This window comes from Nocardia sp. NPDC055050 (assembly GCF_053608345.1).
Window position 1 is genome coordinate 1 of record NZ_JBSGVG010000010.1, and the last position, 55,406, is coordinate 55,406.

A 55,406-nucleotide genomic window follows, 5' to 3' on the forward strand; every position below is an offset into this window, starting at 1 on the left:
GGAGCAAGCACCGGTGCCTAACCGGCGGCCCCTCAGGGCCGCGACTCGAGCGCGCCAGCGCTCCAACAAACACAGCCTCAACCCTGCCTGGGACTACCGAACAAGTGATCCCGAACGATCTACCCCAGAACCACGTTCCGGCGCTTGGCCAGCAGCTTGTAGAGCGTCTGCTGGATGGTCTCGCGGACCTGGTCGGTGACCTCGAACATCGTCATCGGGTCGTCGGCCTCTTCCGGCTCGAACGCCGTGGTCGCGATCGGCTCACCGAATTCGATGTACCACTTCGACGGCATCGGCACCGCGCCCAGCGGCCCCAGATGCGGGAACAGCGGCGTCACCGGGAAGTACGGCAGCCCGAGCAGGCGTGCCAGCGGCTTGATATCGGCGAGTTTGGGGTAGATCTCCTCGGAACCGACGATCGAGACCGGAATGATCGGCACCCCGGCCCGCACCGCCGCCGACACGAATCCGCCGCGCCCGAACCGTTGCAGCTTGTACCGGTCGGCGTAGTTCTTTCCGACGCCCTTGAACCCTTCCGGGAACACGCCGGCGATGTGCCCGGCGCGCAGCAGCCGCTCGGCATCGGGATGGCAGGCCAGCGTGTGCCCGGCCTTGCGTGCCAGCGCGCCGAGCAACGGCATCTCGAAGATGAGGTCGGCGGCCAGCAGCCGCAGCGCCCGCTGATGCGGATGCTTGTCGTGCACGGCCAGCTGCAGCATCAGCCCGTCGATCGGCACGGTGCCCGCGTGATTGGCGACCAGCAGCGCGCCACCCACGGCGGGGATGTTCTCGATCCCCGCGACCTCGACCCGGAACCAGTAGTCCGACAGCGGCCGGAGCGCGGGCAGGATCACCGATTCGAGCAGGTGCCGGTCGTAGCCGAACTCGTCGACCTGGTAGTCCCCGGTGAGCCTGCGGCGCGCGAACTCGGCGGTCCGTTCGATCTGCTCGCCGACGGCATCGCGCACGATGTCGGTCAGCGACTTCGGCGGGCGGGCGGGCATTCCCGGTCGACGCTCACTGAGGGAGGTGACCGGCATCGCCTGCGTCGGCTGGTCCGGCCATCGCCGGGTCTGCGGTCGCTGCCGGGTCTCGACATTCACGTCGAGACGAATGACTTTCGCTCCCTCGTTCATGTACGCGCTCCTGTACCGGCCCCGATGAGGCCGAGCAGTTTGTGTTCCGCGGCGTCGATCCAGGCCGGATCGAAGACGGGCCGCAACGCTGCGCCCGCGATGAAGTCATCGAATGCCTGGACCGTGGTCCAGCGTGGGGTGAAGCCGAGTTCGGTTCGCATACGGGTGGTGTCGAGCCCGCAGCCGAAGTAGAAATAGTCGGGTTGTTCGCCACTGAATCCGCGCATGATCGGGCCCATCAGCGAGCGACCGACCGTGCGGAAGACGAAAAAGGGAACCGGCGCGACGATGCGCCCGGCACGGCGGATCGCCTGCGACATGGCCAGCGCGCCGTCACCGGCGATATTGACCGTGCCACCGTGTGCGCGCTGCGCCGCGTGCACCAGCACCGCGACCGCGTCTTCCTCGTGCAGCAATTGCAGTCGGGCTTCGCGACCGAGAACGGTCGGGGTGATCGGCGAACGCAGATATTGCACGCCCCGATCGGCCAGGCGAGGACCGACGATCGGCGCGAAACGCAGAATCGATGCGGAAATATCGGGCCTGCGCCGCGCCATTCCACGCACCAGCGCCTCGATATCGATCATGTCGCGTGCGAACCACCCCGCGGGCGGAGTGCGCGCGCCCATTTCCTCGGTGAATTTCGCCGGATCCTTGGCACTGCAGCCGTACACCGCCGACGACGATCGCACCACCACGCGGCGCACCGTCGGCGCTTTCTGACACACGGCGAGCAATTGCATCGCGCCCAGGACATTGAGGTCTTTCATCACCGCGCGACCGCCACCGGCGGGCGGACGGGTGAGCACAGCCGCGTGCACGACGGTATCGACGTCGTTGCCCTCGACGACTTTGCGAATCAGTGGATTCCGGATATCGGCACGCACGAACTCGGCACTACCCATTTTTCGCCGGAGCTCACGGCTGGGAGTGACGGTATCCACCGCGATGACACGTTCGACGCCGGGTTCGGCAGCCAAACGTGCCGCGACATTGCCACCGAAGAAGCGGCTGGCACCCGTGACCAGCACAACTCTCGGTGCGTGTCGTTCCCGTGTATCGGAACTCGAACCTGACCCCACTCAAAGCCCCCTGCTCATCGTGTTTCGCGTACCAGAGTAGCCGCATTCGCGCCACTCGCCGTCACGATCTACAAGCTTTTAACATCGGCGACCCGTCCTCGACCGATGAGCTTCACAAACCCGCGTATTTCACAGCGCGAGCCCGCCACCTGGAAGGTGACGGGCTCGTCGCGGTACGCAGGCTTACTTGCCGAGTTTGCGCCGCTGAACACGCGTGCGGCGAAGCAGCTTGCGGTGCTTCTTCTTCGACATACGCTTGCGGCGCTTCTTGATCACAGAACCCATAGGGTTTCCTCGCGTTCTCTCTACTCGGCATACACACGCGGTGTTCACGTGCGTCGTTTGGCGTCCGCGCCGCCGGGGCAACCGGACACCACGAACGGTGCCACCGGCAGGCGGACACGAACCAGTTGTCCATGCTACCGGGGCACCCGAGCAGCAACGAAACCGCCCTTGTACCTGGCCGAACTACGTCATCCGGCGTCGAAGTACGACGTCTCCAGGTAGTCGTGCACCGCCTTCGCGTGCACTCGGAACGAGCGTCCGACACGCACCGCGGGCAGTTCACCCGAGTGCACGAGCCGGTACACCGTCATTTTCGACACCCGCATGAGATCGGCGACTTCGGCGACGGTGAGAAACTGAGTGCCACCGCCGATCACCGTTTGCGGGGTGGCGCCGACCCGTGGAGCGGGCGAACCCGAACCACCGCCCGACGCCGATGGATTACTTGACATTCTGTTCGCAGACATCATGGCACCATTGACCTCCGGCACGCCCGCGCCGCCGGCTTCCCCACCAGCGGAACAGACACGCACGTGCTTCTACGAGCTTAGCGGGACCAGTGGGATTACTGCGACGGGTGTGAGAAATCGGTTTTCAAACCGGGTACCCGTTTGTCACTCGTTCGTTGCGCCCTGTTCGGCGGACCGCTGCTTGGCCGCGTGTAGCGCCTCGGTGAACGTCGAGCGCAGCGCACCACGTTCGAGTTCGCGCAGTGCCGCGGCGGTGGTACCACCGGGCGAGGTGACCGCGGCACGGAGCTCCGCCGCGCTCTGCCCGGTCTCGTCCAGCAGCGCCGCCGAACCGATCATGGTCTGCACGACCAGTTCGCTGGCCACCTCGCGGGTCAGGCCCAGGCCGACGCCCGCATCGATCATCGCCTCGACGACAAGGAAGAAATACGCCGGTCCCGAACCGGAAACCGCGGTGACCGCGTCCATCTGCGCCTCGGGCACCGTCACCACCTTGCCGACGGCTTCGAGCATCTCGCCGACCTGCTCGAGCTGCTCCGGCTTGGCGTAGCGACCGGGCGATTGCACACTCATACCCTGCCCGACCAGCATCGGCGTGTTCGGCATCACCCGCACCACCGGGAAACCGGCGGGCAGTTTCGACTCCAGCCGGGCGGTGGAGACACCGGCGGCCAGCGAGACGAGCACCTGATCGCGACCGTTGTCGAGGTCGGCCTTGGACAGATCGGTGAGCACCGAGTCGACCACGCCGGGCTTCACCGCGATCACCACGATGTCGGCGCCCTCGACGGCGTCGGCGACCGAACCGCTCACCCGCACCTTGAAGCGCTCGGCCAGCTGCGCGGCGCGCGCGGCGATCGGCTCGACCACGACCAGATCTTTGGTCGCCCGACCGGATTCCAGCAATCCGGCCACCAGCGCCTCACCGATCCGACCGCCACCGACCACCGCAATTCTCGTCATGAGGACAAGGTTAGTTGGCCCGGTGGCGTCAGCGTGCCGCCGGGATCAGGGCCAGCTGGCGACTCTGGGCGACGACCGCACCGGTCGAGTCGATGACCAGGTGGTCCTCGTCGAACATCCGCTCACCGACCTCACGGGCGGTCGCGATGACGCGCAGCCAGCCGGGCGCGGGGACGCGGCGCAGATAAGTGGTCATCTGCACGGTCGGCGACCAACCGAAGTGGCCGAGGTTCATCGGCACCGGCGGGCTGATGTCGGCGGCCATCATCGCGAAGGCGGCGCGGGCCCGCGGATCGGCTTCGTCGCCGTCGAACGGGCGGATCCACAGCCGCAGCCGGGGCGGGCCGGTCTCACCGCGCAGGAATTCACCCCAGGTCGGGTCGATCACCATGTGGGCGCCCTGGCTGACGTGCACGATCTTGCCCATGGGCGAATCGGCGGAGTAGCGGAACGCCTCGTCGACCGGCTCGGCGGGCATGTCGGTGTCGGGGCCGCTCCAGCGCGTCTCGGTGGAGTCGAGGTGGCCGAAGGTGAATGCGGTCCGGACGAGGGTGCGGCCGTTCTGGATCAGGTCCACGTCGGCCAGGCAGATCTGGCGGCCCTTCTTGCGGATGTGCACCGCGTATTCGACCTCACCGGGGTCGGGGGCGCCGAGGAAGTCGGTGCTGGCCGCGATGGGCGCCATCTGGGCGAGCGATTCGTCGGCCTCGGTGAGCCAGCGGGTCGCCGCGGCGGCGGTGGCCGCGACCATGGTGCCGCCGTGGACTTTGGGGCCGATGGTCCAGGTGGGCGCGATGACGCCGGCGTAGCGGCCGGTCTCGGCATCGGTGGTGGTGAGCTCGGTCAGGTCGAGGACCTGACTGAACGGCGCGTCGGTCGCGAGTTCTCGCGTCATCGTCACTCCTGGTCGGGGGGCCACAGCAGTTCGTACAGCGTACAAGCTTGGTGATGGCCGGTGTATTCCGCGCTGGGCAGGGGGTGGGGTTCGAGCAGGTGGTGACGCATCGAGGTTCGAGCAGGTGGTGACGTATCGGGATGCGAGCAGGTGACGTATCGGGATGCGAGCAGGTGACACATCGGGATGCGAGCAAGTGACGTATCGGGATGCGAGCAGGTGACACATCGCGATGCGAGCAAGTGACGCATCGGGGTTACCGAGTCCGGGATAGTTGGGGGCTGTGTTTTTGGAGCGCTGGCGCGCTCGAGCGGGGCCCTGGAGGCCCCGATCTTCCCTCCCTCCGGGTACTCCTTCGTCGCACCCTCCGGTCAGTCCAGATCGGGGCGGGCCCCTTGGGGTAGAGACACATCAGGACTACCCGGCCAGGGTGGTGGTGGTCGTTGGTGGTGACGGATCCGGCTGACTCCGTCTCGCGTTCCGTTATGGCAGGTCGGCGTGGCGAGGTTGGGGGTCGGGGGTGGCGCCGGTGAGGTGGCGGCGTGCGAAATCGAGGGTGCGCGCCAGCTGGGTGGAGCGTTCGGCGGTGGTTCGCGCGTTCTGGGTGTTGATCTCGGCGACCGCGTGGCCGCGAAAACCGGTGTGTATCAGGTGTTCACACAGTTGCGCGCAGGGCTGGGTGCCGTCGCCGGGCACCAGGTGCTCGTCGTGCGCGGCGCCGCGACCGTCGGCCAGGTGCAGGTGGACCAGGCCCTCGCCCATCCGGCGCGCCAGCTCGAGCGCGTCGGCGCCCGCGGTCGCGGTGTGCGAGAGGTCGAGGGTGTAGTGATCGAAGCCGGTGTCGGTCGGATCGAAGGACGGGCTGAACGCGCTCACCGCGCGGCCGGGGCCCGCGCGCCGTTCCAGTCTGCGCACCGCGCCGTCGCGGAACAGGGTGTCGGCCCGCATCGGGAACATGTTCTCCACGGCCACCTTGACCGGGTGATGCGCCTCGAGCTCACCGACCTGATCGGCGAAACCTCGCGCGTAGCGGCGCTGCCAGCGAAACGGCGGGTGCACCACCACGGTGTCGGCGCCGAGCGCCTCCGCGGTCCGCACGCTGCGTTCCAGCTTGGCCACCGGGTCGGCACCCCAGACCCGCTGGGAGATCAGCAGACACGGCGCGTGCACAGCCAGCACCGGGATGCCGTAGCGCTTCGCGTAGGACTGCACCGTCGCGATGTCCTGGCTGGCCGGCTCGGCCCAGACCATCAATTCCACACCGTCGTAACCCAATTCGGCGGCATAGCGGAACGCCGCCTGCGTGTTCTCCGGATACACCGAGGCCGTCGACAGCCCGATCGCGATGTCCGCCCGTGCGTTCCCCACAGCCCACTCCCTGTATTCAGCTGGTACTGAGGAGAAAGGCTAGCGGTCCCAGCGTCACGAAGACGCCCACGACGACGGCGATCACAGTGCTGTAGATGTCGTCGGTGCGGCGCAGGATGCGAACCAGCGCCACCAGACCGAGGATCACGACCGTCGCCAGCGCCAGCGCCACCAACGCCATCGACTCCCACAACGTCTCGAAACCCTTGAACAGCAACATTCCGGCGACCGCCGCGCCCGCGCTCTGCGCGCCCAGGATCATCCACTGGCGGCGGTTGGCGTTGTCGTCGCCGCCGCGCGCCATGCTCGATACGCGCGCGGCACGGCCGGCCACCGACCCGCCCGCTCGGTTACCCGACAATCTGCTCGCGGCTCGCGACTCGGCGACGCTGCCGGTCTTCGACTTGGCCCGGCTCGCCACCTTCGCCCTCGCCCGATCGGCCAGGGTCACGGCGGCAGCCTTGGTCGCGGCACGCCTGCTCGCCCTGGTCGGCTTGGGTTCGTAGTCGTCGTCGTAGTCGTCATCGTCGTCGAATGCCGCGTCGTCGTACTCGGATTCGGCGTAGTCGGCGTCGGAGTAGTCGTTGTCGACGTAATCGCGGTCGACGTAATCGGACTCGGCGTAGTCGTCGGTGTCCTCGTCGTCGGCCTGGTCGGCGCCGACTCGGTAGACGACCTCGGTGTGCGCGTCGGCGTCGGGGCCGCGTTCGGCGCGCTGGCGCAGCAGGTCCCCGGCCACCGACTGCCCGGACACCAGCGGCTGCTCCTGGCTGACCGGCGACCACGCGGCCGTCGGGAAACCACCGCTCTCCGGCGCGGGTGCGTTCTTGTCCGGACGATGCCTGCGCGCCGACCACGACGGCAGCCCGCCGGACTTCGGCTCGCCCCGCCGGCGATCCAGCGAGGGGCGCTGATCCGCGCCGCGGGCAGGCGGGGCGTCGGTGCCCGGCGCGAGGTTGTAGGCCTGGGTGGCTTCGGCGCCCGGCGGCGGATATCCGTTGAAGGCTTGCGCCGCGTCGACACGACCCGGCGCGGGCTGCCCGTTCAGGCCGGGGGCGCCGTTACGCCCCGCCCCGTTGAAACCTCGCGCGGGCTCGGCGCCCGGCCGCCCGTTGCCAGGCTGACCATCGAAAGACTCGCCCGGCCGCCCGTTGAAGCCCGACGCGGGCCTGCCGTCGAAAGACTCTCCCGGTCGGCCGTTGAAGCCCTGCCCTGGCCGGCTGTCGAAGGACCCGGTGCCCCGATGCTCGTCGAAGCCCGATCCGGCCTGATTGTCGAAACCGGGCCCGATATCGGGGAGCGCGTCCAATCCACGCGACTGCCCCGGCCTGCCCATGAAGGCCTGTGGCGCGTCGATGCCCGCCTCGTAGAGCGGCGCGTCGAACGACGGGCGGCCCGGCGCCGGGCTCGCCTCGATGGCTTCTTCCGCGGCTTCGGCGGCTCGCCTGCGCGCGGCCCGGCCGCCGGTGACCGGCGGCGGTTTCGGCGGCTCGGCGTACGGGGCGACCTCGGGCTCATCCGGTCGATGCCGTCTGCCCCCGCCGACCGCGGGCAGCGCACCGGAACCGAACATCTCGGCGATACCGGGATCGACCGGCTGCGTGGGACCGCCGGGAACACCGAGGCGACCCGGACCGCGTCCTCCCCCACGAGAACCGGCATCGCGCGCTTCGGCACGGAACGGCCCGAACGGATCGGACGACGGTCGCTGTTCGGCAAGTCCGAGTGGGTCGCGCGGATCGGGCGCGGAGTACCCCGCATCGGGGTCGAATCGGGTGATCGGGCCTGACATCGGCGAGAAGGCCGGTTCGGCCGGACCGGGCGGCGGGTAGGGCGCGGGCTGGTAACTCGCGGGCGGTTCGTAACTGGGCGCGGGCTCGGGGGCGTAGGTCGGCGGCGGGACATACGCGGGCGGGGGTTCCGGCGCGGGCGCGGCGTGCGAGTTCGGCTTGACCGCCGCGTTCTCACCGGTCAGATCGTTGACCGAGAGTCCGCGCCCGCTGCGCCGTCGTCGTCCACCGCCACCGGAGGTCGCGGGCGCGGCCCCTTGCGCGGCGTTGCGCGCCAGCAGCTCAGCCACCGATAGCTGTTTAGAATCCTCGCTACTCATGCCGACTCCACTTCCGCGACCGGCGTGACCGGCGGCACCGCGGCCGGTCCACCTCCGTTGGGCTCGGAGTCCAGTTTGCGCAAGATGAGGCCTTCGCGCAGCGCCCATGGGCAGATTTCGATGCTGTCGAGCGACAACGCCCGCATACTCGCCTCCGCGACCAATGCGCCGGCCACCAATTGCTGGGACCGATCCGAACTCACGCCTTCCAGTTCCGCGCGGTCCGACGCGGTCATCCGGGAGATGAACGCGATCAGCTGGCGCAGACCGGAGCTGGTCAGTGTACGTCGCACCCGCGGACCGGCCGCCGAGGGTGCCGCGCCGGTCAGCCGGGCCAGCGAACGGAATGTCTTCGAGGTGCCCACGGCCAGGTCGGGCCTGCCCGCGTCGATCATCGTCTTGGACGGGACGACCAGTTCGGCGTCGAGCCAGTCGCGCAGGACCGCGATCTTGCGCTTGCCCGGCGGGTCGTCGCGCAGCCACTCCCTGGTGAGCCTGCCCGCGCCGAGTTGCAGTGACAGCGCCACGTCGGGTTCCTCGTCGCCACCGTTGGACAGCTCCAGCGAGCCGCCGCCGATGTCGAGATTGATGATCCGGCCCGCGCTCCAGCCGAACCAGCGGCGCACCGCGAGAAACGTCAGCCTGGCCTCGTCGTCGCCGGAGAGCACTTGCAGATCGACTCCGGTCATCGCACGGACGCGGGCGAGCACTTCCTCGGAATTGGTTGCCTCGCGCAGGGCCGAGGTGGCGAACGGCATCAGCTCCACGCACTTGGAATTGCGTGCCAGATCAGCGAATTCGAGGATGGTCGCGATCAGCCGCGCCTCGCCCTCCTCGGTGATCCGGCCCACCGAATCCATGCTCTCGGACAGGCGCAACGCCGACTTCGTCGAGCTCATCGGCATCGGGTGGCCACCACGATGCGCGTCCACCACGAGCAGGTGGACGGTATTGCTTCCGACATCGAGAACACCAAGCCGCACACGAATACGGTACTTGGTGATCCGGTACAGCAGGCCAGGCGACTGAACTGTTAGCGTCACGAGTTGTGACCGAAGGCGCATCTGGCACCGCGGAGACCGGGCTCCGACCTGGGCGAAAGATCGACCCAACCCCGGAAGTCGAGCTCGATTTCCCACGGGAGTGGATCGAGTTCACCGATCCAGCAAACGACGAGCACCAGATCGTCGCCGATCTGACGTGGCTGCTGTCGCGCTGGACGTGCGTGTTCGGCACGCCCGCCTGCCAGGGCATCATCGCCGAACGCCCCGACGACGGCTGCTGCTCACACGGCGCTTTCCTGGCCGACAAGGACGACCGCAAGCGCCTCAGCGGTGCTGTGAAGATGCTCACACCCGACGACTGGCAGCTGATGGGCGAGGCCACCGAGAACGGCAAGGTCGTCAAGAAGGGTTACCTCGAACTCGACGAACTCGAGGACGAACCGGCCCTGCGCACCCGTCGCTTCGACGGCGCCTGCATCTTCCTCAACCGTCCCGGATTCGCGGCGGGCCCCGGCTGCGCGCTGCACATCATGGCCGTGCGCAAGGGCATCGAACCCCTGGAAGTGAAGCCGGACGTGTGCTGGCAGCTGCCGATCCGGCGCACCCAGGACTGGGTGGAACGCCCGGATGGCGAGCAGATCCTGCGCACCGTGGTCACCGAATACGACCGGCGCGGCTGGGGACCCGGCGGCCTGGATCTGGATTGGTACTGCACGGGCTCTCCCGACGCCCACGTCGGCGCGAAGCCGGTCTGGCAGTCCTACGGCCCGGAACTGCGTGAGCTGCTCGGTGCGCCCGCCTACGACGAACTCGCCAAGCACTGCCGCCGGCGCGAGGGCCTCGGCCTGGTCGCGGTGCATCCGGCGACGGTCGAAGCCGAGCGGATGAACCCCGAACCTCACAGATCGAATCACGCGGAGTGAAAGCCTCGTAACCATTCGGTTCATCTGTAGGTCGTGCATCCGTCACCGAACTCGGGTTGGATAGCTGTTCATGTCCAAGAAAGCGATCTACGCAGCGACCCTCGCGATCGGCGCGACCCTCTCCATGACCGGCCTGGCCAATGCCGAACCGAACGGTGATCCGGCCGCGTACGCGGACTTCACGGCCGACTTCGTGAACTACAACGACCCGGCCGCGATCGACGCCGCCAAGAACGGCAAATACATCATCATCAGCACGAAGGGCACCTCCTCGCCCATCGGCTGCCGCGGCAACGGCGCCGACGTGCCGATCTACGACTGCAAGCAGTTCGACGGCGTGGAAGTGGTCGCCCTGAAGAAGATCGACACCCCCCTCGGCACCGCCTGGAGCGTGCTCTGACCGCCTCTCCGCGACTCTTGGCCAGATCTAGGTGCGGGTGACCTATGTACGCGGCCGGCGGCAAGGCATCCAGTTCGTTGGCTCGTGCCCGGTGAGTTACCCATGTTCTCGCTAGATCAGTCATTCCGTCTATGAACGAAAAGGATCCCGTCGGTGTGCCGACGGGATCCTTTCGTTCTCGGGGTGGTGTCAAGCCTCGAGCTTGTAGCCGAGTCCTCGCACAGTCACCAGGTGTTCCGGCTTGGCCGGGTCTGCCTCGATCTTCGAGCGCAGGCGCTTGACGTGCACGTCGAGGGTCTTGGTGTCGCCCACGTAGTCGGCGCCCCAGACGCGGTCGATCAGCTGGCCGCGGGTCAGCACGCGGCCGGAGTTGCGGAGCAGGTACTCGAGGAGGTCGAACTCCTTGAGCGGCAGGGTGACCTGACCACCGTTGACGTGCACGGTGTGGCGGTCCACATCCATCCGCACCGGTCCAGCCTCGAGCACGCCGTTCTCGCTGCCGGAGTCCAGCTCGTCACCGGCGCCGCGGCGCAGCACGGCCCGGATCCGCGCGATCAGCTCGCGCGCCGAATACGGCTTGGTGACGTAGTCGTCGGCGCCCAGTTCCAGCCCGACGACCTTGTCGATCTCGCTGTCGCGGGCGGTCACCATGATCACCGGCACGCCGCTGCGCGTGCGCAACTGCTTGCACACGTCGGTGCCGCTCATGCCGGGCAGCATCAGGTCCAGTAGCACGATATCGGCGCCGGAGCGGTCGAATTCGGCCAGCGCGGACGGGCCGTCGCCGACGACGGTGACGTCGAAGCCTTCCTTGCGAAGCAGGAACGCCAGCGGCTCCGCCAGCGAATCCTCATCTTCGACGATCAACACACTCGTCATCTGCGTGCCTCCACACCGTTCGTTCGTCCCGCGAGAGTGCGCGGGACGGTGGTTTCTCTCGTGGTGGACTCCGGCGTCTGTTCCGCGTCCTCGTCCCCATCGGTTTCCAGATGGGCGGGGATGCGCAGCGTGAACGTCGAGCCGGTGCCCAGTTTGCTCCACAGGGTGATTTCGCCGTTGTGGTTGGCCGCCACGTGTTTCACGATGGCCAAGCCGAGCCCGGTGCCGCCGGTCGAGCGGGAGCGGGCCTTGTCGGAGCGGAAGAACCGCTCGAACACCCGTTCCTGGTCTTCCTTGGCGATCCCGATGCCACGATCGGTGACCGCCATCGCGACATGATCGCCGCGCAGCGACCGGCTCACCGACACATGCGAACCCTGTGGTGAATACGCGATCGCATTCTCCACCAGATTCGACAGCGCGGTCACCAGCAACGTTTCGTCGCCGAGCACTTCCAGCCCGCTGGGCCGGTCGGTGCTGACGGTGATGCCCGCGGCCTCGGCGGCGGTGCGCGAGCGGTCGACCGCCTGCTGCACCACCGTGTCGACGTCGACCACGGCCAGGTCGGGCAGTTTCTCGGCGCCCTGCAATCGCGACAGGGCGATCAGCTCGGTCACCATCTTGCCCAGGCGCCGCGATTCGCCCAGCACGCGCGAGCCGAAGTGGCGCACGGCCTCGGGGTCGTCGGCCGATTCCAGCATGGCCTCGGCCAGCAGGCTCATCGCGCCGACGGGGGTCTTGAGTTCGTGGCTGACGTTGGCGACGAAATCGCGCCGCGTCGCCTCCATGCGGGCCTGCTCGGAATCGTCGTCGGCGAACAGCACGACGAAGCTGGTTTCCTCGCGGGAGAGTTTGCGGGCCACACCACGCACGGCGATCCGGCCGCGGCCGGGTAGCGGGTTCTTGGCGGTGAGGTCGTATTCGGCGGATTCGCCGGTCGCGAGGACCTTCTCCACGGCGGCCCACGCGCGTTCGTCGAGCAACCGGTTACGGACCAGCCCGAGTTCCTCGGCGCGCGGATTCACCAGCACCACATCGCGGTATTCGTCGACCACCGCGATGCCGGACTCGGAGGCGAGCACGATCAGGTCGAGCACCTGCGACATCGTCAGCCCGGTGTCTTCCTGGGTGCGGGCGGCCTGCCTGGCATTGACGAACGGGATCAGCAGGCCACCGACTGCCAGCCCGACGACAGCCGCGAGGACTGCCAACAGCACGGCCTGCGGAACACTCACAAGATTGATCGTACGAGTGCGGACCGACATAACGTCGGCGGGTCGACGAAGTTTCGCGCAGGTCACAGGCACTTGGCATGGCGTTCTTTTGCCGTTCACCCAGCGGGCACCTGGACCTTCGCCGGGCGTGTCAGCCGGGCGGTTCGCCGTACATCGCGGTGGTCACCGCGGGCCCGTGTCGGTCGACCCATGCGCCGAGCGCATAAATCGGAACCAGCAGATCGCGGCCCGCTTCGGTGAGTTCGTACTCCACTCGCGGCGGCGCTTCGGCATACCGCCGCCTGCGTACGAGCGTCATCCGCTCCATCCGCCGCAACGTCTGGGTCAACATCTTCTGACTGATCCCACCGGCCCCCGTCAGAAGTTCGCTGTGACGTTGCGGACCATCGCGCAACAGGTACACCACCACCGGCAGCCACGAGTTCGCGAACAGGTCCACCGCCATTCGCGCGGGGCAGTCGGCCTCGTAGTCACCGTAGGGCGGGTATTGCACCGGTTCGGCGGCGGTCATGGGTACCAGCGTGCCACCGCCGAAAGGCACCCGCGGGTGCCTTTCGGCCTTTCTAGCGTCGGTGTGGCCGATGCCACCGGGCTCGGCACGAATCACGGGAGTTCTCATGCGTATCGGAATCATCGGCGCGGGCGCGATGGCGTCCGCTTTGGGTGGCGGCTGGGCCACGGCGGGCCACGAGGTGCGGATCGGGGCCCGCTCGGCCGACTCGGCGCAGGCACTCGCGTCCGAGATCAGCGCGATCAGCGGACCGGCTGCCGACCGGGCGAGCAGATCTCCGGTCGACGTGCGACCGGCGACGATCAGCGCGGCGATCGCCTTCGCCGAGGTAGTGCTGTTCGCGGTACCCGTGAGCGCGCTCACCGAACTGCTCACCACACACGGCGCCGAGCTGGCCGGAAAGATCGTCATCGACTGCACCAACGCGTTCCTGCCCGACGAATCGGCACCCGACGGCGTCACCGCGTTCGTCCTGAGCGAGGACGCGGTGGCCGAACGTATCGCCGCGGCCGCGCCGAAAGCCCACGTGGTCAAGGCCTTCAACCTCCTCGCCGCCGAGGTGTGGGCGGGCGCCGACCGAGTCTTCGACGGTGTGCGGTTGGCCGTCCCGATCTGCGGCGACGACGCGGCGGCGGTACAGACAGTGGCCCGGCTCGCCGAAGAACTGGCCCTGCAACCGTTTACCGCGGGCGGTCTGCACCGCGCCAGATATCTGGAGGCGACCTCGGTCTTCACCGTCGGCCTCTGGTTCGCCGGCCTCGATGCCCGCGCGATGTTGCCTCCACTGTCGGCGGCCTTCGCGGTCGCCGACGCCTGACACACGGTCGGGCCGGCGCAATCGTGGGGATGCGTCGTCATCCACACGATCACGCCGGCCTCGGCCGTGCCGGGACGTTCAGGCGGCGATCCCCAAACCCAGCGCCACGGCGACCGGCGCCAGGTACAGCACCGGGAACGCGACCGTCTTGTACGACCGCGCCCGCAATACCGTCACCACCGCACCCGCGAAGTACAGGATCAGCCCGATCGCGGCGAGAACCCCGATCACCGGCACGAACAGGCCGACCAGCAGCCCGATCGACCCGAGGGCCTTGGCGATGCCCAGCGGTGTCCACCAGGTCTGCGGTACGCCGTATTCCACCAGCGGCTCCACCACGAACGGTGCCCGGCGCACCAGCGAGAACGCCGAGAACCCCACCCACAGTGCGGCGACGACAGTGACGATGACGTAGGCGGTGTACATGGCGTAACTCCTTCGGCAGCCGCGTGTTTCGCGGTATCTACCGAGGTGACGACACAGCCCCCGCGAGTGTGACATCGCCCGGAAAACACGACGGCCCCACACCGTTGGACGGTGTGGGGCCGAAGCGCTGGGAGTTACTTGCCGCCCTGGCTGGCGACAGCGGCGGCACCGGCGGCGGCAGCGGCCGGGTCCAGATATTCGGCGGCCTTCACCGGGCGCATGTTCTCGTCCAGTTCGTAGACCAGCGGAATGCCGGTGGGGATGTTCAAGCCGGAGATGTCCTCATCGGAGATGCCGTCGAGGTGCTTGACCAGCGCGCGCAGCGAGTTGCCGTGCGCGGCGACCAGCACGGTCTTGCCGGTCAGCAACTCCTTGGAGATGGTGTCTTCCCAGTACGGGACCATCCGCTTGACGACGTCGAGCAGGCACTCGGTCTCGGGGACCTCGATGCCCGCGTAGCGCGGGTCGCCTTCCTGGCTGTACTCGTTGTCGGGCTGGATCGGCGGCGGCGGGGTGTCGTAGCTGCGGCGCCACAGCATGAACTGCTCCTGGCCGTACTGCTCGCGGACCTGCTCCTTGTTCTTGCCCTGCAGATCGCCGTAGTGGCGCTCGTTGAGGCGCCAGTCGCGCACGACCGGGATCCACAGCCGGTCGGCGGTGCCGAGCGCGTTGTCCGCGGTGCTGATCGCGCGGCGCAGCAGCGAGGTGTAGACGACATCGGGCAGGATGCCTGCTTCTTTGAGCAGCTCTCCGGCCCGCTTGCCCTCGGCGATGCCCTTGTCGGTGAGTTGGACGTCCACCCAACCGGTGAAGAGGTTGAGGGCATTCCATTCGCTCTCGCCGTGGCGCAGTAGCACGAGGGTGTAGGTCATAGGGGTCATTCTGACATTGCGGTGATGTCAGGCCCACTCCACCTCGTCGAAGCCGATGACGATCTCGTACGGCCCGCCCTTGACCAGCGCGTCGACCTGTAATCGTGACGCCACCGAGTCGACTTCGCGCACTACGGCGCACACTCCTTGGAACGGACCCTCCGGTATATGGACGACATCGCCCGGCACGTAGTCGGCAGCCACCTCATGGAGGCTACGCCCGCCGGTGACCAGGCCGAACGAACGCGCCGAGCACACTGTCGGCCGGACCGAAGAGTCCTCACATCGCCTCAATCCGCGGCGGCCTCGACCGCTAGCACCCCCGCACCGACCAGTGTGGCGCCTTCGCTCAACGTCGACAGTTCCACCGACAGTTCCTCGACGAACTCGAGCCGCGCATGCCGGGCGACGGCAGCGCGCAACGGTCCCCACAGCGGCTCCCCCGAATGCGCGAACCCGCCGCTGATCACCACCCGATCCACATCCAGTAGCACGGCGGCCGACGAGATTCCCGCACCGAGGCCGGTTCCCGCACGTGCCATGGCGGCGAGCGCGATCGGATCGCCACGATGCGCGGCCTCGGCGAGCTCCATCCCGCTCGCCCCGGCCCAGCCACGTGCCCGCGCCCAGCGCACCGACGACATTCCGCTCGCCACCGCTTCGACGCACCCGAATCCCCCACAGGGACAGGCGGTGTCATCCCCGGGCACCACGATGTGCCCGATGTGACCGGCGTTTCCCGTGCGCCCCACCACAACCCGACCGTCGGCGACGATCCCCCCACCGACTCCCGAGGACACCGTCATGGCCAGGCCGTTGTCCACCCCGCGCAACCCGCCCACCCGATGCTCGGCCAGCACCAGACAGGCGCCGTCGATGGCCAACCGCACCACCGCGTTCGGGAACAGCGCGCGCACGTGGTCGACGATCGCGAACCCGCCGCGCCACGCCGCCAGGTTCAACGGCCTGATCGTTCCCGCGGGCACATCGACCGGCCCCGCCGCTCCGATCCCGACCGCGCTCACCTCGTTGTCACCTGCCACAGCGACCAGAAGGTCTCGACACGCCGCCCACGGATCGTTCGAGGCGGCGGGGGCCCGGCGCACCCCGTGCAGCCGGTAGTGCGGGTCCACAAGTCCCGCAGCGAATTTCGTTGCCCCGATATCGAGCGCAAGCACCGCCATCACCACTCCTACCTCCCGTGCCGGGCCGCGTCGCCGCACACCTCGCCCGCACCTGATGTGAGTCATCACAACATGTGGCACGCGACACTTTGACTACTGGTCGGTACAAATCACAGGTTTTCGTTAGATACTTCGACACGGGTCGGGTCATCTCGTTGGGCAGCACTACTGTTGATGAAGGAAAGCTGTGTCGAAAATCGCTGTACTGGTGTTGAGTCTGCTATCTGTGGGCTTGTTCGCCGCGCCCGCGGGCGCGAACCCGCTGTATCCGACGCCTGATCCGGATCCGTTCTTCACCGCACCCGCCGACATCGCCGCGCTGGCACCCGGCGACGTTGTGCGGACCCGCCACATCGACACCTGGATGTACCCGGGCACCGAAGGCCACCAGGTCGCGTTCCGCTCCACCAATTCGGCGGGCAACGCGATCATGGGCATCACCACCGTGCTCATGCCGATCGGCGTGAAGAACCCGCCCCTGGTGTCGTACCAGGCGCTGATCAACTCCATCGGCACCCGCTGCAATCCGTCGCAGTCGCTGTTCAACGGCGAGCTGCAGGACGCGCCGGGCGCCATGCTGCCGCTGGCGCGCGGCTGGGCGATCTCGGTGCCCGATTACCTCGGCCCGACGGTGGCCTATGGTGCGGCCAAGCTCAGCGGCATGGTCACCCTCGACAGCGTGCGCGCGGTGCAGAAGGTCGCCGAGCTCGGCGTCGGCAACTCGCCGGTGGCGATCGCCGGCTACTCCGGCGGCGGCATGGCCACCGCGTGGGCGGGTGCGCTGCAGCCCACCTACGCACCGGAACTGAAGCTCGCGGCCGTGGTGTCCGGCGGCATCCCCGCCGACCTCGAATTGATGGCCGACGCACTGGGTTTCGCGCCGCACCCCGGCTTCGGCCTCGCCTTCGCCGCCGCGATGGGCATCGAGCGCGAGTACCCCGAGCAGGTGCCGGTGTCGGACCAGCTCAACGAGAACGGCCTGTGGTTCCGTGAATTCACCAAGGACGCGTGCCGTCGCTTCCTGCTGTTCCACGGTGCCCTGCGCAACGCCGAGCAGATGGCGGCGTCCAAGGAGCTGATGGGCAGCCAGGTGGCCCGTGGGGTGTTGCGCGAGAACAGCCTCGTGCACTTCCAGGGCGCGCCGACCGCACCCACCTACATCTGGCAGGGCAAGTACGACATCCTCACCCCGTACGCTCCGGTCGCCGAGACCATCGCCCGCTGGTGTGGTCAGGGTGCCCCGGTCCAGCTGAACACGGTCGAGATCTCCGAGCACATGACCGCCGCCGTGGCGGGTTTCCCGGACGCGTGGAACTACGTCGAGGCCCGCTTCCGCAACGAACCGGTCCCGACGAACTGCTGAGCTGAAAAACGATGCCGGACAGGAACTTTCCTGTCCGGCATCGTGGTGTTCTCAGACCTTGTCGGCGTCGTCGATGAGGTGCTCGAAGGCGCGCAGGTTCTTCAGCGACTCACCGCGCGAGACCCGCCACTTCCATTCCTTGCGAATGGATTCGGCGAACCCGAGCTCGAGCAGGATGTTGAAGTCGTTGTCGACCGCCTCGAGGATCTGACCGAAGATGCGGTCGAGTTCGTCGGCGGTGACCGACTCGGCGGACATCCGGCCCACCAGGTAGATGTCGCCGACATTGTCGAGGGTGTAGGCCACGCCGTAGAGGCGGCGGTTGCGGCGCAGCAGGTATTTGTAGACGCCTTCGAAGTTCTCGTCCGGCTTGCGGCACACGAACGATTCGATGCGGACACCGTGCTTGCCGACGGTCAGCATCACCGTGGTCTTCAGCTTGCGCTCGCCGGGCAGCACCACGATGAAGGTGTCGTCATCGTGGCGGGTGTACTCGATCTCGCGATCGCGCAGCGTGTCGTCCACTACCTGCGAAACGGCGCTCACCTGCGCACTCCCGTCCGGCGCCGCAACAGCGCCCGCGATCTGGCCTGCCTGGTCTCGCCCGCGTGCAGGGCGATGGGACCGCGTTCGGTGCGGAATCCGGCCATCGCGGCAGCGTAGCTGTCGAGCAGGCCGTCGGCGGTGTGCGCCCAGGAGAACCGGCTGGCGTGCTCCACGGCGGTGGCGCCCATGCGGGTGAGCCGGTCGGGATCGTCGAGCAGGGCGGCCAGCGCGTCGGCCCAGTCGGGGGTGCGATGCCCCGGCACGAGCAACCCGGATTCGTGGTTGCGGACCGCGGTGCCGAGACCGCCGACGTCGGCGGCGAGAACGGGGGTACCGCTGGCCTGCGCCTCGATGGCGACCAGGCCGAAGGATTCGTTGTAGCTGGGCACGGCCACCACATCGGCCGCGCGATACACCTGCACGAGCTTGTCGGCGGGCTGCGGCGGCAGGAACGTGACCCGTTCGGCGATGCCGAGGTCGGCGGCCAGTTCGATCAGCGCGTCGGGCCTGGCCAGTCCGGTGCCGGACGGCCCGCCCACGATCAGCACGCGCAGCTTGCGGCTCGGATCACGGCCGAGGAGCTCGGCGGCCGCGCGCACGAGGACATCGGGGGCCTTGAGCGGCTGGATCCGGCCGATGAACGCGACGATCTGCTCGTCGGCGCGCAACCCGAGCTCGGTGCGCGCGGCGAGCTTGTCACCGGGCCGGTAACGGGTCAGGTCGGCGCCGGGCGGCACCACGTCGATGCGGTCGGGCGAGGCGCCGTAGAGCTCGACGAGCTGACGGGCTTCGTCACCGGTGTTGGCCACCAGCCGGTCGGACTCGGCGATCACCTGCTTCTCGCCGATCACCCGGGTCTCGGGTTCGGGAGTATCGCCCTCGGCCAGCGCGGCGTTCTTCACCGCGGCCAGGGTGTGCGCGGTGTGCACCAGCGGCACCCGCCAGCGGTCGCGTGCCAGCCACCCGACCTGGCCCGACAGCCAGTAGTGCGAATGCACGAGGTCGTAGTGGCCCGGCAGATGCCGCGCTTCCTGGCGCAGCACCTCGGCGGTGAACGGACACAGCTGGGTGGGCAGCTCGTGCTTGTCGAGTCCCTCGAACGGGCCCGCGACCACGTGGCGCACGATCACGCCGGGTGCGGCCTCGGCCACCGGCGGCAGCTCCGAGGAGGTCGCCCGGGTGAAGATCTCCACCTCGGTGCCCCGTTTGGCCAGCTCGAGCGCGGTTTGCAGCACGTAGACATTCATCCCGCCCGCGTCCCCCGTACCGGGCTGCGCCAGCGGCGAGGTATGCACCGATAGCACCGCGATGCGATGGGGCAAAAGATCGGGACGACGCTGGCTCACACCCTCCAGTGTGCACGCCGCGACGCCGCCACCGTCGCCCCTACCGGGTTCGGTGACGGCTGTCACAGCGTGTTCGTGAGTGAGTTCACGTCCTCGTCGTGGTCGAGCCTGCCCGATCCGCGGTCCGCGCGCGAGCGGATTTCGGCCCTCGCGTTCGGCCGTCACGCGCGGTGCAGCGCCGCCTCGAACACGGGCCACGATTTGTGCATGTCCTGCTCCCAGTAGCCCCACGAGTGAGTGCCGTTGGGGCGCATGTCCACGGTCGCGGGGATGCCGAGTGTTTGCAGTCGATCGCGCAGCTGCTGGGTGCACAGATTCGTGACGGCTTCGAGCCCGGCGCCGAACAGCAACTGCATGGTCAGCTGCGCCGGGTCGCCCTGGGCGGCGGTGATGGTGTCGTACGGTCCGGGAATGCCGGTGCCAGAGGAGATGTAGACGTCGGTGCCGCGCAACGCTTCCGCGTGCAGGTAGGGGTCGTTGGCCGACCACGCGGGATCGGTGGGTGGGCCCCACATATTGGCCGCGTTGCCGAGCCTGCTGCCCACCACCGTCCGCACGATCGCCTGTCCGCGTGGATCACTCGTGCGCACGCACCCGCTGTAGGACCCGATCGCCCGGTACAGGCCCGGCTCGGCGAGCGCGAGCTGGAACACCGAGGTACCCGCCATCGACAGTCCCGCGATGGCATTGGCGCCGGTGCCGCCGAACTCCGCGTCGATCACGGGCGGTAGTTCCCTGGTGAGAAAGGTGGTCCAGCGCTGCTTGCCCAGCACCGGGTCGTCGGTTCGCCAGTCGGCGAAATAGCTTCCGGCCCCGCCGAACGGGATCACCACATTGACCTGTTTGTCCTTGAAGAACTCGACGACATCGGTGCGATCGAGCCAGTTGCCGTCGGCACCTCCGCCGACCCCGTTGAGCAGATACAGCGTCGGCGCGGGCGCTTTCGGATCGGCGGCCCGCAACACCCGCACCCGGGTGACGATGTCCATCGCCGGTGAGTACACGCCCACATCGATGGTGCGATCCGGTTCGACCCGCTGATCCTCGATGTGCGCCGCCCCCGGTTCAGCGGCTGCGGGCACCCCGGCCACGACACCGGCCAACAAGCCCAGCACGGCCACTGCGACCCGTACGCCCACTGCCCGACCAAACATCATCGAACTCCGTTCTCGACGCCGAATCCTCTTCTCCACATACGATCCAACGACATTCCAGAACGCTACACACGAATTCAGCGGAAGTCTGTGACGATTCCCAGAAGATTTTCCTGAACTCTGGACGCTCGATCCGATTGGTTAGCGAGAACAATCACAGGCCGATCACATCAGCACGGCAGACCAATCACACCGATCACCCTACCTGCGCAGACACCTGGTCTGCTCGTCACGACCCGCGCACCCGCCGACAGATATCGTCTCCGCGAATAGACCGACCGGACCTTTTCATCGGATACCGAGAATTGCGAAACATGACACAACATGTCTGCGAACTTATTCGCATCACCGGAATCGGCGGTGAAGTCCGCACCGAAAACCGCAGGCAGGTCACGTCGGTACCGGCCGTCGGCGCGACCTGCGGGAACGTTCAGCCGACGCGCAGGGCCGCGGCGAACAGCGGCCAGGAGTGATGGAGATCCTCGCGCCAGTAGCCCCAGGAGTGAGTTCCATTGGGGCGCAGGTCGACCGTGGCGGGGATGGCCAGGTCGTGGAAGCGGGTGGCGAGCTGCTGGGTGCACAGCGCGGTGACCGCGTCGAGCGCGCCGCCGATGATCAGCTGGTCGACGAGTTTGATCGAATCACCGTGTAGCCCTGGCCCGTCGACGGTGTCGAGTACACCGGGAAGACCGGTACCGGAGGAGACGTAGATCGCCAGGCCGCGCAGGCGCTCGGCGTGCAGGAAGGGATCGTTGGCGGCCCAGAGCGGGTCGCCGGGTTGTCCCCACATGTTCACAGGGTCACCGTTCTGGCCGGAGACGACGGTGTTGACGATGGCATGACCCTGCGGACCGCTGGTGGAGACGCAGCCGCTGTAGGAACCGACCGCCTTGTACAGCGCGGGCGCGGCGAGCGCGAGCTGGAAGGCGGCGGTGCCCGCCATCGACACGCCCGCAACGGCATTGGCCCCGGTGCCGTGGAACTCACGGTCGATAACGCGGGGCAGCTCGCGGGTGAGGAAGGTGGTCCAGCGCTGACGGCCGAGAACGGGGTCGTCGGCCTGCCAGTCGGCGTAGTAACTGCCCGCGCCGCCGATCGGCATCACGACAGTGACCTGTTTGTCGGCGAAGAAGGTGCCGGCGTCGGTGCGGGTGAGCCAGTTGCCGCCGTCGCGCCAGTCACCGGCCGGGCCGACACCGCCGTCGACGCCGTTGAGCAGATACAGGACCGGCGCCGTCGCCGAACGGTCGGCCGCGGGCAGCACCGCGACGGTCACCGGTTTCGCCATGGCGGCGGAGTGCACCACGAGCTCGACGACGCGGCCGGGACCGGGCTCGACGGAAATCAGCCGCGCGGCGTCGGTGGCCGGACTCGCTCCGGCGACCGGGGCGGCGCACACCAGGCCTGCCACGAGGGCCAGCACACATCGCGTCAAGACGCTCATGCGCCACCTCCATGCCCGGCCGCCAGAAATGGCCGTCGAGCTCAGAGTAGGTCGGCCTCACCTGCCCCGGACATGTTTCTGAAACATTGCCGATTCAGAGCAGGTATGGCCCGCCGAGCTCACTCCAGCGCGTCGACAAACGCGCTGACCTCGGCGAGGAAGCGTGGCCGGTCCTCGATGAACAGCCCGTGCAGAGCCCCTTCCCAGAAGGAACCGCGAGCGTCAGGGGCATTGTCGAGGATGTACTGACCATTGGCCGCCGGGACCACCGGGTCATCGGTGCCGTGCAGCACCAGAACCGGAACATCCAGGGCGCGCAGGGTTTCGGTGTTGTCGATCGTGCGGTAGAACAACGCCTTGCGCACCGAGGGCGGGGTCGCGAGACTGCCGCCGAACAGCCGCTGCGCGTCGACGCCCTTGTCCGCGCCGGGCCCGGTATTGGCATTGCCGAACACCGAGAACGCCCGCACCGCCCGCCCGGCGGCCTCGTCGAACACGCCCGGAATCGCCTTCTCCATCGACGGCCCCGGTGCCGCACCGGGCACATCGCGTCCGATATGGGCGGGCGCCCCGCAGTAGACGACACCGGCGACAGCCGAGGTGCCGTAGGTGGCGAGGTAGTCGGTGGCGACGATCCCACCGTAGGACCAGCCCAGCAGCACCGCACCGGCGTCGACGCCCTCGGCGGCCAGCACCGCGGCCACATCGCCCGCCCACGCTTTGGGGTCGTCGTAACCGGCGCCGGGGTCGTCGGAGTACCCGTGTCCGCGCAGGTCGACCGCGATCACTCGATAGCGCTCGGCCAGCTCGTCCGCGGCCGCCCCCCAGCACCGCAGATTCCCGGCCCACCCGTGCAACAGCACCAGTGGCCTACCGGTACCGATCACCCGGTAGACGATCCTCGTTCCATCGGCACTGACAGCATCGCGAATAGCCATACCGACAGGTTAATCGGCGCAGTCGCGAAGGATTTCCCAGCTGCGCGGCCGCGGCGAACGCCTGACATCACCGTGATCGGAGCCATGGCGGCCGGGAATCGCGGGCGAATAAGATCGGCAAACATGAGCATTCGCACCGCTGTCGTCACCGGGGCCAGCTCGGGAATCGGTGAAGCCACCGCCCGGGAACTGGCGAAGCAGGGTTATCACGTCTACGTCGGTGCCCGCCGGTTCGACCGCGTGCAGCGCCTCGCCGAGGAGATCGGCGGCACCGCCATCGAACTCGACGTCACCTCCGAGGAATCGGTACGCGCGTTCACCGACGCCATCGACCACGTCGACGTGCTGGTCAACAACGCGGGCGGCGCGAAAGGCATGGCCGCGGTCATCGACGCCGACCTCGACGACTGGCGCTGGATGTGGGAGACCAACGTCGTGGGCACCCTGCGCGTCACCAAGGCGCTGCTCCCCAAGCTGATCGCCTCCGGCGACGGCCTGATCGTCACCATCACCTCCATCGCCGCCCTGCACACCTACGACAACGGCTCCGGTTACACCTCCGCCAAGCACGCCCAGGCCGTCGCCCACCGCACCCTGCGCGGTGAGCTGCTCGGCAAGCCGGTCCGCCTCACCGAGATCGCCCCCGGCGCCGTGGAAACCGAGTTCTCCCTGGTCCGCTTCGACGGCGACGCCGACCGCGCCGCCAAGGTCTACGAGGGCATCGATCCCCTGCACGCCCAGGACATCGCCGAAATCGTCGGCTTCGTGGCCACCCGCCCTCCCCACGTCAACCTCGACACCATCGTCGTCAAACCCCGAGACCAGGCGGGCCCCGGCTCCTTCGCCCGCCGCACCTGAGTACGTTTCCCCAGTTCCGCACCACTTACTCCCCCGCAAACGTGAGACTCGACACCTGGCCTCGCCGGGTCCGCCGCCCAGCCCATCGCACGACGCGACGATCCGGGCGGTCAATCCGCGCGCGGGACAGGCGAATCCGGCGCGACAGCCGTTCGAGTGGCGAGAGCGGGCGTGGGAATTGATACTGGGGGCGGGCGGTTCGATCGTTGCTGCGAATTCGCCGCGATACTCGAACTGGCATTAACATCGCCGTTTGCCGTTAGCCAGCCCTAGGAGTAGAAGTTCGATGCTCGGTATGAAGTCTGTTTTCAGTGGGTTCAAAGATTTCCTGATGCGCGGGAACGTCATCGACCTCGCGGTCGCGGTCGTGATGGGTACCGCGTTCACCGCGGTGGTCACCTCGTTCAGCAAGGGACTCATCAATCCGCTGCTCGCGGTGTTCGGCTCGACCAACGAACTGGGCCTCGGCGTCCAGCTGATCGCCGACAAGCCGGCGACGTTCATCGCGCTCGGCCCGATCATCACCGCGTTCATCGACTTCTTCATGGTCGCCGCGGTCCTGTACTTCGTGCTGATGCTCCCGATGAAGTCGCTGAAGAACAAGTTCGGCACCACCAAGGACGCCGAGCCCACCGAGACCGAACTGCTCATCGAGATCCGCGATCTGCTCGCCAAGCAGCAGGGCCTGAGCACCGACCAGGCCGTCGCGCTGAGCAAGGAACGCGCCAGCGAGTCCGTCGAGGCGTAGTCGCTTCCGATTCCCCCGTCCGGCCCACCGGACGCGAACGACCCCCCGACCGTCGAGTCGGGGGGTCGTTCGCTTTCCGGGTCGGATTCAGGCGTAAGCCAGGGTCTTGGCAGGCCAGCGCGGGTGGTCGGAGTCGATCACGTAGGGGTGGGTGTGCTGGAAGTGCCGGGGGCCGACCTGGATCGCGTCGGCCAGGATCGCCGGGTCGACCGCGCCGAGTTCGTGGATATGGGTGATCTCGGCCGGGTCGTGGCGGGGCCACAGCCGGATCGCCGCGACGGTGCCGATGCCGGCGATAACGGCCAGGGTCGCCCAGGTAGTCGTGAAGCCGGCAGTGGTGGCCAGCCAGCCGGTGATCGGGTAGGTGATCAGCCAGGCGAGGTGGGACAGGGAGAACTGGCCGGCGAAGAGGGCGGGACGGTCTTCCGGTCGGGCGGAGCGGCGTAGGACTCGGCCCGTGGGGGTGAGGATCAGGGCGGTGCCGGCACCGATGGTGGCCCAGGTGGTGAGGGCGGCGGGCCAGTGCCACTCGCCCGTCGGCAGGGTGGAGAGAACGAGCGCCGCGGTCAGGCCGGTGAGCAGCACCGCCGCCCCGGTGAGCATGACCGGGCGTTCGCCGCGGCGGTCCAGGATCTTGGGCAGGGTGAGCGCGATGAACATCGTGCCGAGACCGTTCGCCGCGAGCAGCAGCGCGACGCCGGACTGGTTGCCGCCCAGTACATCCCGCGCGTAGTTCACGGTGTTGACCATCACCACCGAGCCCGCCGCGGCGACCACCAGGTTCAATCCGAGCAGTCCACGCAGTCGCGGCGTCGCCGCGAACAGCCGCAGCCCGGCGGCGAGCCGTTCGGTGATCGCGCCGTCACCGACCGCCGCGTTCGGGATGCGGGCGGCCGTCACCAGGGCGACCGACACCGCGAAACCGAGGCCGGTGCCGACGAACAGCCAGTGGAAGCTGATCAGGCTCAGGGCCAGCGCCGCCAGCATCGGGCTGAGCAGCGTTTCCATGGTCGCCGCGAGCTGGGCGGCCGACAGCGCCTTCGTGTAGTCGCGTTCGTCGGGCAGGATGTCGGGCAGAACCGCCTGGTAGGTGGGGGTGTAGGCGGCCGAGGCGATCTGCAGCAGCGTGATGAGCACGTAAATCTGCCAGATCTGGTCGACGAAGGGCAGGGCGAGCACGATCGCGCCGCGCACACCGTTGAGCGCCATCAGGAATTGCCTGCGCGGCAGCCTGCCCGCGTAGGCGCCCGCGATCGGCGCGACGGTGACGTAGGCGACCATCTTCAGCGTCAGCGCGGTGCTGAGCACGATGGCCGCGTTGCCGCCTGCCAGTTCGTAGGCGAGCAGACCGAGGGCGACGGTGGTGAGCCCGGTCCCGAACAGGGCCGCGACCTGGGCGGTGAACAGCAGTCGGTAGTCGCGGTGCGCGAACAGTGAGGTGCTCATGATGCCTGCCCTTTCAAAACTGCTTATCTGCGTATGAACGCAACAAGCAGCATAAGCCGAGAAGTATTCCCGGACCACCCAAATCTTTGTCGGCTTGACCTCAACGACCGTTGAGGTAGGACGGTAGAGCGCAGCGGCGGCCGAGGGGCCGTCACCGACGAAGAGGAACGTCATGAGCGCCACGGTTGACCACGTCCGAACCGCCATCAGCCCGCTGCGGCTCGCGGTCGTCATCGGCAGTACCAGGGAGGGGCGCTTCGGTCCGACGATCGCGAGCTGGTTCGTCCGGCAAGCGGCCCTGCACGACACCGTCACCGTCGACATCGTCGACACCGCGAGTATCGAACTGCCGCACGCGTTCGGCGCCGCCACCGACCACCCCTCCGTCGCCGAAGCCACCGAAAAGCTCTCGCGCGCCGACGCGTTCGTCGTGGTGACACCCGAGTACAACCACAGCTACCCGGGCACGCTGAAGAACCTGATCGACACCCACCACGCCGAATGGCAGGCCAAGCCGGTCGGTTTCGTCTCCTACGGCGGCATCTCCGGCGGACTGCGCGCCGTGGAACACCTGCGCCCGGTCTTCGCCGAACTCCACGCCGTCACCGTGCGCGACTCGGTCTGCTTCCCGAATCCGTGGGGCCGCTTCGACGACGCGGGCGAGCTGTCCGCGCCCAACGATGCCGACGCCGCCGCGGCGACCATGCTCGATCAGCTCACCTGGTGGGGCGAAGCGCTGCGCGCCGCCCGCCTGGCCCAGCCGTACGGGAAGTGACCGCCGTGATCACCACCGTCGAACCGGCCACCAGTCGCAATCCGATGCGGATCGCCCTGGTCCTGGTGGTCGGCATGATCATGGCGACGCTCGATCAGACCATCGTGAACGTCGCCATCAACAAGCTGTCGATGGAGTTCCACGCCGGCCTGAGCACCATCCAGTGGGTCGCCACCGGCTACTCGCTGGCCCTCGGCGCCGTGGTGCCGACCTCGGCCTGGCTGGTCGGCCGATTCGGCGCCAAGCGGCTGTATCTGACGGCGATCACGGCCTTCGCGGTCGGCTCGGTACTGGCCGGACTGTCGTGGAACATCGAGTCACTCATCGCTTTTCGATTGGTTCAGGGTGCCAGCGGCGGACTGCTGATGCCGGTCGGCATGACGATCCTGCTGCGCGCGGCCGGGCCGGAGCGCCTGGGACAGTTGATGAGCACGCTCGGGTTGGCCATTCTGGTCGGCCCGCTGCTGGGCCCGGTGATCGGCGGATACCTGATCGACGAGGTGTCGTGGCGGTGGATGTTCTTCATCAATCTGCCGCTGGGCGCGCTGGTGCTGCTGCTGGCGGTGCGGGTGGTGCCCGACGACGCCCCGGAACCGCCGCGTGCGCTCGATATCCGTGGGCTGCTGCTGATGTCGCCCGGGTTGGCGCTGGTCATCTATGGCGTCACCGCCGCGGGCGAGAGTGCCGGATTCGCCACACCCGCGGTACTGGTGCCGCTGCTGGTGGGGGTCGGCCTGATCGCCGCGTTCGTGCGCCGATCGCTGACCACCTCGGTGCCACTGCTGGATCTGCGCGTGCTCGGCAACCGGATCACCGGCACCTCCGCGGTGCTGCTGGCGGTGTTCGCCGGCGGCTACTTCGGTTCGATGCTGCTGCTGCCGTTGTACTTCCAGGTGGTGCGCGGTGAGTCAGCGCTGGTGGCAGGCGCTTTGGGGATTCCGTTCGCCCTGGCATCGGGTGCGACCATGCAGGTGGCGGGCAGGCTGATCGACCGGATTCCACCCGGCCGGTACCTGCCCGCGTCGATCACGGTGGCGCTCACCGGCTTCGTGCTGTTCGTGATCCAGCTCGACGCGGACGCACCGTACTGGGCGCTGTGCCTGACGATGGTGCTGATGGGCGCGGGTGGCGGCGGGACCCTGATGCCGGTGATGACCACGGCGACCCGGCCGCTGAGCCGCGAGCAGCAGCCCGCCGGTTCGACGGTGCTGAACATGATCAGCACCACGTCGATGGCGATCGGGACCGCGGTGGCCTCGGTGACATTGGGCGCACTGCTCCCGGTGACGGGTGGCCTCCAGGCGCTGCACGCCATGACGGCGGACCAGCGGGCCGAACTCGCTCGCGCCCTGGCCAACGCGTTCCAGCACACCTATCTGATCGCGCCCGTCATGATCGCGCTGGCGCTCGTCCCGGCGCTGTTCCTGCCCCGACGTTAGGGGCGGCCGAGCCGTCGTGCCGTGGTGTCGAACCACCGCGGCACGACGGCACAGGTGCGCGCTATTCGGCGGGCAAGGCGGACATCGACTTCCACGTCGGCCAATCGAGGGCCCAGTCGTAGACGTCGCCGTCGGCCTGGGACAACTCGATCGAGGTGCCGGTCACCTCCACCGGATCGCCGTAGAGGGCGGTCGGGAAGTAGGCCTGGGCGTCGGCGGGTGAGAGGTTGATGCAGCCGTTGGTGACGTTCGAGGAACCCTGCGCCGAGAGGGATTCGGGGTTGGCGTGGATGAATTCGCCATTGTTGGAGATACGGACGGCCCAGCGTTCACGGACGTTGGTGTAGTACGGCGGATTCGACATCATGAAGTCCTCGTACTTCTCGGTGACGATGTGCACGCCCGAGCGGGTCACGTTGCGCGGCTCGTTGCCTTCGCCGTAGGACACCGCGAAGTCGAAGATCGTGGCGCCGTCGCGCACCACCCGCATGCGGTGACTCGGCGCGTTCGCGATGACGATCTGACTGCGGCCGATGGTGAAATCGGAGGTGACATCGGAGTCGCCGTAGGCGCCGCCGCCGAGGTCGACGCCGTAGAGCTTCGCGGCGACGTGCACGGTGGTGCCAGGGGTCCAATAGTCCTTCGGACGCCAGTGCACCCGCGAGCCGCCGTCGTCGGGCAGCCAGGCCCACGAGCCTTCGGTGCCCTGGTCGGTGGTGACGGTGAGGGCCTTCTCCACGGCCGCTTTGTTCGTGACCGGCCCCGCGAACTTCAGGATGATCGGCGCCGCGATCCCGACCTCCTGGCCGTCACCGATGTTGATCGTGGCCGGGATGGTCGACTGGGGGCTGATCGTGGTGAAGGTGGCGTCGATCGGGATCGGTTTCGCGTCGGCGCCGATGGCCGTACCGGCCCAGGTGTACTCGACGCCGTAGCCGAGCGGTTCGGAGACCTTGTAGGTGGTGCGATCGGGGCTGAGCTGACCGGTGATCTGCTTGCCGCCGGCATTGGTGAGGGCGATCTGGTCGATCGTGCCGTGCGCGACCGTCACCGACACGGGCGCGACCGGATCCACTTCGGTGGCTCCGGGCGTGGGCGCGATGGTGACCTGCGCCACCGGCGCCGCCTCGGCGGCCTCGCCCTGCCGGTCGATGGTGCACCCGGTGAGCACGACGAGCACCGCCAGCACCATCACCGCAACCACGGATCGACCGCCCCGAACGCCCACTTCACGCCTGTGCGCCGACGAATCACGCCGCGCGGTGGCCCGCGCGCGCAACAGTTCGGTTACCGAATGTTTGCTCACGCATCGAATGTACGCCGAGCTACCGACCCATACCCCGTGAGCACGGTCTCACCGAGACCGCTACTACCGGTTGAGCCATTCCTCGGTGAAGGTGGCCTCGTTGCCGAGGAGTTCGATCAGGCGCTCGGAGATGGCCGCCTCGATCTTGCCGCCGAACAGCGGGATCTTCACCTCGATGGTGCCGTTGATGGCGGTGGTGGAGCCGGTGCCGCCGTCGGGTGCCATGGTCACCGTGCCGCGGACCACCGCGGGGGCACCGTCGACGTGGGCCTCGAAGATACCGCCGGTGCCGGTGTAGGTCTCGGTGCGCGGAATGATCAGGTCGCCGGGGCGCACCGCGGTGATGGCGGGTGGGAGCTGGTCGGCGGGGATGGACTGCACCATCTGGACGCGGACCTGGTCGCCGTCGACGGCGAAGGCGTCGAGCCGGGCACCGGGCCCGCCGACCTCGGCGATCCGGGCCTTCCAGTACTGCTCGTCGGAGTACGCGGCGCGCACCGCATCGACGGAATGCGTGTAGCCGGCAGTGAACGCCAGAGGTGTAGCCATGCACGACACGGTACCGTCTGCGGACGTGCGTACAACACGGGTGGTGTCCTCCGATCAGCTGCGTGACCTGCTTGCCGATACCGGCGCGACGGTCCGCGATTCGGTGCGTTTGTCCGAATTGACGACCTTGCGGGTCGGCGGGCCCGCGCTGCTCGCCGAATGCGCGAGCACCGAGGCCCTGGTGGCCACGGTGAAGACCCTGGACGCGGCCGGTATCGCGGTGCTGCTGGTGGCGGGCGGGTCGAACCTGCTCATCGACGACGCGGGCTTCGACGGCGTGGTCGTGCTGGTCGGCACCACCGGCGTCGAGCTGGGCACCGACGGCGTGGTGGCCGAGGCGGGCGCGAACTGGGACGAGGTCGTCGCGGCGACCGTCGCGGCCGGGTTGGGTGGGCTGGAGTGCCTGTCCGGCATTCCGGGTTCGGCCGGTGCGACACCGGTGCAGAACGTCGGCGCGTACGGCGTGGAGGTGGCGTCGCTGCTGCGCCGGGTACGCCTGCTCGATCGCAGGACCGGGGACGTGCGCTGGACCGAACCCGCCGAACTCGGCTTCGGTTACCGGACCAGCGTGCTCAAGCACAGCGACGACGCGGTGGTCCTCGCGGTGGAGTTCGCCCTCGATCCGAGCGGGATGAGCGCGCCGCTGCGCTACGGCGAGCTGGCGAAGGTGCTCGGGGCGGGCGACGGCGAGACCCGCCCGGTCGAGCAGGTGCGCGCCGAAGTGCTTCGCCTGCGGGCGGGCAAGGGCATGGTCCTCGACCCCGCCGACCACGACACATGGAGCGCCGGTTCGTTCTTCACCAACCCGGTCGTCACCGAGGAGCAGTTGCCACGGGTGCTGGCCGCGATCGCCGCGCACGTCGGCGACGACGTCAAGGTGCCCACCTATCCCGCACCCGACGGCACCAAACTCTCGGCGGGCTGGCTCATCGAACGCGCCGGTTTCGCGAAGGGCTTCCCCGGCGACAGCGCCGCCGCGCGCCTGTCGACCAAGCACACCCTGGCCCTGACCAACCGTGGCACCGCGACCGCGTCCGACATCGTCGCCCTGGCCCGCACCGTCCGCGCGGGCGTCCAGGAAAGGTTCGGCGTGGCGCTGGAACCGGAACCGGTAACCGTCGGCATCGATTTATAGGACCGAGCACAGACAACCCACCTCTTCCCTCCGCCCGCACCCCAACCACGTAACGTGTGCTGCCATGGCACGCAGACTGGACTACTCGGCTCGCTACCCCCTGCACACCACCGAAGAGCTGTACGCAGCCCTCCAGAGCAGGGACTACTGGGAAGCCCGCGTCGCCGAAATGCGCAAGTACGCGCCCAACAACGAAGTGGTGAGCCTCGACGTCACCGACGACGGCATCGACGTGGTCCTGCACCACACCCTGCCCCGCGAGATGCTCCCCGAGATCGCCCAGACCGTGATGCGCAAAGACATGGTGATCACCCGCAAGGAGAGCTGGGGCCCGTTCGACCACGACGAGACCGAGGGCAAGTTCTCCGCCTCGATTCCGGCCGGCCCCGGCAGCCTGACCGGCACCATCCGCCTGTTTCCCACCGAGACCGGCGCCACCATGCGCTTCTCCCCCACCGCCAAGGTCTTCATTCCCATGGTCGGCCCGCGCCTGGAGCAGTTGATGCTGGTGAACCTGGTCGACCTGTTCCGCGCCGAGCAGGAAGAAACCCTGCGCTACCTGGACAATCAGACCGCCGACAAGTCGGTCTGACGCACCGGAGAACTTCGACGCCCGTGGCCCCCAGCCGCAAGGCCCTCCCCCCGGTCGGCACCATCACCCGTGGCACCACCGGCGTCAACCGTTTGCGCCGCAGTGACCGCTGGCTCGTCAACGACGAACTCGTCAGCGCGACACTGCGTGAATCGCCGAATCCCCTGGTCGTCGACCTCGGCTACGGCGCCGCACCGTGGACCACCTTCGAACTGGCCGCCCGGCTGCGCACCGTGCGCCCCGACCTCGAGGTGGTGGGCCTGGAAATCGACCCGGCCCGCGTCGTGGCACCCCGCGACGGCGTCCGCTTCGCCCGCGGCGGCTTCGAACTGGCGGGCCTGCGACCGACCCTGGTCCGCGCGTTCAACGTCCTGCGCCAATATCCCGAGGACGCCGTGCCCGACGCGTGGTCGCGCATCCAGTCCAATCTGGCACCCGACGGCCTGCTCGTCGACGGCACCTGCGATGAACTCGGCCGCCGCTGCGCCTGGGTGCTGCTCGACCGGCACCGCCCCCTCTCCCTGACGCTGGCCTGGGATCCGTTCACCGTGGACCGGCCCTCCGACATCGCCGAGCGCCTGCCGAAAGCGTTGATCCACCGCAACATTCCCGGCGAACGCGTCCACACGCTGCTCACCGCCGCCGACCGGGCCTGGGAGCGTACCGCGGCCATGGCGCCGTACGGCCCCCGCATCCGCTGGCGTGCAGCGGCGGAGATGCTGCGCGCCAACGGTTTCCCGGTCCACCCCTACAACCGGCGAATGCGCGACTGCGTGCTGTCGGTGCCCTGGGACGTGGTCGCCCCGTCAGACCCGGCTTAACGCCCGCCGCACCCGCGCCGACGCTCGCGGCGCCAATTGCTGCCCACCCCACCAGATCTCGTCGGTATCGCATCGGTGGATCGCCACCGCGTCGGCCACCACCTCGTCCAGCGCCGACTGCGAGATCTCGGTCTCGGCCAGATCCAGGATCGTCCGCACCGGCGTGGTCACCAGAAACGGCCCAGCCGACTCGACATCCGCCGCGCAGAGCTTGCGTCGGGTCAGCACCAACCGTGGGGTCACCGGCGGGCGACCCGCCGACACCGACAGGTGCAGAAACCGCGGCTGCAACCTGCCGATCCCGTGCAGTTCCGCCGCACTCTGATACGACACCGCCGCCGCGCCGTCGAACCACGCCGCCCACATCGCGTACTCGTCGAGCGGCCCCACCCGCCACTGGCCCAGCCGCATCATCCCGACCCCGGCCCTGGTCACCGACCCGTCCCCCAGGGCGGCTCTGACCTGCGATTCGCAGCCGGTACGCAACACCTGACGCGTGGTGAAGAAGCCCGCGTGCCGCCCGGCGAGGCGCCGCAGCACCCGCCATCGATGATCCGCTGTCCCCGCCACCCGGCGCGCGCCCTCGCCAGTCATGCAACCCAGATTACGCCCGGTTGCGTGCGCCAGGTCACATTTTGCTGTGAAGGCTTTCACTACGTCCTCAGAGCGGACACAGAAAGATCGGGAAGAATCCGATGCCATGACCACACAAAAGCCCCCTCGCCCCAGGATCGGTCGGCGCTCGCTGGTGATCGCGTTGGCCGTGGTCGCAGCCCTACTCGTCGCGGCCATCGGCGGAACCGAAGCCTATGCCAGGCACAAGATCTCGAGCTGCATCAGCGGCGCGTTCGAGCAACAGATGGGCTCGAGCATCGACGTGGGCTTCGGCCCGCGCCCGATCCTGCTGTCCTATGTGGACGGCAAGGTCGGCACGATCACCGTCGACAGCGAGGACAACAAGTTCGGCCCCGCTGTCGGGATGGTGGTGCACGCGAAATTCAACGACATCGAACTCGTCGACCGCGGCCGAGGCGGCGGCACCATCGACAGCTCGACCGCCGACGTGACCTGGAACAACGACGGCATCCGCGAGACCCTCGGCACCATGGTCAGCGGCGTGAGCTCCTCGGCGAGCACCGGAGTGATCACTCTCGATGTGCTCGGCGGCCTCGCCCAGCTGGAGGTGCAGCCGATGGTCCGCGACGGCAACGTCACGGTGGAGACGAAGTCGGCGCAGATACTCGGCATCGGCCTGCCCACCGACCTCGTGCAGGACATCGTCGAGACCTTCACCCAGAGCTTGCAGAGCTATCCGCTCGGCCTGCGCGCGCAGGAGGTCAAGGTCACCGATGACGGTGTGAGCGTGCACCTTTCGGGTGGCAAGACCGCACTCGAGAGCGACCCGGCCGCTCAGCAGTCCGGGTTCACCTGCTGATCGCGCGCGGCGGTGACGACTCGGGGAAACCTCGGCTAGTCGGGAAATCCGTCGAGGACCGCAGCCGATTTCGACAACCCGAGCCGCGTAGCACCGGCCTCGATCAGCGCGGCGGCATCCGCGGCGGTGCGGATGCCGCCGCTGGCCTTCACCCCGAGTCGTCCGCCGACGGTCTCGGCCATCAACCGCACCGCGTGCACGCTCGCACCGCCCGCGGGATGGAAACCGGTGGAGGTCTTCACGAAATCTGCGCCCGCCTGTTCGGCCGCCCGGCACGCGCCGACGATCGCCGCATCGGTGAGCGCCGCCGATTCGATGATCACCTTGAGCACGGCCCGATCCCTGGTCGCCTCGCGCACGGTGATGATGTCGGCGAGCACGGCGTTGAAATCACCGGCCAGCGCGGCGCCCACGTCGATCACCATGTCCACCTCGGCAGCGCCCTGATCCACGGCCAGCCGCGCCTCGGCACCCTTCACCAGCGAATGGTGTTTGCCGGACGGGAAACCCGCCACGGTGGCCACCACCAGCCCCGGCGCACGCACCGGCAGCATCGAGGGCGACAGGCAGATCGCGTACACCCCCAGCTTGCGCGCCTCGACGACCAGCGAGTCGACCTCGGCCGGAGTGGCTTCCGGCGCGAGCAGGGTGTGGTCGATCATGTCGGCCACGGCGGCCCGGGTCAGCGGCGCGGAAGTCATTTCCCGAGCATCGCACACGCGCGGCCGAGTCCGGAACATCGGGCACGGCACATCATTGCGCTCCCGTACCCAAATCCTGGAGACTTAAGCCTGTGCTGATCCGTCGCGAGACCCCAGCGGACGCCCCGGCGATCGCCGCGATCCACCGCGCCGCTTTCGCCCCGCACTACGCGGGCGATCCGGCCGTCACCGAACCACCCGAACCCGCCCTCGTCGAGACGCTACGGACCGACGAGTCGTGGATGCCCACGCTGTCGCTGGTCGCCCTCGAATACGACACCGTCGTGGGGCACATCTGTCTCACCAGAGCCGGAATCGGCCCGTTCCCGGTGCTCGCGCTGGGTCCGCTCGGCGTCGATCCGGAGCATCAGAAGTCCGGCGTCGGCTCGGCATTGGTCCACGCCGCCCTCGGCGCCGCCGACGCCCTCGACGAATCGGTTGTCGGCCTGGTCGGCGATCCCGACTACTACGCCCGCTTCGGCTTCGTCCCCGGCGCGCGCCTGGGCGTCGTGCCCGACGAAGCCGAATGGGCGCCGTATTTCCAGGTCCGCCCGCTCACGGCCTACGATTCCGCCGTCACCGGCGAATTCCGTTATCCGGCACCGTTTTACGACCTGTAGGTCACTCGAAGACGACCGTGCGCCGACCGTGCACGAGCACTCGGCCCTCCAGGTGCCAGCGCAGTCCACGCGCGAGCACGACCCGCTCGATGTCGCGTCCCTGCCTGACCATGTCGCGCGCGTCGTCGGCGTGATCGACGCGGATCACGTCCTGCTCGATGATGGGCCCCGCGTCCAGCTCGGCGGTGACGTAGTGGCAGGTCGCCCCGATGAGCTTCACCCCGCGCGCGTACGCCTGGTGATAGGGCCGCGCGCCGACGAACGAGGGCAGGAAGCTGTGGTGGATATTGAGCGCGCGCCCGGCCCAGTGCTCGCACAGCTCGGCGGGCAGCACCTGCATGAAACGGGCGAGCACCACGGCATGCGGATCGTGGGAGTCGACGAGGTCGCGCACCTGCTCGAAGGCCGGACCGCGCTCGGCCGGGTCCTTCGGGAACGGCACGTGGTGGAACTTCACCCCGTGGGCCTCGGTCATGCCCGCGAGGTCGGGGTGGTTGCCGATCACGGCCTCGATGGTCGCGGGCAGCTCACCGGCCTGTGCGCGGCCGAGCAGGTCGTGCAGGCAGTGCCCGTCCTTGCTGACCAGCAGCACCGCGCGCCGCGGCGCACCGGAATCGTGCAGCTGCCAGTCGGTCTCGGGACCGAACTCGGCGGCCACCTCGGCGAAGCGCTCCCGCAGCTCGTCGATGGAGAACGGCACCGTCGAGGCCTTCACCGCCTGGCGGGTGAAGAACCAGCCGATGTCACCGTCGGAGTGATACCCGGCCTCCACGATCGAGCCGCCGAATTCGGCGATGAACGAGGAGATCCGGGCGATGACGCCCGGCCGGTCCGGGCACCCGAGGGTCAGCACGAACCGACGGTCGTCCGAGGTCACAGCGGTAGAGCTCATCCGCCGATTCTCGCAGGCGGTCAGGCCAGGGCGCGCACGGGCTCGCTGACGGCGGCCAGCACTCGGGCCACCTCGGCATTGAACAGGTCGTAGCGTTCGACATTGCCGAGGTGTCCGGTCGGCAGCACCTTGAACCCGGCGAGCGTGCCTGCTTCCTGGAGCAGCGCGGCCAGGCGCTCGGCGTGGATCGCGGGGGTCATGTCGTCACGATCGCCCGCGAGCACGGTGGTCGGGACCGAGAAGTTCTTCGCGTCATCGCCGAGGTGCAGCTCGGTGAGCAGGAAGCCGTAGCGCGAACGCGTCATCATCGGGCAGCCACGCACCACCGAGAGCGCGTAATTCAGCTTCTCGCGCGAGGTATCGAGGGTCATCACCTGCCGGGCGAAGATCCAGCGCACCGGCTTGATCGGCGGGAACACCACCGGGGTGCCGAGGATGAGCTTGCCGAGCCAGTCCGGCGTCGGCATCGAACGGCCGCCGAGCATCCGCAGCGGGATGTTCAGGCCGGGAACCATGGTCGACACCTCGACCAGTGAGTGCGCGCCGGTGTTGGTGAGGATCACCGCGGCGGCCTGTTCGGCGACCCGCTCGGGGTACCGGCCCGCCCAGGCGATGAGCGTCATCCCGCCCATGCTGTGCCCGGCCAGTACCGCGCGCTGACCCGGCAGCAGTACGGCGTCGAGCACGTCGCACAGGTCGTCGGCGAGCAGATCGGTGCTGGGGCGGGCGTAGCCGTTGGTGCTCTCACCGTGGCCGCGCTGGTCGTAGGCGACCACGCGGTACTCGCCGGCGAAGGCGTTGATCTGGGCGTTCCAGTATTCGATCGAACACGTCCAGCCGTGGGCGAACACGATGACGGGCGCGTCGACGGGGCCGTAGGCGTGCACCCGCAGGCGGGCGCCGTCGGCGGTGACCACGGGGATCACGTCGTGCGGTATCCGCGGCGGATCGAAGGCCGCGATCCCGTGCGTCCGTGTCCGCAGGTCCGCCCGGTGGGCCGCGAGGGTGGTCTCGACCACGGTGGACACCCGGCTGACGAGGTTCACCAGAGCCGTCGGCAACTTTGCGCGCATCGGCACACTCCTTTGTGTTACTGCCAGATACAGTAACACCGCGTACCACTCACCCGCGAGCCCTTCGAGCCGGGAATTACCAGCGCGGTCCGCGCTGCACCTCGTCGACCTTCGGGCGCACGTCGGCCAGATACACCCCGGTCGCGATGATCGCGATGAACGACAGCATCCCCAGCCCCCCGATGCCGATCAACAGAAACACCAGCGCACCACCGAGAATGGCCAGCCAGATCGGCTTGGTCATCTTGTCGACGGCGGTGAAGGCATCCGAACGCTGGCGCACAGCGTGAATGAGCGCGAACACCGTCGCGCCGAAGGCGCCGATCCACAGGATCAGCAGAATCAGCGAGGTCATCCCATTCACCATGTTCACATCCCCATCATACGAACAGCGGCCCCGCACACACCTGGTGTACGGGGCCGCTGTCAGCGGTGCTGCGCGAAGGCTAGACCTTCTTGGGCGCGGCGGCCTTCTTGGCCGGAGCGGCCTTCTTGGCCGGAGCCTTCTTGGCGGCGGGAGCCTTGGCCGGAGCCGGCTCGGTGGTGACGGCGACGACCTCGGCCTCGACCACGGCGTCGACCTTGTCGGCCACCGCCTCGGCCTCAGCCTTGGTGCGACCCAGCAGGTCGTTGACCTTGGTCAGGGCATCCTCGGCGCGAGCGGAGGCATCCTTGTAGAGGTTCTCGACGCGGCCGATCTGCTCGTCGACGGCCTGGTTGGCACGCAGCCGGTCGACGGTCTCCTCGCCGCGAACGGCGAGATCGGCGTAGATGTCGAGCGCCTGGCGGTAGTACTGCTCGGCCAGCTTGCGCAGCTCTTCGGGGGTGAACTTCTCGCGCAGCTCGGCGAGGTCCTCCGGCAGCTCCGACGGCAGGCCGGAGATACGGTCACGCAGGGTGTCGAACTGGGCCTGCACGTCGGCGGGCACGTTCGCGATGCGCTCGCGGGCCTCTTCGACGCGGGCCTTCGGGTCGGCGGTGGCAACGCGGCCACGCACGTCGGCGACGACGTCGTTCACGGCGGCGTAGATGGCGTCACCGGCGCCGACGGTGGCGAACAGCGGCTTGGTCACAGTGGCGGTCTTCTCGGTCATCAGTCTTCAGTCTCCTGGTGTGGCGGAGTGTCAGTTGTCGTGAACGAAACGTCAGTGTCTCGTTCGTTCCCCCCTGAGCCGGCTTCTTCCCCGTTTTCCCGGCGAAACGACTCATAGATTTCCAGCAACACCTGTTTCTGCCGCTCGGACACCGAAGTGTCGGCCAGCAGGGCGTCACGGACCGGGCTGTGCGGACGCTGTTCCAGAAATCCTGCCCGCACATACAACACCTCCGAGGAAACCCGCAGTGCCTTGGCGATCTGCGCGAGTACTTCGGCGGAGGGATTACGTAATCCGCGTTCGATTTGGCTCAGGTACGGATTACTTACCCCCGCCAGAGCGGCGAGCTGACGCAGGGACACCTGCGCACCTTCGCGCTGTGCCCTGATGAAACCTCCGATGTCTTGAGCCGCGTGCGCTACACGACTCTCGGGTTGGTCTGTCATCGCTCACCTTCTGGCGTTGTAAGGCCAATAGTAGAACAGGGTGCTAGCTATTGCAAGCACTACAGTTAGCACCCGGTCGGCTAACGCGTACGCAGCCCCGGTTACCAGGTCGTTCAGTGGAACAGCAGCTGCGAGATCGTGTAGATGGCCAGGCCGGCGAGCGAGCCGACGACCGTGCCGTTGATCCGGATGAATTGCAGATCCCGACCGACCTGCAATTCGATCTTCCTGCTCGCCTCGTCGGCGTCCCAGCGCGCGACCGTATCGGTCACCAATGTCGTGATCTCCGCGGAGTAGTTACCGACCAGATAGCGAGCACCGCGATCGATCCACCCGTCCACTTTGCCACGCATCTCCGGGTCGTCGCGGAGGCGCTCGCCGAGCTGCTGCACATTCTCGGCCACCTTGCGGCGAAGGGTGGAATCCGGGTCTTCGGCCGATTCCAAGATCAACCGCTTCGCCGCCCGCCAGGTGGCCTCGGCCATTCCGGTGATCTGCTCGCGGCCCATGATCTCGGCCTTGACCTTCTCCGCCTTGGCGATCATCGCGTCGTCGTGTTGCAGGTCCTCGGCGAAATCCTGGAGAAAGCGATCGGCGGCCCGCCGCAATTCGTGTTCAGGATCGGAGCGCACCTTCCAGGTGAACTCGACGAGTTCCCGATAAATTCGCTCCGACAGCAATGTATTGACAAATTTCGGCGCCCATTGCGGCGCATCGCGCACCACGATCCGGTCGATCGTGTCCTGGGAACCCAGCGCCCACTGATGCGCGCGCTCGGCCAGCAGGTCGATCAGCGGCCGCTGCCGGTTGTCGGCGATCATCTCCGAGAGCACCCGGCCCAGCGGCGGCCCCCACAGCGGTTCGGCGATCCGCTTGACGATGGTGTTGTCGATGATCTGCTCGACGTCCTCGTCGCGCAGGGTGTTGACCACCGCGGTCAGGATCGTCGCGCTCTCCTGCGCCACCCGCGCCGCGTGCGCCGGATCGGCCATCCACCGGCCCACGCGCAGCGAGATCTGCGCCGAGTCCAGGCGCGCCGAGACCACGTCGGGGGCGAGGAAGTTGGTGCCGACGAAGGCGCCCAGACTCTCGCCGAGCTGGTCCTTCTTCTTACGGATGATCGCGGTGTGCGGGATCGGCAGACCCAGCGGGTGCTTGAACAGCGCGGTGACCGCGAACCAGTCGGCCAGTGCGCCGACCATGCCCGCCTCCGAGGCCGCGCGGACATAGCCCACCCACTCGCCACCGCCGCCACGCGATTCGAGCCAGCGGCACAGCAGGTAGATCACACTGGCCACCAGCAGGAAGCTGGTCGCCAGTGCCTTCATCTTGAACAGGTCGCGTTTTTTGCCCGCCTCGTCGGTCATCACCGCGAAGCCGGCGGGCTGTGCGGCGGGCTCGGTGCGCGGCGTGAGAACCGCCGTGTTGCCGGGAGATTTCTCCATAGCACCCATTCTGCTGTGCGCACGGCGAGTGCGCCGCCGCCAACCCCGCGTGGCGTCGCCCACGACACGGCGAACCGCGCGGTTTGTCGTACGCGCGCGTAAGCACTCGAGTGTGGTAAATGCCGCAACGTGGGCCAAAGGAGCGCCACCCCACACCGGCGCGCCTAAGCTGTTGACTAAAGACGCCAACATCGATACGAGGGGGCTGTTCTGTCCACCGAAGACCTTGTCGAGATCGGCGAGCAGTCGAGCCGAGCAGGAGTGCGCGGCGGCGGCCAGGCTGACGGCCGCAAACGTCGGTGGCGACAGCACAAGATCGACCGCCGCGAGGAACTGGTCGACGGCACGCTCAACGCCATCCGCGCGCGGGGCAGCCAGGCGGGCATGGACGAGATCGCCACCGAGATCGGCGTGTCCAAGACCGTGCTGTACCGCTACTTCGCGGACAAGAACGACCTGGTCCACGCCACCATGCAGCGGTTCATCGAAACCACGCTGCTACCCCGGGTGTACGGCGCGATCAGTCTCGACGCCGACGAATACCAACTCGTGCGCGCCGCGATGACCGAGTACGTCGGCACCGTCGACGACGACCCCGAGGTCTACCGGTTCATCATGAGCAATGCCGCGGGCGACAAGTCCTCGCTCGCGGAGTTCGAGCGCCTCTTCGCCGATGTGGTCACCACGGTGCTGGTCGACCGGGCGGGCGCCAAGGGCATCCGCACCGAGGGCGCGATGCTGTGGTCATACGTGCTGGTCGGCGGCATCCAGCTGGCCACCCACTGGTGGACCACCACCGACAAGGCCATGCCGCGTCAGGACGTCATCGACTACCTCACGATGATGGCCTGGAGTGCGATCGAGGGCATGGCCCGCGCGGGTGGCTCACCCGAGATCTTCACCGCGCAGCCGCATCCGCTGCCCGAAATGCCGCAACAGTCGCCCTGAGCTGGGATTTCCCGCGTTCGAGGGAGCCGGGCTCGACAACGGCGCACGGTTGGCTACGCTGAACGCGGGCGGGACGCTGTGGCTTGTGTCACCGCCGTGCGCGTCGGCACCAACGGAGGTATCTCGATGGCGAAGAACGTGCCGACTTCCCGGCTTGCCCGCGGGACGAAGCTGGGGGCAGTCGCGGCGGGGTCGGTCATCCGCTCGAAGAAGACCAGATTATCGATGCGCGGCCGCTCGGAGGCCGTACGCGCGCGGATGGCCGAGGAGTCGATGATCCGCACCACCGAACAGGTGGTCATGGTGCTGGGCACCATGAAGGGCGTCGCCATGAAGCTGGGCCAGATGATGTCGGTGCTCGACCTGGATCTGGTGCCGGAGAACCATCGCGAGCGGTTCCAGCAGCGCCTGGCCGTGCTGCGCAACGCCGCACCCACGGTGTCGTTCGAGTCCATGCGCACGGTGATCGAGCAGGATTTCAATGCCCCGCTGGCGGAGATCTTCGCCGAATTCGATCCGGAGCCGATCGCCGCCGCCTCGATCGGCCAGGTGTACCGGGCCACGCTGAACGACGGCCGTGCTGTCGCGGTGAAGGTCCAGTACCCCGGGGTCGACGCCGCCGTGCGCGCGGATCTGAAGAACCTCACCATGTTCCGCCGGGTGCTCGCCTCGGCGATGCCGTGGATCACCCCCGCGGTGCTCGACGAGCTGAAACTGAACATGGAGAGCGAGCTCGACTACCAGGCCGAAGCCGCCACGCAGGCCGAGATCGCGCACCTGTACCGCGACCACCCGTTCATCGTGGTGCCGTCCTCGGTGCCGGAGCTGTCGACCACCCGCGTGCTGGTCAGCGAGTTCATCGACGGCGACGGATTCGACGAGGTGCGGAAAATGCCCGCCGCGGTACGTAACCGGGTCGGCGAGATCATCTACCGCTTCTACGTCGGCTCGCTGTTCAGCTTCAACGAGTTCTGTGGCGACCCGCACCCGGGCAATGTGCTGCTCGCCAGGGACGGCCGGGTCGCCTTCCTCGATTTCGGGTTGTTCAACCGGATGGACCCCAAGCTGGTCGGATTCGAGATCCAGTGCCTGCGCGCGGCCGCCGAGGATCGCGCGGAAGACCTGCGGCAGCTGATGATCGATCGCGGCGTGATCGATTCGCCCGAGGAGATCGGCGCCGAGGAATGCCTCGAATACGTGCTCGCCGCCTCGGAATGGTGTCTGGTGGACGAGGAACTCACCATCACCCCGGAACTGGCCAGTGGCGCGTTCCTGCTCGCCGTCGACCCGAGGGCCAGCGAGTTCACCGGCATGAAGCAGCAGAATCTGCCGCCCGAACACCTGTTCTCGCGCCGCGCCGACTTCCTCACCTTCGGCATGCTCGGCCAGCTCGACAGCACCAACAACTGGCATCTGGTCGCCAGGGAATGGCTCTACGGCGATCAGCCGGTCACCGAACTCGGGCTGGCCCATCGTGATTGGCTCGCCACTCATCCACCGAAACCGGTGAAGAAGACTCGTGCCCCCCGCAAGGCGAGCGCACCGGCCACCAAGCCCTGAATCATCTTTCGAAAGGCGCGTCATGCCGCAGCACCGTGAGTTCGACCTGATCCTGTTCGGCGCAACAGGTTTCGTCGGCAAACTCACCGCCGAATACCTGCTCACCGCGGCCCCGGCCGACGCCAGGATCGCCCTGGCCGGCCGTTCGGCGAGCAAGCTCGCCGCCACTCGCGACGAGCTCGGGCCCGCCGCCGCGACATGGGAACTCGTCGTCGCCGATTCCAGCGACCCCGCCTCGCTGGCCTCGATGGCCGAGCGCACCAAGGTCGTGGTCACCACGGTCGGACCGTACCTGCGCTACGGCATGCCCCTGCTGGGCGCGTGTGCCGCGGCAGGCACCCACTACGCCGACCTCACCGGTGAGCCGCTGTTCATCCACGACGCCATCGAGAAGTACGAGCAGACCGCGGTCGACTCGGGCGCCAAGATCGTGAATTCCTGTGGCTACGACTCGATTCCGTCCGACCTGAGCGTGTACGAGATCTACCGGGCCACGATCGCCGACGACACCGGCGAGCTCGAGGACACCACCCTGGTCGCCTATCTCAAGGGCGGCGCGAGCGGCGGCACCATCGATTCCGGGCGTGCCATGTGGGAGGACGTGGCGGCCGACTCCGCGCGCGGCAAGATCCTGGCCCACCCGTATTCGCTGAGCCCGGATCGCAGCATGGAACCCGATGTCGGCCGCCAGTCCGATCTGGCGCTGGCCCGCGCCGACAGCATCGACCCCGGCCTGGACGGCTGGGTCACCACGTTCGTGATGGCCTCGCACAACACCAAGGTCGTGCGCCGCACCAACGGCCTGCTCGGCTGGGTCTACGGCAAGCAGTTCCGCTACCGCGAGGTGATGAACGCGGGCACCTCGGCCGCCGCGCCGCTGGTCGCCGCGGGTATCGCGGGCGGCATCGTGGCGGGCATGGCCTCGGGCGCGGTCCTGTCGAGAGTTTCGCTCGGCCGTAAGCTGCTCGACCGGATTCTGCCCAAGCCCGGCACCGGCCCCAGCGAAAAGGCCCGCCGCAGTGGGTGGTTCACCATGAAGACCTTCGCCCGCACCAGCTCCGGCGCCAAATATCAGGCCACCTTCTCCGGCACGGGCGATCCCGGCTATCAGGCCACCGCCGTACTGCTCGGCCAGAGCGGCCTGAGCCTGGCCTTCGACACCCTGCCCGAGCGCGCGGGCGTGCTCACCCCCGCGTCGGCGATGGGCGAGGCGCTCACCACGCGGCTGCGCGAGGCCGGGATGACCATCGAGGTCGCGCGCCGGTGAATCTCGCGCGCAGGACCATGAACGCCCCGGCGCTGGCCGCGGTGTACGAGCACGCGTGGCGACCCACGCTGTTCTACCTCGCCAGCGGCCGGACCACCGGCACCGACCGCCACGAAGCGGTCGGTGCCCTGCGGCTGAGCGGCCCCATGAAGGTGCTCGATGTGGCGTGCGGCCCAGGCAATTTCACCGGCTACCTCAGCGAGTACCTGACCAAGGGCGGTTTCGTCACCGGCCTGGACTACTCGGCGCCGATGCTGGCCAAGGCCGCGACCGACAACGCCAGCCCGCGCGTCGGTTATGTTCGGGGCGACGCGCGCATGCTGCCGTTCGCCGACGGGACCTTCGACGCCGTCTGCTGTTTCGGCGCCCTCTACCTGATCCCCGATCCGCTGGTCGCCACCCGCGAGATGATCCGCGTCCTCGCCCCGGGCGGCCGTATCGCGATCAGCACCAGCTATGCCGAGGACAACCTCTTCGGCTCGGCGAGCAGCCTGGCCGCGAGCCTGAGCGGCCTTCGCCTGTTCGACCGCGATACCTTCCCGAAGCTGTTCGCCCGCGCGGGCCTGACCGAAATCGACCAGCGCGTCCACCGTTTCATGCAATACGTGGACGCCACCAAGCCGGTGTCAGACCAGGCTTAGCCAGTAGTCCTGGAACTTCAGGAACACCAGCAGCAGCACCACCGCGTAGAACACCACAACCAGGGTCCAGCGCCATTCGGCGAGGATTCCCATCGCACCGCGCGACCGGCCCCACAGTTCCTGCGTGGTCACCGCGAACAGCACCGGCACCGCCACCCACACCACCATGCAGTACGGGCACAGCGCGTTGATCCGGTACAGGCTCTGGAAGATCAGCCAGCACAGCCCGGCGATGCCGAGCACGGTGCCGAGCCACAGCCCGCCCCAGATCCAGCGCGGGAAGCCCACGCCGACCACCGACAGCACGGCCAGGGTCACCACCACCGAGAACCCGACGACGCCGATGAGCGGGTTGGGGAAACCGAAGACCGCGGCCTGGTCGGTCTTCATGATCGACCCGCACGACAGCACCGAGTTGATGCTGCACGAGGTCACGTAATCCGGGTCGACGAACAGCTTGAACCGTTCGACGGTGAGCGTGAACGACGCCAGCCAGCCCGCCAGCCCGGCGATCAGCAGCAGCCAGGCCGAGCGGGCGGGGGCGGTGATCACTTCGCCGCGTCAGCGATCACGGGGGCCAGGCCGTTCTCGGTGAAGATCGCGTCGGTCTGGTTCAGCTGGCCGTTGATGTACACCGACGGCGTGGACTTCACGCCACTCTGCAGCGTGGTCTGGGTGACCTGCTGGATGTAGTCGTTGTACGGCTTGTCGTTGATGCAGGTCGCCACGGCCGGATCGGTGTACCCCGCGTCGGTGGCGATCTTGATGAGCTCGTCGTTGCTCAGGCCCGCACCGCCCTCGGCGGGCTGCTTCTCGAACATGGTCTGCAACCAGGACTGGTACTTCGTGGTGTCCGACTTCGCCACGCAGAACGACGCGTTGGCCGCACGCGAGGAGTACTGGTTGGTCGAGGCCTTGTCGAGGAACGAGATGATCTGGTACTCGACGGAGGCGGTGCCGTCGGCGGCGGCCTTGGCGAGTGTCGCACCGTTGGCTGCCTCGAACTGCTTGCAGGCCGGGCACTGGAGGTCGGCGACCACGCGCACCTTGACCTTGGCATCGGGATTGCCGATCACGACCGTGCCGGTCTCGGTGACCGCCCCGCCCGTCGCGGGCAGCTGCGCCGCCGAGGTCGTCGACGATTCCTTGTCGGAATCGGACTTGTTCACCGCGATGCCGATGCCGATGGCCGCGACCAGCGCGACCAGGACGGCGGCGACGCCGGCCTGGATCGCGATCTTGCGCTTCTTGTCGGCCGCCTCGGCCGCCGCCAGCGGATTCCTGCCCGAGGGACTCTTGCCCGTGCTCACCGTCGTCACACGCCTTTCGCTCGTTGGCTCCCCACCGGGAACATCATGCGGGCCGAACCTGAGAGTTTCCGCAATGCGCGTCTTGCCCGTATTCAGGACTCGTCGAGTCGACGCAACTGCTCGGCGATATCGAAGTCGGCGGGCGGCCAGTCGAGTTCCATCTGCGCCAACGCGGCGATCAGCAATTCGGTGACCGCGAGGCGCGCGTACCACTTGTGGTCCGACGGCAGCACGTGCCAGGGCGCGTAATCGGTGTTGGTGCGGTCGAGAACGGCCTGGTACGCCTTCTGATATTCGGGCCAGTAGGCGCGTTCGGTGATGTCGGAGGGGTTGAACTTCCAGTATTTGTCCGGGCGTTCCAGCCGTTCACGCAGCCGGCTCTTCTGCTCGTCGAGGGAGACGAACATCGCGACCTTCACGATGGTGGTGCCCGCGTCGGCGATCTCCTTCTCGAACGCGTTGATCTGGTCGTAGCGCTGTTCCCACTCCGCCTGCGGCACGAGGTCGTGCACCCGCACCACCAGCACGTCCTCGTAGTGGGAGCGGTCGAAGACGCCGATCTGGCCGTGGGCGGGCAGCTTGTTGCGGATGCGCCACAGGAAATCGTGCTGCTTCTCCAGCTCGGTGGGCACGCCGAACGACGCGTGGTCGACGCCCTGCGGGTCGACCGACCCGATGACGTGGCGCACGATGCCGCCCTTACCCGCGGTGTCCATGCCCTGCAAGATCAGCAGCACGCTGCGCTGTCCACCGGTGCGACCGTGCGCGAACAGCTTCTCCTGCAAGACCGAGAGCACCGTCGCCCGTTCGGCGAGCAGTTCCTTGCCGAGGCGCTTGCCGCCGGTGAAGCCCGGCGTGCTCGAGGTGTCCAGATCAGCGACGCGCTGACCGTCGGCGCGCAGCGCGATATCGGCCGTTTCGGTCCACTGTTTCGCCATTTCCCATGCCTACCACTAATGGGCGGGTTTGCCGGGCAAGCTCGACGCAATCGTTGCCTGCCAGCACTGCACGCCCGCCGGGTCGGCGATGTCGGCACGGTGCACATACACGGGGTCCGCACCCGCACCGCGCTGAGCGCGATAGTCGGCGAGCAGACGGAACGCGACGACGCCGAGCGGGATGATCGCGGCCAGGTTGACCAGCGCCATCACGCCCATGAACACATCGGCCAGGTTCCAGATCAGGCTCACCGAGCCGAGCGCGCCGCCGAAAACCGCCACCAGCACCAGGATTCGGAACGCGGTGAGCACCTGGGGACGGGTGGTGATGAATTCGATATTGGCGCGACCGTAGTAGAAGTTGCCGATCATCGAGCTGAACGCGAGCAGGAACACCACCGCGGTGAGCACGTGCCCGGCCCAGGTGCCCAGCGACGCCTGCAGCGCGCTCTGGGTCAGGTCGGCGCTGCGCCGCTCGGACAGATCAGGGTCGCTGGTCAGGATGATGAACGCGGTGATCGAGCAGATCAGCAGGGTGTCGAAGTAGACGCCGAGCGACTGGACCAATCCCTGCTTCACCGGATGCGAGACATCGGCCGCCGCAGCGGCATTGGGCGAGGACCCGAGTCCGGCCTCGTTGGAGAACATGCCGCGCCGGATGCCCTGCGCGAGCGCGGTCCCGATTCCGCCGCCGACCACCTCACGCAGCCCGAACGCCCCGCCGACGATATCGGCGAGCACCCGCGGCAGGTCGGTGATGTTCAGCGCCACCACCGCGATGCCGAGCAGCAGATACACCACCGCCATCACCGGAACCAGCACCTCGGTGATGTGGCTGATCCGGCGCACCCCGCCGAAGATCACCACCCCGAGCAACGTGATCAGGCAGAGCCCGACCAGCGGCGCGAACCAGTCACCGTCCAGCGCCGACAGCGACGCCCGCCCGGTGGCCACGATGGTGTTGGACTGCACCGCGTTGAACACGAACCCGAAGGTCACGGTGATGATCACCGCGAAGGTCAGCCCCTGCCACCGACGGCGCAGCCCGTACTCCATGTAGTACGCCGGACCGCCGCGGAAGGTGCCCGGCTCGCTCTCCCGCCGCTTGTAGAGCTGGGCGAGCGTCGATTCCACGAACGCCGACGCGGCCCCGACTGTAGCCATCGCCCACATCCAGAACACCGCCCCCGGCCCACCGACACTGATCGCGGTCGCGACCCCTGCGATGTTGCCCGTGCCCACCCGAGCCGCCGCCGAAATACTGAACGCCCCGAAGGCCGACACCGCCTTCTTCCCATCCGCCGCCGTCGGCCCCTTCTCGGCCACCACCCGGAACATCTCCGGCAGCATCCGCAGCTGTACCACCCCACTGCGCACGGTGAAGTACACCCCCGCCGCCACGACCAGCGGAATCAGCAGCCAGTTCCAGAACACATCATTGACGTCGACGATCACCGAGTTCAGCGTGTCCATCCGCCGAACGCTACCGCCGCCACACCCCACGACCGATCAGGCCGCGCTCATGTTGCTCAGTGGCTGAAGGCGGCGACGGCGAACATGGCGCCTACGCCGAACAGGGTGCACAGCAGGGTCAGCCGGGAGGGGTGGCCCGCGTGGGCCTCGGGAAGGATGTCGGCGGTGGCGAGGTAGAGGAGGAAACCGGCGAAGTAGCCCATGTAGAGGCCGATCCAGTTCTCGGGGACGTGGATCAGGGTGCCCAGGACGGCGCCCACGACGGGCGCGATGGCGTCGAGGGCCAGTAGGGTGAGGGCGCGTTTGCGGGCGTTGCCGTAGACGGTGGGGATGGTGAAAGTGTTGAAACCGTCGGCGAAGTCGTGGCAGATGACGGCGATCGCCACGGACATACCGACCGCCGCGCCTGCCTGGTAGCCGAGGCCGATACCGAAACCGTCCAGGGTGCTGTGGAAGATCAAGCCGCCCGCCGCGAGCAGGCCGACCGACTCGAAACCGTGCTTGTGCGTACCGAATTCCTGCTCGTGGCCACGGTGGACGGCGACCGCGCGCTCGATCACGTGCAGGCTGAGGAAGCCGAGGACCGCGGCGATCAACACATACGGAATGCCCCGGAACATGCCGTCGGACTGTTCGAGCGCCTCGGGGATCAGGTCGAACGCGACCACACCGAACATCACCCCGGCGGCCAGCCCGAGGACCAGGTGCTTGCGGTCGCCGATCCGCATGGCGACGAAGCCGCCGAGCAGCGTCGACAACATCGACACCAGGGACAACAGGATCGCCATGAGCTGCCTATTCGTCGGTGGATGCGGCTTCGGTCTCGGCTTTCTTGCGCTTCTTCTTCTTGGCCGGTGGCGCGTCGGCCTCTTCGGTGACTTCGTAGCGCCGCACGTAGGCACCCGCGAAACCTTGCAGCGTGGCGGTGACGGGGATGGCGAGCAGGGCGCCGGTCGGACCGAGTAACGCGGCGCCCGCGATCACCGCCCCGAAGGCCACCGCCGGATGCATGTCCAGGGTGGTCGCGGTGATGCGCGGCTGCAGAACATAGTTCTCGAACTGCTGATAGGCGATGATGAACAGCAGAATCCACAGCGCCGTGATCGGGTCGTGCACCAACGCCACCAGTACCGGTAGCGCGCCGGCCATATAGGTGCCGACGGTCGGAATGAACTGGGAGACAACGCCGACCCACAATGCCAGGGCGAACGCCGACGGCACATCGAGCACCCGCAACGCGACGTAGTGCGCGATCGCCGAGCACAGGGCAAGCAGTGCGCGCGAATAGATGTAGCCCCCGGTCTTCTCGACCGCGATGTCCCAGGCCCGCAGCACATGCTTCTGCTGTTTCGGCGGCAGCAGCGAACACACCCAGGTGCGGAAACGCGGTCCGTCGGCGGCGAAGTAGAACGTGAACAGCAGCACGCCGAGCAGCTGGAACAGCGCGCCGATCGCGACAGTGCCGATGCCCCAGACATTTCCGGCCAGACCGACCAGGTACTTCTCGATCGTGGAACTCCACTCCGAGGCGTACTTGGTCAGATCGTCGCCCGAAATATCTTGATGGAAGGTCGAATTGACCCAGTCGACCAGATCCTGGACGTAGTCCGGGGCGTTGATCACCAGCATGGTCACCTGGTTGACCAGCAGCGCGCCCAGCGTCCACACAAACGCGACGATCACCACCAGCACCACCAGGAACACCGCGCCGGTGCCCGCCCCGCGCCGAACACCGCGCGCGGCAAGCCAATTCACCGCGGGTTCGATCGCGAACGCCAAAAAGATCGACACCAGCAGCACCGTGAGCAGGCCCTGCATCTTGCCTAGCACCCAGAACGCCGCGATCAACCCGGCGACCGCGAGCACGGCGTACAGCAGTGCCCGCGGCAGCCAGCGCGGCGGCGTACGCACCGACCAGAAGGCGGGCAGGGCGCTCACGTCGACGGACTGCGCGGCGGGTTCAGCGGATTCGTCCTGGGCAACCACGAATGTCACGGTACCCAGGACGTGCGCCGACAGCCTGTCGGCGCGCTCGCCTCACACGGTGGCTGTGTCGATCACGAACCGGTACTGCACATCGCTGGCGACCACGCGGTCGTACGCGGAGTCGATCTCGTCGGCGGAGATCAGTTCGATCTCCGCGCCGATGCCGTGCGAGGCACAGAAATTCAGCATCTCCTGGGTCTGCGCGACGCCACCGATCATCGAACCGGCCAGCGAACGGCGGAAACCGGCGAGGTTGCGTCCGGTGACACTCATCGGGTGCTCCGGCAGGCCGAGGATGACGAGCGTGCCGTCGAGGGCGAGCAGGCGCAGGTAGCTGTCGATGGGCAGGTCGGCCGACACCGTGTTGATGATCAGGTCGAACTGGCCGCGCAGCTGACGGAAGGTTTCCTTGTCGCTGGTGGCGTAGTAGTGGTGAGCGCCCATACGCAGGCCGTCGTCACGCTTGCGCAGCGACTGGCTGAGCACCGTCACCTCCGCGCCCAGCGCCGCGGCGATCTTCACGCCGACGTGCCCGAGCCCGCCCATCCCGATGATCGCGACCTTCTTACCCGGTCCCGCGTTCCAGTGCTTCAGCGGTGAGAACAGCGTGATGCCCGCGCACAGCAGCGGCGCGGCGACATCGAGGCCGATGCCCTCGGGAATCGAGACGACGAAGCTCTCGTCGACCACGATCTGAGTGGAGTAGCCGCCCATCGTGTAGCCGCCGGGCTGCGCGGACTCGGGCACCCTCGAGTTGTAGGTCCAGGTGGGGCCGTTGGTGCAGTACTGCTCCTCACCCGCCAGGCACGGCACGCACTTGCCGCACGAGTTCACCAGGCAGCCGACGCCGACCCGATCGCCCACCTGGTACTTGTGCACCGACGAGCCGACGGCGGCGACGATGCCCGCGATCTCGTGACCGGGCACGCACGGATACTGCGCGCCACCCCACTCGTCACGCGCGGTGTGGATATCGGAATGGCAGATACCGGCGTATTTGATATCGATCAGCACATCGTCGGGACCGACTTCGCGGCGTTCGATCGTGACCTTCTCGAAGGCCCCGTCGGGAGAGGGCTTGGCGTAGGCGGCAGCGGTGCTCATGGCTACATGCCTACAGCCGCATGCGTGTCTTTGCCAACCCACCGCGTCCGTATCGAGACCAGCGGACGCCGAAAACGGGTCACAATGGACTGGTCGGCTCGCGAGAGAGGACATGTGCTGTGAAGCGTGTCGGACGAGTGCTGGTGACGATGATGGCGGCGCTGCTCGGGGTGTGCGCGTTCCTCGGGTATCGCGGGGAGATCGCCGTGGTCGAGCCGGAGTTCGTGGCGCAGGCACAGGCGCCCGTGCTGGTGCCGCTGGACCCCGCGCTGGTCGCCGGGCAGGTGGGATCGGCGTTGGTCAATATCGATGTCGACGCGGCCGGTTTGGGGATCGGAGCGGCCGGGTCGGGGATCGTGCTCACCCCCGACGGGCAGATCCTCACCAGCCATCACGTGATCAAAGGCGCCGAGGCGCTGACCGTCACCGATATCGCCAACGGTCTCGTCTACGAGGCCACCGTCCTGGGCTACGACTCCGGCGCCGATATCGCGCTGCTGTCGCTGGGCGGGGCCACGGACCTGCCGACCGCGCGCCTCGGCACCTCGGCTGATCTGCGGATCAGCCAGGACGTGCTGGCGATCGGTGATGCGGGTGGCGACGGCGGCGAGCCGACGGCGGTCGCCGGTCCGATCACCGATCTGGACGCCACAATCGTCGCCATGAACTCCGCCGACCTCACTCGCAAGGCATTGAACGGGATGGTGGAGGTCGCCGCACCGGTGATGGGCGGGCAGTCCGGCGGGGCGCTGGCCGACGCGTCCGGTGCGGTGGTCGGGGTGATCACGGCGGCGTCGGGCGAGGATTCCCGAGCCAAGGGCAAACCCGCCAACGGCTACGCGGTCCCCATCGACACCGCCCTGCGGATCGTGGCGCAGATCCGTTCGGGCACGCCCACCGACACCGTCCACATCGGCCCGACCGCCACCCTCGGCGTGCAGGTGATCGATGCCAGACCGGCAGGTGCCCAGGTGAGCTGGGCCTTCTACGGCCAACCCGCTCGCGAAGCCGGGATCAACATCGGCGACGTGATCACCGCGGTCGACGGCACCTCGATCACCACCGCCAAGGCACTGAGCGCGGCCATCAACACCCGCAAGCCCGCTGACTCCATCCGGCTCGAGGTGACCTCCCCCCACGGCACCACCCGAATCGTCGACGTAGTCCTGGCCTACGGAACACCCAACTGACCCGTGGCCGCTGAGAACGACGTCACTCGAGCGTGTGCAGCAGTTCGATGAGGGTGAGGCGGAGCTTTTCCATCTGGGGGCGGCTGTAGAGGGTGGTGTCGTATTCGAGTTGGAGGGTGAGGCGGCCCCCGATGGTGAAGGCGGTGAGTTTCGGGGGCATGGCGGGACCCATGGCGTAGATGTCGTCGCGGACGAACGCGATGTGGCCGGGGATCGTATGGGGTCGGACGCGGCCGATGTTGGAGAGCGCGAAGGTCGGCGGCGCGGTGAGGAGGGCGGCGGTGACGTCGTCGTTCACGAGCTGGGTGGCGAGCGGGAAGAGCGCGGGTTCGCGACGGTCCAGGCCGGCGCGCAGCCCGGTGTCGACCGAACGAGCGAGTTCGAGCTGAGTGGTCTCGCCGGTCGCCAAGACCAGCGTGCCGCCGCCCGAGGCGTAGTTGACGATCGTGTCGACGGGCACCGGCGGGTCGAATTCCGCGCGGACGTCGGCCGCGTAGCCACAGAACAGCGGCACGCTACCCGATTCGGGCAACCGGGTTCTGACGGCCGCCAGCACCGCACCGGTGAGCACGCTGTTCACCGAAAGACCGTGGGAGCGCGCCGCTGCCACCAGTTCGGCGGTCTCCTCGGCGGTCAGTTCGATGCGCTGCATCGCGAATCGGCCGAGCCGGTCGGTGTCGGTGCCGTCGCGGGGCAGTGTTCGAGGCGCGTCCTCGGGGTTCATCGTCGCCGCGCCCGCCCTGACCTCGGCCAACCACGCTTCAGCCGCCGCGACCGAAACCACGTCGGCCAAGCGGGTATCCATGGCCTCGGGCATCGACTGATCCGAATCCACTTCCGGCACAGCCTTATCCGTCACGTGCGCCGTGTAGTGCCGCCACAGCTGTCCGAGCAGCGCGAATCCTGATCTGCCATCGGAGATTCCGTGATGGACGACCAACACGATCTGTTGACGCAGGCCCGCACGCAGCAGGTATGCACGGAACAGCCCGTCGCTCCAGTCCCGCGGGCCGTTGACCAGCGCCAGATATTCGGCCTCCCCACCTTCGACAAGGTCCAGCCGAGGCCGGAACGCGTCGTCGCGGACGAAATAGCCCACACCGTCCTCGGTCACCACCCGGCTGCGCAGCAGCGGATGCGCCGCGGCGAGCTCGTCGAGCACCGTGCGCAGGATCGCGGGGTCCAGCTCGCCGTGCACGGTGGTGCCGAGGAACAGCGGCATCCCGCCGGTCGGGACGCTGCCGATGGTCGTGCCGGTGCCGAAGTAGCTGGATTCGAACGGGGAGATACGTCGCCGAGAGGTCATGGTCGAGAACATACATCTGTTTCATACACTTGTCACTGACGTTTGTTTGAAACTGATGTCACAAACAGATGTATGCGCGACTTGCTATCGTGCGCGAGTGGGAACGCGCGAAGATCTCCTGGAAGCCGCCAAGCAATGCCTGGCCGAACGCGGCTATGCCCGCACCACCGTGCGCGACATCGTCGCCGCCTCCGGCACCAACCTCGCGGCCATCAACTACCACTTCGGCACCCGCGACAAGCTGCTCCAACAGGCGATGCTGGAATCCAGCGCGACCGCGGTGACGCAGATCCTCGACGCGCTACCCGCCGACGACCCGACCGATCCCACCGCCCGCCTCGAAGCGTTCTGGCACAGCCTGATCACCTCGTTCGTCGAGAACGCGCCACTGTGGCACGCCAACGCCGAAAGCCTGAACCAGGCACTGCACTCCCCCGAACTGCGCGCCGAACTCGCCGACGCGCAGGGACGAGCCCGCCGCGGCCTGACCGATGCCTTCGGCGACGGCGACAGCAATGTCGGCGCGATCCTGCAGACGATGATCGGCGGCCTGCTCCTGCAATGGCTGATCGACCCGGACAACGCCCCCTCCGCGGCCGAGCTCACGGCGGGTGCCCGCGCCATGATCCGCGCCTGACGCCCTCCACCACCGAACCGGCACGCGACGATCTCACCCGGTCCGGGCGATGTGCGCCGGTCGCGCATCAGCGGATGCTGGTGTCGCGCGGTCCGACGACGGTCGCGCGACGTGGACGCCAGGACGAGGAGCGCACATGCCGGATCAGAACGTCCCCGCATTGACCGCACAGGCCTATCTGTACGGATTCCCCCTGGTCTTCAACCTCGATTCGATCGAGCGATTGCTCCGCGAGGGCATCGGCGACATCCCCGCGACGCCGTTCAACGACTTCTCCCATGCCCGCACCCTCGCCGGCGCCTCGGCGACCTTCGTCTCGG

The 55,406-nt window shown here is 67.9% G+C and carries 60 protein-coding genes (1 of these 60 running past the window's edge); 20 read left to right on the forward strand and 40 right to left on the reverse strand.

Annotated features, from left to right (window positions below):
* Positions 1–119 precede the first annotated feature (119 nt).
* The 9 genes from ACWGCN_RS12515 to ACWGCN_RS12555 all read right to left on the reverse strand — a co-directional run bounded on the left by ACWGCN_RS12515 (position 120) and on the right by ACWGCN_RS12555 (position 9,292).
* The gene (locus tag ACWGCN_RS12515) at positions 120–1,136 is read right to left on the reverse strand and encodes a lysophospholipid acyltransferase family protein (protein WP_378991037.1); all 1,017 of its coding nucleotides are present in this window, start codon (positions 1,134–1,136) and stop codon (positions 120–122) included.
* A complete protein-coding gene (locus tag ACWGCN_RS12520; protein WP_378991038.1) occupies positions 1,133–2,167 on the reverse strand; it encodes an NAD-dependent epimerase/dehydratase family protein in 1,035 nt (344 codons plus the stop codon). Before ACWGCN_RS12520 ends, ACWGCN_RS12515 begins: the two co-directional genes overlap by 4 nt.
* Before the next feature lie 234 nt (positions 2,168–2,401).
* Positions 2,402–2,503 (reverse strand): 30S ribosomal protein bS22, encoded by a 102-nt coding sequence (locus ACWGCN_RS12525; protein ID WP_003402602.1) that lies wholly within the window; start codon positions 2,501–2,503, stop codon positions 2,402–2,404.
* Between the two features lie 188 nt (positions 2,504–2,691).
* The gene (locus ACWGCN_RS12530) at positions 2,692–2,973 is read right to left on the reverse strand and encodes a helix-turn-helix domain-containing protein (protein ID WP_228537168.1); all 282 of its coding nucleotides are present in this window, start codon (positions 2,971–2,973) and stop codon (positions 2,692–2,694) included.
* Positions 2,974–3,117: 144 nt separating this feature from the next.
* A complete protein-coding gene (gene proC, locus ACWGCN_RS12535) occupies positions 3,118–3,936 on the reverse strand; it encodes a pyrroline-5-carboxylate reductase (protein WP_378634139.1) in 819 nt (272 codons plus the stop codon).
* Positions 3,937–3,964: 28 nt separating this feature from the next.
* Entirely contained in the window at positions 3,965–4,831 is an 867-nt protein-coding gene (locus ACWGCN_RS12540; RefSeq protein ID WP_379316156.1) for a thioesterase family protein, read from the reverse strand.
* Between the two features lie 483 nt (positions 4,832–5,314).
* Positions 5,315–6,199, reverse strand: coding sequence for a sugar phosphate isomerase/epimerase family protein (locus tag ACWGCN_RS12545; RefSeq protein ID WP_378991040.1), 885 nt, complete (start codon positions 6,197–6,199; stop codon positions 5,315–5,317).
* A gap of 16 nt (positions 6,200–6,215) precedes the next feature.
* Positions 6,216–8,279 (reverse strand): hypothetical protein, encoded by a 2,064-nt coding sequence (locus tag ACWGCN_RS12550; RefSeq protein ID WP_449967533.1) that lies wholly within the window; start codon positions 8,277–8,279, stop codon positions 6,216–6,218.
* A gap of 26 nt (positions 8,280–8,305) precedes the next feature.
* Entirely contained in the window at positions 8,306–9,292 is a 987-nt protein-coding gene (locus ACWGCN_RS12555) for a Ppx/GppA phosphatase family protein (protein WP_378634128.1), read from the reverse strand.
* Positions 9,293–9,357: 65 nt separating this feature from the next.
* Here ACWGCN_RS12555 and ACWGCN_RS12560 point away from each other — a divergent pair, with 65 nt between their 5' ends.
* Together ACWGCN_RS12560 and ACWGCN_RS12565 are read left to right on the forward strand one after the other, a co-directional pair.
* Positions 9,358–10,236 (forward strand): hypothetical protein, encoded by an 879-nt coding sequence (locus ACWGCN_RS12560; RefSeq protein WP_452459715.1) that lies wholly within the window; start codon positions 9,358–9,360, stop codon positions 10,234–10,236.
* A 70-nt stretch (positions 10,237–10,306) separates the two neighbouring features.
* Entirely contained in the window at positions 10,307–10,636 is a 330-nt protein-coding gene (locus tag ACWGCN_RS12565; RefSeq protein ID WP_378634123.1) for a hypothetical protein, read from the forward strand.
* 189 nt (positions 10,637–10,825) lie between these two features.
* On the opposite strand, the gene ACWGCN_RS12570 is transcribed toward ACWGCN_RS12565, so the two are convergent.
* The 3 genes from ACWGCN_RS12570 to ACWGCN_RS12580 all read right to left on the reverse strand — a co-directional run bounded on the left by ACWGCN_RS12570 (position 10,826) and on the right by ACWGCN_RS12580 (position 13,261).
* Entirely contained in the window at positions 10,826–11,515 is a 690-nt protein-coding gene (locus ACWGCN_RS12570) for a response regulator transcription factor (protein WP_056814516.1), read from the reverse strand.
* Positions 11,512–12,750: a sensor histidine kinase gene (locus ACWGCN_RS12575; protein ID WP_056816211.1), complete on the reverse strand. Its 1,239-nt coding sequence runs from the start codon at positions 12,748–12,750 to the stop codon at positions 11,512–11,514. Before ACWGCN_RS12575 ends, ACWGCN_RS12570 begins: the two co-directional genes overlap by 4 nt.
* A gap of 130 nt (positions 12,751–12,880) precedes the next feature.
* Positions 12,881–13,261, reverse strand: a complete 381-nt coding sequence (locus tag ACWGCN_RS12580) for a winged helix-turn-helix transcriptional regulator (protein WP_379298636.1) — start codon at positions 13,259–13,261, stop codon at positions 12,881–12,883.
* A gap of 106 nt (positions 13,262–13,367) precedes the next feature.
* Here ACWGCN_RS12580 and ACWGCN_RS12585 point away from each other — a divergent pair, with 106 nt between their 5' ends.
* Positions 13,368–14,078: an NADPH-dependent F420 reductase gene (locus ACWGCN_RS12585; RefSeq protein WP_452459714.1), complete on the forward strand. Its 711-nt coding sequence runs from the start codon at positions 13,368–13,370 to the stop codon at positions 14,076–14,078.
* Positions 14,079–14,156: 78 nt separating this feature from the next.
* On the opposite strand, the gene ACWGCN_RS12590 is transcribed toward ACWGCN_RS12585, so the two are convergent.
* The 4 genes from ACWGCN_RS12590 to ACWGCN_RS12605 form a co-directional block, all read right to left on the reverse strand.
* A complete protein-coding gene (locus tag ACWGCN_RS12590; RefSeq protein WP_452459713.1) occupies positions 14,157–14,504 on the reverse strand; it encodes a DoxX family protein in 348 nt (115 codons plus the stop codon).
* A gap of 134 nt (positions 14,505–14,638) precedes the next feature.
* Positions 14,639–15,376, reverse strand: a complete 738-nt coding sequence (locus ACWGCN_RS12595) for a phosphoglyceromutase (protein ID WP_452459712.1) — start codon at positions 15,374–15,376, stop codon at positions 14,639–14,641.
* 27 nt (positions 15,377–15,403) lie between these two features.
* A complete protein-coding gene (locus ACWGCN_RS12600) occupies positions 15,404–15,580 on the reverse strand; it encodes a KOW domain-containing RNA-binding protein (RefSeq protein ID WP_170112119.1) in 177 nt (58 codons plus the stop codon).
* 86 nt (positions 15,581–15,666) lie between these two features.
* Positions 15,667–16,560 (reverse strand): ROK family protein, encoded by an 894-nt coding sequence (locus ACWGCN_RS12605; protein WP_452459711.1) that lies wholly within the window; start codon positions 16,558–16,560, stop codon positions 15,667–15,669.
* 187 nt (positions 16,561–16,747) lie between these two features.
* On the opposite strand from ACWGCN_RS12605, the gene ACWGCN_RS12610 reads away from it, so the two are divergent.
* Complete coding sequence (locus ACWGCN_RS12610) at positions 16,748–17,923, forward strand: lipase family protein (RefSeq protein WP_378991049.1); 1,176 nt, start codon at positions 16,748–16,750, stop codon at positions 17,921–17,923.
* 51 nt (positions 17,924–17,974) lie between these two features.
* Here ACWGCN_RS12610 and ACWGCN_RS12615 read toward each other — a convergent pair whose 3' ends face one another.
* The 5 genes from ACWGCN_RS12615 to ACWGCN_RS12635 all read right to left on the reverse strand — a co-directional run bounded on the left by ACWGCN_RS12615 (position 17,975) and on the right by ACWGCN_RS12635 (position 23,351).
* Positions 17,975–18,469, reverse strand: coding sequence for a type III secretion system chaperone family protein (locus tag ACWGCN_RS12615; RefSeq protein WP_378991050.1), 495 nt, complete (start codon positions 18,467–18,469; stop codon positions 17,975–17,977).
* A complete protein-coding gene (gene mshA, locus ACWGCN_RS12620; protein ID WP_378991234.1) occupies positions 18,466–19,824 on the reverse strand; it encodes a D-inositol-3-phosphate glycosyltransferase in 1,359 nt (452 codons plus the stop codon). The genes ACWGCN_RS12615 and mshA overlap by 4 nt, the downstream gene beginning before the upstream one ends.
* Positions 19,825–19,976: 152 nt before the next feature.
* The gene (locus tag ACWGCN_RS12625) at positions 19,977–20,969 is read right to left on the reverse strand and encodes an alpha/beta hydrolase (RefSeq protein ID WP_378991236.1); all 993 of its coding nucleotides are present in this window, start codon (positions 20,967–20,969) and stop codon (positions 19,977–19,979) included.
* A 430-nt stretch (positions 20,970–21,399) separates the two neighbouring features.
* Positions 21,400–22,413 (reverse strand): alpha/beta hydrolase, encoded by a 1,014-nt coding sequence (locus tag ACWGCN_RS12630; RefSeq protein WP_452459710.1) that lies wholly within the window; start codon positions 22,411–22,413, stop codon positions 21,400–21,402.
* Between the two features lie 119 nt (positions 22,414–22,532).
* Positions 22,533–23,351: an alpha/beta fold hydrolase gene (locus ACWGCN_RS12635; RefSeq protein ID WP_378634094.1), complete on the reverse strand. Its 819-nt coding sequence runs from the start codon at positions 23,349–23,351 to the stop codon at positions 22,533–22,535.
* Between the two features lie 123 nt (positions 23,352–23,474).
* On the opposite strand from ACWGCN_RS12635, the gene ACWGCN_RS12640 reads away from it, so the two are divergent.
* Both ACWGCN_RS12640 and mscL read left to right on the forward strand, forming a co-directional pair.
* Positions 23,475–24,209 (forward strand): SDR family NAD(P)-dependent oxidoreductase, encoded by a 735-nt coding sequence (locus tag ACWGCN_RS12640; RefSeq protein ID WP_387445665.1) that lies wholly within the window; start codon positions 23,475–23,477, stop codon positions 24,207–24,209.
* A gap of 295 nt (positions 24,210–24,504) precedes the next feature.
* Complete coding sequence (gene mscL, locus ACWGCN_RS12645) at positions 24,505–24,957, forward strand: large conductance mechanosensitive channel protein MscL (protein ID WP_378634088.1); 453 nt, start codon at positions 24,505–24,507, stop codon at positions 24,955–24,957.
* Between the two features lie 87 nt (positions 24,958–25,044).
* Here mscL and ACWGCN_RS12650 read toward each other — a convergent pair whose 3' ends face one another.
* Positions 25,045–26,403, reverse strand: coding sequence for an MFS transporter (locus ACWGCN_RS12650; RefSeq protein WP_379312899.1), 1,359 nt, complete (start codon positions 26,401–26,403; stop codon positions 25,045–25,047).
* A gap of 172 nt (positions 26,404–26,575) precedes the next feature.
* Between ACWGCN_RS12650 and ACWGCN_RS12655 the strand changes: the two genes are divergently transcribed.
* Positions 26,576–27,178, forward strand: coding sequence for an NADPH-dependent FMN reductase (locus tag ACWGCN_RS12655; RefSeq protein WP_452459352.1), 603 nt, complete (start codon positions 26,576–26,578; stop codon positions 27,176–27,178).
* Between the two features lie 5 nt (positions 27,179–27,183).
* Positions 27,184–28,617: a DHA2 family efflux MFS transporter permease subunit gene (locus tag ACWGCN_RS12660; protein WP_452529022.1), complete on the forward strand. Its 1,434-nt coding sequence runs from the start codon at positions 27,184–27,186 to the stop codon at positions 28,615–28,617.
* A gap of 61 nt (positions 28,618–28,678) precedes the next feature.
* On the opposite strand, the gene ACWGCN_RS12665 is transcribed toward ACWGCN_RS12660, so the two are convergent.
* A complete protein-coding gene (locus ACWGCN_RS12665) occupies positions 28,679–29,809 on the reverse strand; it encodes a L,D-transpeptidase (RefSeq protein WP_378991238.1) in 1,131 nt (376 codons plus the stop codon).
* 177 nt (positions 29,810–29,986) lie between these two features.
* Positions 29,987–30,472, reverse strand: a complete 486-nt coding sequence (locus tag ACWGCN_RS12670; RefSeq protein ID WP_378634077.1) for a DUF2505 domain-containing protein — start codon at positions 30,470–30,472, stop codon at positions 29,987–29,989.
* Here ACWGCN_RS12670 and ACWGCN_RS12675 point away from each other — a divergent pair.
* The 3 genes from ACWGCN_RS12675 (at position 30,471) to ACWGCN_RS12685 (ending at position 33,020) form a co-directional block, all read left to right on the forward strand.
* The gene (locus ACWGCN_RS12675; protein WP_452459350.1) at positions 30,471–31,607 is read left to right on the forward strand and encodes a UDP-N-acetylmuramate dehydrogenase; all 1,137 of its coding nucleotides are present in this window, start codon (positions 30,471–30,473) and stop codon (positions 31,605–31,607) included. The two genes, ACWGCN_RS12670 and ACWGCN_RS12675, sit on opposite strands and share 2 nt — an antisense overlap.
* Positions 31,608–31,671: 64 nt before the next feature.
* Entirely contained in the window at positions 31,672–32,199 is a 528-nt protein-coding gene (locus ACWGCN_RS12680; protein ID WP_378991059.1) for a DUF2505 domain-containing protein, read from the forward strand.
* A 23-nt stretch (positions 32,200–32,222) separates the two neighbouring features.
* Positions 32,223–33,020 (forward strand): class I SAM-dependent methyltransferase, encoded by a 798-nt coding sequence (locus tag ACWGCN_RS12685; protein ID WP_387445658.1) that lies wholly within the window; start codon positions 32,223–32,225, stop codon positions 33,018–33,020.
* On the opposite strand, the gene ACWGCN_RS12690 is transcribed toward ACWGCN_RS12685, so the two are convergent.
* Positions 33,006–33,614, reverse strand: coding sequence for a hypothetical protein (locus ACWGCN_RS12690; protein WP_452459349.1), 609 nt, complete (start codon positions 33,612–33,614; stop codon positions 33,006–33,008). The genes ACWGCN_RS12685 and ACWGCN_RS12690 overlap by 15 nt on opposite strands.
* 106 nt (positions 33,615–33,720) lie before the next feature.
* Here ACWGCN_RS12690 and ACWGCN_RS12695 point away from each other — a divergent pair, with 106 nt between their 5' ends.
* Positions 33,721–34,455 (forward strand): LmeA family phospholipid-binding protein, encoded by a 735-nt coding sequence (locus ACWGCN_RS12695; RefSeq protein ID WP_378991062.1) that lies wholly within the window; start codon positions 33,721–33,723, stop codon positions 34,453–34,455.
* A gap of 35 nt (positions 34,456–34,490) precedes the next feature.
* On the opposite strand, the gene deoC is transcribed toward ACWGCN_RS12695, so the two are convergent.
* Positions 34,491–35,156 (reverse strand): deoxyribose-phosphate aldolase, encoded by a 666-nt coding sequence (gene deoC / locus ACWGCN_RS12700; RefSeq protein WP_378991063.1) that lies wholly within the window; start codon positions 35,154–35,156, stop codon positions 34,491–34,493.
* Between the two features lie 92 nt (positions 35,157–35,248).
* Between deoC and ACWGCN_RS12705 the strand changes: the two genes are divergently transcribed.
* Positions 35,249–35,776: a GNAT family N-acetyltransferase gene (locus ACWGCN_RS12705; protein ID WP_378991064.1), complete on the forward strand. Its 528-nt coding sequence runs from the start codon at positions 35,249–35,251 to the stop codon at positions 35,774–35,776.
* 1 nt (position 35,777) lies between these two features.
* Here ACWGCN_RS12705 and purU read toward each other — a convergent pair whose 3' ends face one another.
* The 6 genes from purU to ACWGCN_RS12735 all read right to left on the reverse strand — a co-directional run bounded on the left by purU (position 35,778) and on the right by ACWGCN_RS12735 (position 40,648).
* Positions 35,778–36,668, reverse strand: a complete 891-nt coding sequence (gene purU / locus ACWGCN_RS12710) for a formyltetrahydrofolate deformylase (protein WP_452459348.1) — start codon at positions 36,666–36,668, stop codon at positions 35,778–35,780.
* Positions 36,669–36,688: 20 nt separating this feature from the next.
* Positions 36,689–37,741 carry an alpha/beta fold hydrolase gene (locus ACWGCN_RS12715; RefSeq protein WP_452459347.1) on the reverse strand — a complete coding sequence of 351 codons (1,053 nt, stop codon included), beginning with the start codon at positions 37,739–37,741 and terminating at the stop codon, positions 36,689–36,691.
* Between the two features lie 76 nt (positions 37,742–37,817).
* Positions 37,818–38,108 carry a DUF2516 family protein gene (locus ACWGCN_RS12720; RefSeq protein ID WP_056814570.1) on the reverse strand — a complete coding sequence of 97 codons (291 nt, stop codon included), beginning with the start codon at positions 38,106–38,108 and terminating at the stop codon, positions 37,818–37,820.
* Positions 38,109–38,187: 79 nt separating this feature from the next.
* Entirely contained in the window at positions 38,188–38,835 is a 648-nt protein-coding gene (locus ACWGCN_RS12725; RefSeq protein WP_378634049.1) for a heparin-binding hemagglutinin, read from the reverse strand.
* Positions 38,835–39,281, reverse strand: coding sequence for a helix-turn-helix domain-containing protein (locus tag ACWGCN_RS12730; RefSeq protein ID WP_101465494.1), 447 nt, complete (start codon positions 39,279–39,281; stop codon positions 38,835–38,837). Before ACWGCN_RS12730 ends, ACWGCN_RS12725 begins: the two co-directional genes overlap by 1 nt.
* 113 nt (positions 39,282–39,394) lie before the next feature.
* Entirely contained in the window at positions 39,395–40,648 is a 1,254-nt protein-coding gene (locus ACWGCN_RS12735; protein WP_387445885.1) for a DUF445 domain-containing protein, read from the reverse strand.
* Between the two features lie 339 nt (positions 40,649–40,987).
* Between ACWGCN_RS12735 and ACWGCN_RS12740 the strand changes: the two genes are divergently transcribed.
* The 4 genes from ACWGCN_RS12740 to ACWGCN_RS12755 all read left to right on the forward strand — a co-directional run bounded on the left by ACWGCN_RS12740 (position 40,988) and on the right by ACWGCN_RS12755 (position 45,142).
* The gene (locus ACWGCN_RS12740; RefSeq protein ID WP_378991072.1) at positions 40,988–41,674 is read left to right on the forward strand and encodes a TetR/AcrR family transcriptional regulator; all 687 of its coding nucleotides are present in this window, start codon (positions 40,988–40,990) and stop codon (positions 41,672–41,674) included.
* Between the two features lie 126 nt (positions 41,675–41,800).
* Entirely contained in the window at positions 41,801–43,234 is a 1,434-nt protein-coding gene (locus ACWGCN_RS12745) for an ABC1 kinase family protein (protein WP_378991074.1), read from the forward strand.
* A 22-nt stretch (positions 43,235–43,256) separates the two neighbouring features.
* Positions 43,257–44,501, forward strand: coding sequence for a saccharopine dehydrogenase family protein (locus tag ACWGCN_RS12750; RefSeq protein WP_379312788.1), 1,245 nt, complete (start codon positions 43,257–43,259; stop codon positions 44,499–44,501).
* Positions 44,498–45,142, forward strand: coding sequence for a class I SAM-dependent methyltransferase (locus tag ACWGCN_RS12755; protein WP_379312789.1), 645 nt, complete (start codon positions 44,498–44,500; stop codon positions 45,140–45,142). The genes ACWGCN_RS12750 and ACWGCN_RS12755 overlap by 4 nt, the downstream gene beginning before the upstream one ends.
* Here the strand turns inward: ACWGCN_RS12755 and ACWGCN_RS12760 are convergent.
* The 7 genes from ACWGCN_RS12760 to ACWGCN_RS12790 form a co-directional block, all read right to left on the reverse strand.
* Positions 45,128–45,691, reverse strand: a complete 564-nt coding sequence (locus ACWGCN_RS12760; protein ID WP_378991240.1) for a vitamin K epoxide reductase family protein — start codon at positions 45,689–45,691, stop codon at positions 45,128–45,130. The genes ACWGCN_RS12755 and ACWGCN_RS12760 overlap by 15 nt on opposite strands.
* Positions 45,691–46,452: a DsbA family protein gene (locus ACWGCN_RS12765; RefSeq protein ID WP_387445651.1), complete on the reverse strand. Its 762-nt coding sequence runs from the start codon at positions 46,450–46,452 to the stop codon at positions 45,691–45,693. The genes ACWGCN_RS12760 and ACWGCN_RS12765 overlap by 1 nt, the downstream gene beginning before the upstream one ends.
* Before the next feature lie 92 nt (positions 46,453–46,544).
* Entirely contained in the window at positions 46,545–47,390 is an 846-nt protein-coding gene (locus tag ACWGCN_RS12770; RefSeq protein WP_378991080.1) for a polyphosphate kinase 2 family protein, read from the reverse strand.
* 15 nt (positions 47,391–47,405) lie between these two features.
* Positions 47,406–48,863 (reverse strand): alanine/glycine:cation symporter family protein, encoded by a 1,458-nt coding sequence (locus ACWGCN_RS12775; protein WP_378991081.1) that lies wholly within the window; start codon positions 48,861–48,863, stop codon positions 47,406–47,408.
* Between the two features lie 56 nt (positions 48,864–48,919).
* On the reverse strand, positions 48,920–49,651 hold the full coding sequence (locus ACWGCN_RS12780; RefSeq protein WP_378991084.1) for a ZIP family metal transporter: 732 nt from the start codon (positions 49,649–49,651) through the stop codon (positions 48,920–48,922).
* Between the two features lie 7 nt (positions 49,652–49,658).
* Positions 49,659–50,849, reverse strand: coding sequence for an AI-2E family transporter (locus tag ACWGCN_RS12785; RefSeq protein ID WP_452459346.1), 1,191 nt, complete (start codon positions 50,847–50,849; stop codon positions 49,659–49,661).
* A gap of 51 nt (positions 50,850–50,900) precedes the next feature.
* On the reverse strand, positions 50,901–51,953 hold the full coding sequence (locus ACWGCN_RS12790; protein WP_378634019.1) for an NAD(P)-dependent alcohol dehydrogenase: 1,053 nt from the start codon (positions 51,951–51,953) through the stop codon (positions 50,901–50,903).
* Positions 51,954–52,072: 119 nt separating this feature from the next.
* Here ACWGCN_RS12790 and ACWGCN_RS12795 point away from each other — a divergent pair, with 119 nt between their 5' ends.
* Positions 52,073–53,143 carry a S1C family serine protease gene (locus ACWGCN_RS12795; RefSeq protein ID WP_378991089.1) on the forward strand — a complete coding sequence of 357 codons (1,071 nt, stop codon included), beginning with the start codon at positions 52,073–52,075 and terminating at the stop codon, positions 53,141–53,143.
* 22 nt (positions 53,144–53,165) lie between these two features.
* On the opposite strand, the gene ACWGCN_RS12800 is transcribed toward ACWGCN_RS12795, so the two are convergent.
* Positions 53,166–54,449 (reverse strand): phthiocerol/phthiodiolone dimycocerosyl transferase family protein, encoded by a 1,284-nt coding sequence (locus ACWGCN_RS12800; protein WP_452459345.1) that lies wholly within the window; start codon positions 54,447–54,449, stop codon positions 53,166–53,168.
* Positions 54,450–54,546: 97 nt separating this feature from the next.
* Between ACWGCN_RS12800 and ACWGCN_RS12805 the strand changes: the two genes are divergently transcribed.
* Both ACWGCN_RS12805 and ACWGCN_RS12810 read left to right on the forward strand, forming a co-directional pair.
* Positions 54,547–55,086 carry a TetR/AcrR family transcriptional regulator gene (locus ACWGCN_RS12805; protein ID WP_378991093.1) on the forward strand — a complete coding sequence of 180 codons (540 nt, stop codon included), beginning with the start codon at positions 54,547–54,549 and terminating at the stop codon, positions 55,084–55,086.
* A 136-nt stretch (positions 55,087–55,222) separates the two neighbouring features.
* Positions 55,223–55,406: the 5' portion of a DUF1254 domain-containing protein gene (locus tag ACWGCN_RS12810; protein WP_452459344.1), read on the forward strand. The gene runs 1,151 nt beyond the window's last position; only the first 184 of its 1,335 coding nucleotides appear in the window; the start codon lies at positions 55,223–55,225; its stop codon lies off the right edge, out of view.

Bases quoted from the DNA above. Each gene is read 5' to 3' on its own strand.
- ACWGCN_RS12670 (WP_378634077.1), bottom strand. From the start codon at position 30,472: ATGGCTACACCTCTGGCGTTCACTGCCGGCTACACGCATTCCGTCGAT.
- ACWGCN_RS12595 (WP_452459712.1), bottom strand. From the start codon at position 15,376: ATGACCTACACCCTCGTGCTACTGCGCCACGGCGAGAGCGAATGGAAT.
- ACWGCN_RS12515 (WP_378991037.1), bottom strand. From the start codon at position 1,136: ATGAACGAGGGAGCGAAAGTCATTCGTCTCGACGTGAATGTCGAGACC.
- ACWGCN_RS12725 (WP_378634049.1), bottom strand. From the start codon at position 38,835: ATGACCGAGAAGACCGCCACTGTGACCAAGCCGCTGTTCGCCACCGTC.
- ACWGCN_RS12775 (WP_378991081.1), bottom strand. From the start codon at position 48,863: ATGGACACGCTGAACTCGGTGATCGTCGACGTCAATGATGTGTTCTGG.
- ACWGCN_RS12655 (WP_452459352.1), top strand. From the start codon at position 26,576: ATGAGCGCCACGGTTGACCACGTCCGAACCGCCATCAGCCCGCTGCGG.
- ACWGCN_RS12635 (WP_378634094.1), bottom strand. From the start codon at position 23,351: ATGGCTATTCGCGATGCTGTCAGTGCCGATGGAACGAGGATCGTCTAC.
- ACWGCN_RS12565 (WP_378634123.1), top strand. From the start codon at position 10,307: ATGTCCAAGAAAGCGATCTACGCAGCGACCCTCGCGATCGGCGCGACC.
- ACWGCN_RS12690 (WP_452459349.1), bottom strand. From the start codon at position 33,614: ATGACTGGCGAGGGCGCGCGCCGGGTGGCGGGGACAGCGGATCATCGA.
- ACWGCN_RS12730 (WP_101465494.1), bottom strand. From the start codon at position 39,281: ATGACAGACCAACCCGAGAGTCGTGTAGCGCACGCGGCTCAAGACATC.
- ACWGCN_RS12585 (WP_452459714.1), top strand. From the start codon at position 13,368: ATGCGTATCGGAATCATCGGCGCGGGCGCGATGGCGTCCGCTTTGGGT.
- deoC (WP_378991063.1), bottom strand. From the start codon at position 35,156: ATGACTTCCGCGCCGCTGACCCGGGCCGCCGTGGCCGACATGATCGAC.
- ACWGCN_RS12750 (WP_379312788.1), top strand. From the start codon at position 43,257: ATGCCGCAGCACCGTGAGTTCGACCTGATCCTGTTCGGCGCAACAGGT.
- ACWGCN_RS12580 (WP_379298636.1), bottom strand. From the start codon at position 13,261: ATGACCGCCGCCGAACCGGTGCAATACCCGCCCTACGGTGACTACGAG.
- ACWGCN_RS12665 (WP_378991238.1), bottom strand. From the start codon at position 29,809: ATGGTGCTGGCGGTGCTCGTCGTGCTCACCGGGTGCACCATCGACCGG.
- ACWGCN_RS12625 (WP_378991236.1), bottom strand. From the start codon at position 20,969: ATGTTTGGTCGGGCAGTGGGCGTACGGGTCGCAGTGGCCGTGCTGGGC.
- ACWGCN_RS12770 (WP_378991080.1), bottom strand. From the start codon at position 47,390: ATGGCGAAACAGTGGACCGAAACGGCCGATATCGCGCTGCGCGCCGAC.
- ACWGCN_RS12590 (WP_452459713.1), bottom strand. From the start codon at position 14,504: ATGTACACCGCCTACGTCATCGTCACTGTCGTCGCCGCACTGTGGGTG.
- proC (WP_378634139.1), bottom strand. From the start codon at position 3,936: ATGACGAGAATTGCGGTGGTCGGTGGCGGTCGGATCGGTGAGGCGCTG.
- ACWGCN_RS12675 (WP_452459350.1), top strand. From the start codon at position 30,471: ATGCACGACACGGTACCGTCTGCGGACGTGCGTACAACACGGGTGGTG.
- mscL (WP_378634088.1), top strand. From the start codon at position 24,505: ATGAAGTCTGTTTTCAGTGGGTTCAAAGATTTCCTGATGCGCGGGAAC.
- ACWGCN_RS12605 (WP_452459711.1), bottom strand. From the start codon at position 16,560: ATGGCGGTGCTTGCGCTCGATATCGGGGCAACGAAATTCGCTGCGGGA.
- ACWGCN_RS12790 (WP_378634019.1), bottom strand. From the start codon at position 51,953: ATGAGCACCGCTGCCGCCTACGCCAAGCCCTCTCCCGACGGGGCCTTC.
- ACWGCN_RS12540 (WP_379316156.1), bottom strand. From the start codon at position 4,831: ATGACGCGAGAACTCGCGACCGACGCGCCGTTCAGTCAGGTCCTCGAC.
- ACWGCN_RS12695 (WP_378991062.1), top strand. From the start codon at position 33,721: ATGACCACACAAAAGCCCCCTCGCCCCAGGATCGGTCGGCGCTCGCTG.
- ACWGCN_RS12780 (WP_378991084.1), bottom strand. From the start codon at position 49,651: ATGGCGATCCTGTTGTCCCTGGTGTCGATGTTGTCGACGCTGCTCGGC.
- ACWGCN_RS12530 (WP_228537168.1), bottom strand. From the start codon at position 2,973: ATGATGTCTGCGAACAGAATGTCAAGTAATCCATCGGCGTCGGGCGGT.
- ACWGCN_RS12735 (WP_387445885.1), bottom strand. From the start codon at position 40,648: ATGACCGACGAGGCGGGCAAAAAACGCGACCTGTTCAAGATGAAGGCA.
- ACWGCN_RS12720 (WP_056814570.1), bottom strand. From the start codon at position 38,108: ATGGTGAATGGGATGACCTCGCTGATTCTGCTGATCCTGTGGATCGGC.
- ACWGCN_RS12715 (WP_452459347.1), bottom strand. From the start codon at position 37,741: ATGCGCGCAAAGTTGCCGACGGCTCTGGTGAACCTCGTCAGCCGGGTG.
- ACWGCN_RS12650 (WP_379312899.1), bottom strand. From the start codon at position 26,403: ATGAGCACCTCACTGTTCGCGCACCGCGACTACCGACTGCTGTTCACC.
- ACWGCN_RS12570 (WP_056814516.1), bottom strand. From the start codon at position 11,515: ATGACGAGTGTGTTGATCGTCGAAGATGAGGATTCGCTGGCGGAGCCG.
- ACWGCN_RS12800 (WP_452459345.1), bottom strand. From the start codon at position 54,449: ATGACCTCTCGGCGACGTATCTCCCCGTTCGAATCCAGCTACTTCGGC.
- ACWGCN_RS12640 (WP_387445665.1), top strand. From the start codon at position 23,475: ATGAGCATTCGCACCGCTGTCGTCACCGGGGCCAGCTCGGGAATCGGT.
- ACWGCN_RS12525 (WP_003402602.1), bottom strand. From the start codon at position 2,503: ATGGGTTCTGTGATCAAGAAGCGCCGCAAGCGTATGTCGAAGAAGAAG.
- ACWGCN_RS12745 (WP_378991074.1), top strand. From the start codon at position 41,801: ATGGCGAAGAACGTGCCGACTTCCCGGCTTGCCCGCGGGACGAAGCTG.
- ACWGCN_RS12630 (WP_452459710.1), bottom strand. From the start codon at position 22,413: ATGAGCGTCTTGACGCGATGTGTGCTGGCCCTCGTGGCAGGCCTGGTG.
- purU (WP_452459348.1), bottom strand. From the start codon at position 36,668: ATGAGCTCTACCGCTGTGACCTCGGACGACCGTCGGTTCGTGCTGACC.
- ACWGCN_RS12680 (WP_378991059.1), top strand. From the start codon at position 31,672: ATGGCACGCAGACTGGACTACTCGGCTCGCTACCCCCTGCACACCACC.